49 protein-coding genes, 1 tRNA gene and 2 pseudogenes (1 of these 52 running past the window's edge) are annotated in these 57,671 nt (G+C 56.4%); 26 read left to right on the top strand and 26 right to left on the bottom strand.

Annotation, left to right across the window (positions count from 1 at the left end; genetic code table 11):
* Positions 1-129 carry the start of a ceramidase domain-containing protein gene (locus AC2FI8_RS06225; RefSeq protein ID WP_496777895.1) on the bottom strand. Its footprint begins 528 nt before the window's first position, so the window shows 129 of its 657 coding nt (coding positions 1-129); the start codon lies at positions 127-129; its stop codon lies beyond the left edge, outside the window.
* A 60-nt stretch (positions 130-189) separates the two neighbouring features.
* On the opposite strand from AC2FI8_RS06225, the gene AC2FI8_RS06220 reads away from it, so the two are divergent.
* On the top strand, positions 190-882 hold the full coding sequence (locus AC2FI8_RS06220) for a metal-dependent hydrolase (protein WP_496777891.1): 693 nt from the start codon (positions 190-192) through the stop codon (positions 880-882).
* A 2-nt stretch (positions 883-884) separates the two neighbouring features.
* On the opposite strand, the gene AC2FI8_RS06215 is transcribed toward AC2FI8_RS06220, so the two are convergent.
* Complete coding sequence (locus AC2FI8_RS06215) at positions 885-1,334, bottom strand: nucleoside deaminase (protein ID WP_496777889.1); 450 nt, start codon at positions 1,332-1,334, stop codon at positions 885-887.
* Positions 1,335-1,395: 61 nt separating this feature from the next.
* On the opposite strand from AC2FI8_RS06215, the gene AC2FI8_RS06210 reads away from it, so the two are divergent.
* The 16 genes from AC2FI8_RS06210 to AC2FI8_RS06135 all read left to right on the top strand — a co-directional run bounded on the left by AC2FI8_RS06210 (position 1,396) and on the right by AC2FI8_RS06135 (position 18,793).
* Positions 1,396-2,205: a pseudouridine synthase gene (locus tag AC2FI8_RS06210; protein ID WP_496777887.1), complete on the top strand. Its 810-nt coding sequence runs from the start codon at positions 1,396-1,398 to the stop codon at positions 2,203-2,205.
* Between the two features lie 174 nt (positions 2,206-2,379).
* Positions 2,380-3,294 (top strand): 5-bromo-4-chloroindolyl phosphate hydrolysis family protein, encoded by a 915-nt coding sequence (locus AC2FI8_RS06205; RefSeq protein WP_496777885.1) that lies wholly within the window; start codon positions 2,380-2,382, stop codon positions 3,292-3,294.
* A 30-nt stretch (positions 3,295-3,324) separates the two neighbouring features.
* Positions 3,325-4,515 (top strand): toxic anion resistance protein, encoded by a 1,191-nt coding sequence (locus AC2FI8_RS06200; protein WP_058275612.1) that lies wholly within the window; start codon positions 3,325-3,327, stop codon positions 4,513-4,515.
* Positions 4,516-4,564: 49 nt separating this feature from the next.
* Positions 4,565-5,485, top strand: coding sequence for a DUF2927 domain-containing protein (locus AC2FI8_RS06195; RefSeq protein WP_282119213.1), 921 nt, complete (start codon positions 4,565-4,567; stop codon positions 5,483-5,485).
* A gap of 21 nt (positions 5,486-5,506) precedes the next feature.
* Positions 5,507-6,655 carry an SPFH domain-containing protein gene (locus tag AC2FI8_RS06190; RefSeq protein ID WP_496777883.1) on the top strand — a complete coding sequence of 383 codons (1,149 nt, stop codon included), beginning with the start codon at positions 5,507-5,509 and terminating at the stop codon, positions 6,653-6,655.
* A 3-nt stretch (positions 6,656-6,658) separates the two neighbouring features.
* On the top strand, positions 6,659-7,201 hold the full coding sequence (locus tag AC2FI8_RS06185; protein ID WP_496777881.1) for a hypothetical protein: 543 nt from the start codon (positions 6,659-6,661) through the stop codon (positions 7,199-7,201).
* A complete protein-coding gene (locus AC2FI8_RS06180) occupies positions 7,198-8,286 on the top strand; it encodes a TFIIB-type zinc finger domain-containing protein (RefSeq protein WP_496777879.1) in 1,089 nt (362 codons plus the stop codon). The genes AC2FI8_RS06185 and AC2FI8_RS06180 overlap by 4 nt, the downstream gene beginning before the upstream one ends.
* Before the next feature lie 100 nt (positions 8,287-8,386).
* Positions 8,387-9,055 (top strand): nitroreductase, encoded by a 669-nt coding sequence (locus AC2FI8_RS06175; RefSeq protein WP_496777877.1) that lies wholly within the window; start codon positions 8,387-8,389, stop codon positions 9,053-9,055.
* Between the two features lie 25 nt (positions 9,056-9,080).
* Positions 9,081-9,518: a D-aminoacyl-tRNA deacylase gene (gene dtd, locus AC2FI8_RS06170; RefSeq protein WP_496777875.1), complete on the top strand. Its 438-nt coding sequence runs from the start codon at positions 9,081-9,083 to the stop codon at positions 9,516-9,518.
* Positions 9,518-10,621: a glycerate kinase type-2 family protein gene (locus AC2FI8_RS06165; protein WP_496777873.1), complete on the top strand. Its 1,104-nt coding sequence runs from the start codon at positions 9,518-9,520 to the stop codon at positions 10,619-10,621. Before dtd ends, AC2FI8_RS06165 begins: the two co-directional genes overlap by 1 nt.
* Positions 10,622-10,672: 51 nt before the next feature.
* Positions 10,673-12,667, top strand: a complete 1,995-nt coding sequence (locus AC2FI8_RS06160) for a CocE/NonD family hydrolase (protein WP_496777868.1) — start codon at positions 10,673-10,675, stop codon at positions 12,665-12,667.
* A gap of 124 nt (positions 12,668-12,791) precedes the next feature.
* Entirely contained in the window at positions 12,792-14,378 is a 1,587-nt protein-coding gene (locus tag AC2FI8_RS06155; RefSeq protein ID WP_496777866.1) for an ABC transporter substrate-binding protein, read from the top strand.
* Between the two features lie 15 nt (positions 14,379-14,393).
* Positions 14,394-15,350, top strand: a complete 957-nt coding sequence (locus AC2FI8_RS06150; RefSeq protein WP_496777864.1) for an ABC transporter permease — start codon at positions 14,394-14,396, stop codon at positions 15,348-15,350.
* Positions 15,350-16,165, top strand: a complete 816-nt coding sequence (locus AC2FI8_RS06145) for an ABC transporter permease (protein WP_496778164.1) — start codon at positions 15,350-15,352, stop codon at positions 16,163-16,165. The genes AC2FI8_RS06150 and AC2FI8_RS06145 overlap by 1 nt, the downstream gene beginning before the upstream one ends.
* Positions 16,162-17,799 (top strand): ABC transporter ATP-binding protein, encoded by a 1,638-nt coding sequence (locus tag AC2FI8_RS06140; protein ID WP_109313204.1) that lies wholly within the window; start codon positions 16,162-16,164, stop codon positions 17,797-17,799. The genes AC2FI8_RS06145 and AC2FI8_RS06140 overlap by 4 nt, the downstream gene beginning before the upstream one ends.
* A gap of 157 nt (positions 17,800-17,956) precedes the next feature.
* Positions 17,957-18,793, top strand: coding sequence for an alkaline phosphatase family protein (locus AC2FI8_RS06135; protein WP_496777860.1), 837 nt, complete (start codon positions 17,957-17,959; stop codon positions 18,791-18,793).
* Positions 18,794-18,797: 4 nt separating this feature from the next.
* Here AC2FI8_RS06135 and AC2FI8_RS06130 read toward each other — a convergent pair whose 3' ends face one another.
* From AC2FI8_RS06130 to AC2FI8_RS06115, 4 genes are all read right to left on the bottom strand, one after another.
* On the bottom strand, positions 18,798-19,721 hold the full coding sequence (locus AC2FI8_RS06130) for an alpha/beta hydrolase (protein WP_496777858.1): 924 nt from the start codon (positions 19,719-19,721) through the stop codon (positions 18,798-18,800).
* A 12-nt stretch (positions 19,722-19,733) separates the two neighbouring features.
* On the bottom strand, positions 19,734-21,623 hold the full coding sequence (locus tag AC2FI8_RS06125; RefSeq protein ID WP_496777856.1) for an acyl-CoA synthetase: 1,890 nt from the start codon (positions 21,621-21,623) through the stop codon (positions 19,734-19,736).
* Between the two features lie 154 nt (positions 21,624-21,777).
* The gene (locus AC2FI8_RS06120; protein WP_496777854.1) at positions 21,778-23,598 is read right to left on the bottom strand and encodes an ABC transporter transmembrane domain-containing protein; all 1,821 of its coding nucleotides are present in this window, start codon (positions 23,596-23,598) and stop codon (positions 21,778-21,780) included.
* A 264-nt stretch (positions 23,599-23,862) separates the two neighbouring features.
* Positions 23,863-23,937: transfer RNA gene (locus AC2FI8_RS06115), tRNA-Gly, on the bottom strand.
* A 666-nt stretch (positions 23,938-24,603) separates the two neighbouring features.
* Between AC2FI8_RS06115 and AC2FI8_RS06110 the strand changes: the two genes are divergently transcribed.
* Genes AC2FI8_RS06110 through AC2FI8_RS06095 form a run of 4 tightly spaced genes read left to right on the top strand, consistent with a single transcriptional unit; the run spans position 24,604 to position 29,677 of the window.
* A complete protein-coding gene (locus tag AC2FI8_RS06110) occupies positions 24,604-26,109 on the top strand; it encodes a trimethylamine methyltransferase family protein (RefSeq protein WP_496777849.1) in 1,506 nt (501 codons plus the stop codon).
* A 12-nt stretch (positions 26,110-26,121) separates the two neighbouring features.
* Complete coding sequence (locus AC2FI8_RS06105) at positions 26,122-26,565, top strand: SRPBCC family protein (protein ID WP_496777846.1); 444 nt, start codon at positions 26,122-26,124, stop codon at positions 26,563-26,565.
* Entirely contained in the window at positions 26,558-27,262 is a 705-nt protein-coding gene (locus AC2FI8_RS06100) for a maleate cis-trans isomerase family protein (protein ID WP_496777843.1), read from the top strand. The genes AC2FI8_RS06105 and AC2FI8_RS06100 overlap by 8 nt, the downstream gene beginning before the upstream one ends.
* Positions 27,263-29,677 (top strand): GcvT family protein, encoded by a 2,415-nt coding sequence (locus AC2FI8_RS06095; RefSeq protein ID WP_496777840.1) that lies wholly within the window; start codon positions 27,263-27,265, stop codon positions 29,675-29,677.
* Here the strand turns inward: AC2FI8_RS06095 and AC2FI8_RS06090 are convergent.
* The 6 genes from AC2FI8_RS06090 to AC2FI8_RS06065 all read right to left on the bottom strand — a co-directional run bounded on the left by AC2FI8_RS06090 (position 29,674) and on the right by AC2FI8_RS06065 (position 40,115).
* Positions 29,674-30,594, bottom strand: coding sequence for a LysR family transcriptional regulator (locus AC2FI8_RS06090; protein ID WP_496724186.1), 921 nt, complete (start codon positions 30,592-30,594; stop codon positions 29,674-29,676). The two genes, AC2FI8_RS06095 and AC2FI8_RS06090, sit on opposite strands and share 4 nt — an antisense overlap.
* 206 nt (positions 30,595-30,800) lie before the next feature.
* Complete coding sequence (locus tag AC2FI8_RS06085; RefSeq protein ID WP_496777838.1) at positions 30,801-32,480, bottom strand: thiamine pyrophosphate-binding protein; 1,680 nt, start codon at positions 32,478-32,480, stop codon at positions 30,801-30,803.
* 3 nt (positions 32,481-32,483) lie between these two features.
* The gene (locus tag AC2FI8_RS06080) at positions 32,484-34,895 is read right to left on the bottom strand and encodes an FAD-dependent oxidoreductase (protein ID WP_496777836.1); all 2,412 of its coding nucleotides are present in this window, start codon (positions 34,893-34,895) and stop codon (positions 32,484-32,486) included.
* The gene (locus AC2FI8_RS06075; RefSeq protein WP_496777834.1) at positions 34,895-37,294 is read right to left on the bottom strand and encodes a GcvT family protein; all 2,400 of its coding nucleotides are present in this window, start codon (positions 37,292-37,294) and stop codon (positions 34,895-34,897) included. The genes AC2FI8_RS06080 and AC2FI8_RS06075 overlap by 1 nt, the downstream gene beginning before the upstream one ends.
* Positions 37,291-38,580: an aspartate aminotransferase family protein gene (locus tag AC2FI8_RS06070; protein WP_496777832.1), complete on the bottom strand. Its 1,290-nt coding sequence runs from the start codon at positions 38,578-38,580 to the stop codon at positions 37,291-37,293. The genes AC2FI8_RS06075 and AC2FI8_RS06070 overlap by 4 nt, the downstream gene beginning before the upstream one ends.
* Complete coding sequence (locus tag AC2FI8_RS06065; protein ID WP_496777830.1) at positions 38,577-40,115, bottom strand: trimethylamine methyltransferase family protein; 1,539 nt, start codon at positions 40,113-40,115, stop codon at positions 38,577-38,579. The genes AC2FI8_RS06070 and AC2FI8_RS06065 overlap by 4 nt, the downstream gene beginning before the upstream one ends.
* Positions 40,116-40,230: 115 nt before the next feature.
* Here AC2FI8_RS06065 and AC2FI8_RS06060 point away from each other — a divergent pair, with 115 nt between their 5' ends.
* Positions 40,231-41,097 carry a LysR family transcriptional regulator gene (locus AC2FI8_RS06060; RefSeq protein ID WP_496777827.1) on the top strand — a complete coding sequence of 289 codons (867 nt, stop codon included), beginning with the start codon at positions 40,231-40,233 and terminating at the stop codon, positions 41,095-41,097.
* 1,011 nt (positions 41,098-42,108) lie between these two features.
* Here AC2FI8_RS06060 and AC2FI8_RS06055 read toward each other — a convergent pair.
* From AC2FI8_RS06055 to AC2FI8_RS06045, 3 genes are read right to left on the bottom strand one after another with little or no spacing between them, the layout of a single operon-like run.
* Positions 42,109-43,161 (bottom strand): adenylate/guanylate cyclase domain-containing protein, encoded by a 1,053-nt coding sequence (locus AC2FI8_RS06055; protein ID WP_496777824.1) that lies wholly within the window; start codon positions 43,159-43,161, stop codon positions 42,109-42,111.
* Entirely contained in the window at positions 43,158-43,547 is a 390-nt protein-coding gene (locus tag AC2FI8_RS06050; protein ID WP_496777822.1) for a DUF1987 domain-containing protein, read from the bottom strand. The genes AC2FI8_RS06055 and AC2FI8_RS06050 overlap by 4 nt, the downstream gene beginning before the upstream one ends.
* 10 nt (positions 43,548-43,557) lie before the next feature.
* Positions 43,558-44,112: a SiaB family protein kinase gene (locus AC2FI8_RS06045; RefSeq protein WP_496777819.1), complete on the bottom strand. Its 555-nt coding sequence runs from the start codon at positions 44,110-44,112 to the stop codon at positions 43,558-43,560.
* A gap of 120 nt (positions 44,113-44,232) precedes the next feature.
* Between AC2FI8_RS06045 and AC2FI8_RS06040 the strand changes: the two genes are divergently transcribed.
* The 3 genes and pseudogenes from AC2FI8_RS06040 to AC2FI8_RS06030 all read left to right on the top strand — a co-directional run.
* On the top strand, positions 44,233-44,610 hold the full coding sequence (locus AC2FI8_RS06040; RefSeq protein ID WP_496768965.1) for a hypothetical protein: 378 nt from the start codon (positions 44,233-44,235) through the stop codon (positions 44,608-44,610).
* A gap of 25 nt (positions 44,611-44,635) precedes the next feature.
* Positions 44,636-46,102 carry a SpoIIE family protein phosphatase gene (locus tag AC2FI8_RS06035; RefSeq protein WP_496777815.1) on the top strand — a complete coding sequence of 489 codons (1,467 nt, stop codon included), beginning with the start codon at positions 44,636-44,638 and terminating at the stop codon, positions 46,100-46,102.
* Between the two features lie 639 nt (positions 46,103-46,741).
* Positions 46,742-46,854 (top strand): annotated as a pseudogene (locus AC2FI8_RS06030) (IS5/IS1182 family transposase); the annotation flags it as partial.
* 27 nt (positions 46,855-46,881) lie between these two features.
* Here the strand turns inward: AC2FI8_RS06030 and AC2FI8_RS06025 are convergent.
* From AC2FI8_RS06025 to AC2FI8_RS05975, 11 genes are all read right to left on the bottom strand, one after another.
* A complete protein-coding gene (locus AC2FI8_RS06025; RefSeq protein ID WP_496777812.1) occupies positions 46,882-47,367 on the bottom strand; it encodes a prepilin peptidase in 486 nt (161 codons plus the stop codon).
* Positions 47,357-48,211, bottom strand: coding sequence for a helix-turn-helix transcriptional regulator (locus AC2FI8_RS06020; RefSeq protein ID WP_496777811.1), 855 nt, complete (start codon positions 48,209-48,211; stop codon positions 47,357-47,359). Before AC2FI8_RS06020 ends, AC2FI8_RS06025 begins: the two co-directional genes overlap by 11 nt.
* A 225-nt stretch (positions 48,212-48,436) precedes the next feature.
* On the bottom strand, positions 48,437-49,438 hold the full coding sequence (locus AC2FI8_RS06015) for a type II secretion system F family protein (protein ID WP_496738142.1): 1,002 nt from the start codon (positions 49,436-49,438) through the stop codon (positions 48,437-48,439).
* A 10-nt stretch (positions 49,439-49,448) separates the two neighbouring features.
* Positions 49,449-50,420, bottom strand: a complete 972-nt coding sequence (locus AC2FI8_RS06010; protein WP_496777809.1) for a type II secretion system F family protein — start codon at positions 50,418-50,420, stop codon at positions 49,449-49,451.
* A gap of 3 nt (positions 50,421-50,423) precedes the next feature.
* Positions 50,424-51,812, bottom strand: a complete 1,389-nt coding sequence (locus tag AC2FI8_RS06005; protein ID WP_496738143.1) for a TadA family conjugal transfer-associated ATPase — start codon at positions 51,810-51,812, stop codon at positions 50,424-50,426.
* Between the two features lie 14 nt (positions 51,813-51,826).
* Entirely contained in the window at positions 51,827-53,035 is a 1,209-nt protein-coding gene (locus tag AC2FI8_RS06000; protein WP_496724153.1) for a CpaE/TadZ family protein, read from the bottom strand.
* 24 nt (positions 53,036-53,059) lie between these two features.
* Positions 53,060-53,755 carry a TadE/TadG family type IV pilus assembly protein gene (locus tag AC2FI8_RS05995; RefSeq protein WP_496724152.1) on the bottom strand — a complete coding sequence of 232 codons (696 nt, stop codon included), beginning with the start codon at positions 53,753-53,755 and terminating at the stop codon, positions 53,060-53,062.
* Positions 53,752-54,258: a TadE/TadG family type IV pilus assembly protein gene (locus AC2FI8_RS05990; protein ID WP_496768977.1), complete on the bottom strand. Its 507-nt coding sequence runs from the start codon at positions 54,256-54,258 to the stop codon at positions 53,752-53,754. The genes AC2FI8_RS05995 and AC2FI8_RS05990 overlap by 4 nt, the downstream gene beginning before the upstream one ends.
* 5 nt (positions 54,259-54,263) lie before the next feature.
* Positions 54,264-55,847: a pilus assembly protein TadG-related protein gene (locus AC2FI8_RS05985; RefSeq protein ID WP_496768979.1), complete on the bottom strand. Its 1,584-nt coding sequence runs from the start codon at positions 55,845-55,847 to the stop codon at positions 54,264-54,266.
* Positions 55,848-55,855: 8 nt separating this feature from the next.
* A complete protein-coding gene (gene cpaB, locus AC2FI8_RS05980) occupies positions 55,856-56,671 on the bottom strand; it encodes a Flp pilus assembly protein CpaB (protein WP_170558864.1) in 816 nt (271 codons plus the stop codon).
* A 142-nt stretch (positions 56,672-56,813) separates the two neighbouring features.
* On the bottom strand, positions 56,814-56,984 hold the full coding sequence (locus tag AC2FI8_RS05975; RefSeq protein ID WP_170558866.1) for a Flp family type IVb pilin: 171 nt from the start codon (positions 56,982-56,984) through the stop codon (positions 56,814-56,816).
* A 328-nt stretch (positions 56,985-57,312) separates the two neighbouring features.
* Here AC2FI8_RS05975 and AC2FI8_RS05970 point away from each other — a divergent pair.
* Positions 57,313-57,595: pseudogene (locus tag AC2FI8_RS05970) on the top strand (transposase); the annotation flags it as partial.
* Positions 57,596-57,671: the final 76 nt, after the last annotated feature.

Raw genomic sequence — 57,671 nt, 5'->3', positions numbered from 1 at the left:
GCGCACGCGCCGCCACATGACAAAAGCCGCAATCAGAAACGCCGCGTTTGTCACCGCGTTTATCGGCTCGGCCCAATAGGCGGGCGACAAGCGCTCGCAATAGCCATCAATTTCCTGAAACCAGTCCATGAACTTTTACATAGCCGATGCTAAGTTAATGCCAACAGTTTGTTTTGGGAGGATGAATTCATGAACATCATTTGGCTGGGACACGGCAGTTTCCGCATCGAAACCGGCGGGCAGGTTCTGCTGATCGACCCCTGGCTGACTGGCAACCCGGTCTTGTCCGAGGAACAGCATGATGACGCGCTAAATGGGGCGACTCATATCCTTCTGACGCATACACATTTCGATCACGTCGCCGATGTCGTATCGCTGGCCAAGCACCTGAACGTCCCCGTGGTCGGACAATACGACCTGATGGGGTTTTGGAGCGAGTCCGAAGGGCTGGAAACTATCGGCTACAACAAGGGCGGTACCGTGAACCTGAACGGCGTCAAAGTGTCGATGGTGCCAGCCTCTCACAGCTCGACATTTTCAACACCTGACGGGTTGCGCACCGGCGGCAGCGAGGTCGGGTTCATGATCGCCTCGGAAGGGCACATGCTGTATGTAGCGGGCGATACCGACATCATGGCCGATATGGATTGGATGGGGGATTACTACAAACCCGATATCGGGATCCTGTCGGCAGGCGGTCACTTCACGATGGACATGAAGGGCGCGGCATATGCGGCCAAGCGGTATTTCAATTTCAAGACCGTGATTCCCTGCCACTACACGACCTTCCCGATCCTCGAACAATCAGCTCAGGCGCTGATCGATGGGTTGCCGGGGGTCGATGTCATCGAACCCGAGGTGATGAAGGCGATTACCATTTAGGGTCAACGCCGTGCGGCGAAGAACTTTTTCAGAAGCTCGGCGGCCTCCTGCCCTCGGATGCCGTCGTAAACCTCTGGCACGTGGTGCGCTTGTGTATGGGTAAAAACCCGCGCGCCATGGTCAACGCCGCCAGATTTCGGATCGGCAGCCCCGTAATAGATGCGCCGGATACGCGCCGCCGCCAATGCCGCCGCGCACATCGCGCAAGGCTCTAACGTCACATATAGATCGTGATCGGGCAGACGTTCGGATCCGGCTGCGGCGCATGCAGCACGCAGGGCCAGTATCTCGGCATGGGCGGTGGGATCATTCAGCTCTCGTGTTCGGTTACCCGCAGAGGCCACGATCACGCCATCGGGGCCGGCAATAACAGCGCCCACAGGTACTTCACCACGATCCGCCGCAGCGCGCGCTTCAACCAACGCCATATCCATATGCGATCTGAACACCATGCCTCTGACTGCAACAGAAACCTGTCTTTCGCAAGCGGCCGGGATGCGCTATGGGCTGCGGATGACCAAAACCCCTCCTCCCGGCGACCGGATCGCCAAAGTCCTTGCCCGCGCAGGCGTTGCCTCGCGCCGCGAAGCTGAACGCATGATCGAAGCAGGTCGTGTGAGTGTAAACGGCAAGACCATCGACAGCCCCGCGCTGAACGTCACCGCCAAGGACAAGATCTTTGTCGACGGCAAACCGGTGTCGGAACCGGAACCGTCGCGCCTGTGGCTGTATCACAAGCCGTCGGGCCTGGTGACAACGACACGTGACGAAAAGGGGCGCGCGACCATTTTTGACAAACTGCCCGAGGATATGCCCCGGGTCATGAGTGTCGGGCGGTTGGACCTGAACTCGGAAGGGTTGCTGCTGTTAACAAATGATGGCGGCATCAAGCGCAAGCTGGAACTGCCCGCAACAGGATGGCTGCGCAAATACCGCGTGCGTGTAAATGGCCGCCCCAAGGACGAGGATTTCGAACCCTTGCGCAAGGGCTTGGTGATCGAAGGTGAGCGTTTTCAACCCATGACTGTCACGCTTGACCGCCAGCAAGGCGCGAATGCGTGGCTGACCATCGGTCTGCGCGAAGGCAAGAACCGCGAAATTCGGCGCGCGATAGAAGATATTGGCTTTGCAGTGAACCGACTGCTGCGCGTATCTTACGGTCCGTTCCAACTGGGAAGCCTGAAACCCGGTGAGGTCGAAGAGATACGGCGTCGGGTCATGCGGGATCAGCTGGGTCTGGAAGCCGAGCCCGAAGCACCGACCAAACGACCCGCGCGACCACAGCGAAAACGCCCCCAAATCGGCAAGAAACCTCGCAAGTGACGCAGGTTAGGCAACCTTCCCCCTAGCGCCACGGCCTCTCATGGCCTAGATTTCCCCAAGGGGCATACTTGGGGGGCGCCATGTCCGGGACCGGAGTGCAAAAATTAGCCTATGTTGTGCTGTTGGCACTAATGCTTGGCGTGTGCACTGGCCTGCTAGGGGGCTTGTGAGCGCATGACCAAACGGTATGGCGGAAAATACAGCCCTCAAGGCGACTCGGCACAGCCAGACCAAAACCCGCGTGGCCAGTTTGACGGCGCACGCGTCGAACCTGCTGGCGCCCGCGCCAACCTTTTGTTCTTGCCCGCGATCCCTTTGGTGTTCCTGTCACTGAACGACGGCGCAGTTGGCATGACAATCGGGCTGATTGCAGCCGGCGTTTTGACCGGCGCGGCATTCCTCTTGCGTGAAGGATTGCGGGCCGAGTCTGCCTATAATGCCCGGCGCACCGCCCGTCGCCCGGCGTTTCCCAGAAAAATATTCTCCAGTCTCCTGACCGGGCTTGGGATCGGGTTGGCCGCATACCGCACAGAATTTCTGGATGCGGCTACAGCGTCCGAGGCTAGCCTTATTGCGCCGATCCTGTTCGGCTTGGTAGCTGGTGCCCTCCACTCAGCCTCATTCGGAATTGATCCGATGAAAGACAAGGGTATGGAGGGCATCGACACCTTTCAGCAAGACCGCGTTGCCCGCGTAGTTGAAGACGCCGAAACGCACCTGTCCGAGATGACCGACGCCATCAAACGTGCGGGCGACCGAAAGATCGAGGCCCGGGTTGAACGGTTTCAGGATACCGCCCGCGAACTGTTCCGCACGGTCGAGGAAGACCCGCGCGATCTGGCCGGTGCGCGAAAATACCTGACCGTTTACTTAAAGGGCGCGCGTGACGCGACGGTCAAATTCGCCGACGTGTACGCCCGAACACGCGACACGCAGGCGCTGGAGGATTATTCGTCCCTCCTGGATGATCTTGAACAGAATTTTGCGGCGCGCACCCGCAAGTTGCTTTTGGACGACCGCAGTGATCTGACGGTTGAAATTGATGTGTTGCGCGAAAGGCTGCAACGCGAAGGCGTCCGGTTGGACTGACCGGCCACAATTTGAGAGAGGATTACCCCCATGTCCGATGACATCAAGAACAAGGCGGTCGAGGCTGAAACGCTGGTGCAGGAAGTGACCGCTGTCACCCTGCCCGACCCGACCGCCGAAATCGTCTTGCTTGAAGAGGCCGACGAACCTGTCAGCGCCGAAATCCGCAAGCGCATGGATGAGATCGACATGGATAATACCAATTCCATCGTCGCGTTCGGGTCGTCTGCCCAGGCGGAATTGCAGGAAATCAGCCAGGCCATGTTGGCGGATGTCCGCAACAAAGATGTCGGACCTGCCGGGGACAGTCTGCGCAATATCGTGACGACGATCCGCGGATTTTCAGTCAGCGAGTTGGACGTCCGGCGCGAACGCAGCTGGTGGGAAAAGCTGTTGGGCAAGGCTGCGCCTTTTGCCCAATTTACCGCCAAGTTTGAAGATGTTCAGGGGCAGATCGACAGGATCACCGACGACTTGCTGGGCCACGAACATACGCTACTGAAAGACATCAAGTCGCTGGACCTGTTGTACGAAAAAACGCTGGGCTTCTATGACGAGCTTGCGCTGTATATCGCAGCAGGTGAAGAAAAGCTGACCGAGCTGGACAGCCAGAACATCCCCGAAAAAGAAGCCGAAGTTCAGGCAGCTCCCGAAGACCAACAAGTCATGAAAGCGCAAGAGCTGCGTGACCTGCGCGCAGCGCGGGATGATCTGGAACGGCGTGTTCACGATCTGAAGCTGACGCGACAGGTAACGATGCAATCGCTGCCCTCGATCCGGTTGGTGCAGGAAAACGACAAGTCGCTGGTGACCAAGATCAACTCGACGCTCGTCAACACCGTGCCTCTGTGGGAAACGCAACTGGCGCAGGCCGTCACCATCCAGCGTAGCGCCGAGGCGGCCGCGGCCGTGCGTGATGCGAATGACCTGACGAATGAGCTGCTGACCTCGAACGCGGCGAACCTGCGTGAGTCGAACAAGATGATCCGCGAGGAAATGGAACGCGGTGTGTTTGATATCGAGGCGGTCAAGCAAGCCAATGCTGACCTGATCGGTACGATCAACGAAAGCCTTGCAATTGCTGACGAAGGCAAGGCCAAACGCGCCGCAGCCGAACAGGAGCTGCAGAAGATGGAGACCGAGCTACGCGACACCCTTGCCTCTGCCAAGGCGCGCAAAGACGGCGTCGGCGACAACGCTGGAACTGCGGTTTCGAGCTAAAGGCAGGCTGGGCGTGCAAGTGCCGGGATATCTGAAACCTCTGTTGGGTATGGTGGCGCTGTTGGCGCTGGCCAATTGCGATGAGGCGCTGACGTCGTCCGTCGTGCCGCAACCGCGCCCGGTTGCACCTGCACCGGCACCTAATGCTTATGTTCCCCCGTCTGCGGCAAGTCAAGATCTGGCCCGGTTCTATCAGCGGGTCGAACGAGACCTGCTGACCCGCGACATGTTGCGCGTGGATGGAGGTGGCCCCGACACACCCTATGATGCCGATGATCTGGCCCGTAATTTCGAGGCTATTGCCTTTTACAGCGAATACCCCGATCACGCTGTAACCACGCGCATTCGGCGAACGGACGGGCAGCTTAGCCGGTGGGCGGGACCTGTGCGAATTCAGACCGAGTTCGCCCCGTCTGTGGCACCCGAGATACGCGCAAAAGACTCCGCCGACGTCGAGGCATTTGCGGAACGGCTGAGCAAATTGACGGATCATCCAATCTCGGTCGTCAATCGCAAGGCCAATTTCCATGTCTTCTTTGCAGGCAAAGATGACAGCGCCTATGTGGTGAAACGCCTGAAACAGCTGATTCCCGGTATCAGCACGCCTTCACTGGATTTGGTAGCAAACCCGCGTGCCAATATTGACTGCCTTGTTTTTGCGTCTCCGACCAATACCTCACCGTATAAATTTGTGCGGGCTGTCACGCTCATCCGGGCTGAACTGCCAGACCTCACCCGGCGCAGCTGCATCCACGAGGAAATTGCGCAGGGGCTTGGATTGTCCAATGACAGCCCGGCGGCACGGCCTTCGATTTTCAATGACAATGACGAGTTTGCGCTGTTGACCAGCCATGACGAAAAACTTCTGACAATGCTTTATGATCCCCGACTTGAGCCCGGTGTGACAGCCGAGGACGCCCGCCCGGTGGTCCGGATTATTGCTCGCGAATTGATGGGCCAGCAGCTCTGAGCCCAAGGAAAGGAGACCCCAATGGGTATTTTCGATTTTCTGACCGGAGAGTTTATCGACGTCATTCACTGGGTCGACGACACCCGTGACACCATGGTCTGGCGGTTCGAGCGTGAAGGACATGCTATCAAGTACGGCGCCAAACTGACGGTGCGCGAAGGACAGGCAGCGGTATTCGTGCACGAGGGACAACTGGCAGACGTGTTTACGCCCGGTCTTTATATGCTTGAGACCAACAACATGCCGATCCTGACGACGCTGCAGCATTGGGATCATGGATTTCAATCACCCTTCAAGTCCGAGATCTATTTCGTCAACACGACGCGTTTCAATGATCTGAAATGGGGCACCAAGAACCCGATCATGCTGCGCGACCCGGAATTCGGACCGACCCGTATCCGCGCCTTTGGCACCTACACAGTCCGGGTCAAGGACCCGGCGAAGTTCCTGATTGAAATCGTTGGCACCGATGGTGAATTCACCATGGATGAGATCAGCTTTCAGATCCGTAACATCATCGTGCAGGAGTTCAGCCGCGTTATCGCAGGATCGGGCATTCCGGTGCTGGACATGGCCGCCAACACCGCCGATCTGGGCAAACTGATCGCGGCCGAGGTCTCGCCCGTGCTGGAAGGGTACGGGCTTGAAATGCCGGAGTTCTACATCGAGAACATCTCGCTACCGCCTGCGGTCGAGGCTGCGTTGGACAAGCGGACGTCGATGGGATTGGCAGGCGATCTGGGCAAGTTCACCCAGTATTCCGCCGCCGAGGCGATGACTGCAGCCGCCAACAACCCCGGACAAGGTGGAGGCATGGGTGCGGGTCTTGGCATGGGCATGGGCATGGCGATGGCCAACCAGATGGCAAACATGGCAGCGGGTCAACCAAGCGGACCGTGGGGCGGTTCCGCCCCCGCTGCCCCGCAACCAGCGGCGCATGCGGCACCGCCCCCTCCTCCGCCGGTCGAGCATGTCTGGCATATCGCCGTGGATGGGCAGACCAGCGGCCCGTTTTCCAAGGCCAAGATGGGCCGCATGGCGACTGATGGTGAGATCACCCGCGACACCCATGTCTGGACCGCCGGTCAGGACGGCTGGAAAAAAGCGGGCGACGTGCAGGAGCTTGCGCAGCTGTTTACCATCCTGCCGCCGCCTCCGCCGGGGGCGTAATCGGTGACGGCAAACGCCGACATATCTGCCTATTCGCAAAGAGGGATCAGGCGCGCCGTCAATTTGAGTGCAATTCTCGGGTGGTTTTGCGTGATTGGCGCGCCGATGCTTTTTGATCTTTTCCAAAGCAGATGGGACGCCACTCTGTGGTCTCTATTTCAGTTATTGACTTTATTTGGTGTACCCTCGGCTTTTCTGATTGCATGGATTTTCGTCGCACCCGCCCTGCGCACGATGATGCGCAAGCCGGTTACTTTTTTCCGGGCAGCTTATTGGGGGGGAGCGATCAGCACAGGTCTTGTCCTGCTGAGTATTGCAATCGGTCGGCTAAGAGGATGGCATCAATCGCACAACGATAAATTCGATTCTCAAATCGGGGGTGGCGATTTCGTGCGATCTGTTGATGGCATACTGACGCCTTATGGATGGCAAGTTCTGGCGCATAATTCCCTTTTGTTTATAGTGACTTGCATCTTTGCGGCTGTCGTGATCCGCGCAATCATCGGCCCTGGAAAGCCCGTTCAGCCAGCCGAGGTCAAGCAATGACTGAAGAACACCGCTTTCCCTGCGAGCAATGCGGCTCGGACTATCGGTTCAATCCGGGCGACGGGACCCTGACCTGCGATCATTGCGGGCATTCGGAATCCATAGGTGCCGGACCGTGGGGCGGTGCCAGCCTGAAAGAACTGGATTTTAACGCGGCGCTGGCGAACAAGCTGCCAGACGCGGAAATCGAGGAAACGCGGGTTCTGTCCTGCCCGAACTGCGCAGCTGAGGTCGAGTTTGACCCGAACACCCATGCGGCCGAATGCCCGTTCTGTGCCACTCCGGTAGTCACGGAGACGGGAGTTAACCGGCATATCAAGCCAAAAGGCGTGTTGCCCTTTGCTCTGGATGAACGGTCGGCTCATAAGGCGATGTCGAGCTGGCTTGGCAAGTTGTGGTTCGCGCCCAACGGGTTGAAGGATTACGCCCGCAAAGGTCGCAAGATGCAGGGGATTTACGTCCCCTACTGGACTTTCGACGCGGATACCAAGTCAGCTTATCGCGGCGAGCGGGGCACGGTGTATTACGAGACCCGAACCGTCATGCGTGACGGCAAGCGCGTGCAACAACAGGTCGCAAAAGTGCGTTGGTCCCCAAAATCCGGCCTGGTTGCTAGGTTCTTTGACGATGTTCTGGTGCTGGCGTCCCAGTCCTTGCCCAAAGCGTATACTGACGCGCTTGAGCCTTGGGATCTACCGGCGCTTGAACCTTATCAGCCCGAGTATCTGGCCGGTTTCCGGGCAGAAGCATATACTGTCGATCTGCAGGATGGTTACACTGAAGCCCGCGCGCATATGGCCCGCGTGATCGAACGGGATGTTCGGTTCGATATCGGTGGCGACCGACAGCGCATTCACGCAATCGACACTGACGTGCGGGATGTGACCTTCAAGCACATATTACTGCCCGTCTGGCTGGCCGCGTACAAATACCGGGGGCAGACCTATCGTTTCGTTGTGAATGGCAGAACGGGGCGCGTTCAGGGTGAACGCCCGTGGTCAGCCATCAAGATCACGATCGCTGTTGTCCTCGGCCTGCTGGTCGCGGCGGGTGTTGGGTACATGATGGCAACGGGTCAGCAATAGAACCGCGTCGCGTTCGCGTGCAATTTTGGCGGTTTAACCGCTTGAACATCGCTGAGCCTGACGCCATCCTGCGCCTCGTCTGCACGAAGGGGAGAGCAGTGTGACGCTATCCGATCTGGATCAACTACTGGCCGAGCGGCACTCTTGCCGGGCGTTCCGACCTGAAACCGTTCCCAAGGACCAGATCGAACAGATTCTGACCTGTGCGTCACGTGCCCCCAGCTGGTGCAATGCGCAGCCCTGGAACATCGTGATCACCAGTGGCGCCGACACTGACGCTTTTCGAGAAGCGCTGCAAAACGAAGTCACAACCGGCGCACCGGAACCCGACCTGCCGTTCCCGACGGCGTATACCGGTATATATCAGGAACGCCGCTGTGAATGCGGCTGGGCATTATACGAAGCCGTCGGCGTACAGCGCGGGGACCGTGCAGGTTCAGCCCAGCAAATGAAGGAAAACTTTGCACTTTTCGGCGCGCCGCATTGCGCGATCATCTCCAGCCCTGCGGACCTTGGTCCTTACGGAGCGATGGACTGCGGTGGTTTTGTCATGGCCTTCACCCTCGCCGCCCAAGCGCTGGGGGTGGCCACAATCCCTCAGGCCGCGGTGGCCAGCTATGGTCAGTTCCTGCACCGGTACTTTGGTATCCCCGATGACCGCTTGATCTTGTGCGCAATCTCTTTCGGCTATTCCGATACAGACCACCCTGCAAACGGGTTTCGAACCAGCCGGGCCGGTCTGGACGAGATCGCACGCTGGGTCGAATAGCCACGTCACCAAACGGAGAACGGATTTGCGCGCACTGCTACAAAGGGTTTCCCGGGCCAAGGTCTCGGTTGATGGACAAACGATCGGACAGTCTGGCCCTGGGTTGATGATCCTGGTCTGTGCGATGAAAGGCGATGATGAACAAAAGGCCGGGCAGCTTGCGGCCAAAGTATCAAAGTTGCGCATTTTCAAAGATGAAAACGGCAAGATGAACCGCTCTGTCGTTGATGTGGGTGGCTCGGCTCTGGTGATCAGCCAGTTTACGCTGGCCGCCGACACGTCGCGCGGGAACAGGCCAGGGTTTTCCGAGGCTGCGGCCCCGGATGAGGGGCAGCACCTGTATGAAGAGTTTGCGCGGCGGTTGCAGGCGCATGGTGTGGCCGTCGAAACCGGGCAATTCGGTGCCGACATGGAGGTAGAGCTGGTTAATGACGGACCAGTCACGATTTGGATGGAAAGCTGATGGATCAGAGGCAACAGGCAATTCGCATTTGGCAGGCTGGCGTTGATGCGGTTGACGGAAAAAGGGCCACCAAAGCTGTTCTGGATGGGGTTCCAACGCCCGACCAGATCTTGGCAGTCGGCAAGGCAGCCGCAGCAATGGCCAGCGCGGCATTGGAACATTTCGGCCCGCGTCCAACGCTGGTTGTCACCAAGGATGATCACGGACGCGGTCTGCCGGAACATGTTCAGCTGATCGAGGCCTCACACCCCGTTCCGGACGCGCGCAGCCTTGAGGGCGGTCGCGCCCTGCGGGCCGCGATTGAGGCTATGGCACCCAATTCTCATGTGCTGCTTCTGGTTTCGGGCGGAGCCTCATCCCTGGCTGAGGATTTGCTGCCGGGAAACACTCTGAGTGATCTGGAGCAGCTGAACGGCAGGCTGCTGTCCGAAGGGATGGATATCACCGCAATGAATGCCGAGCGTCGCAAGCTGTCCCGGATAAAGGGCGGTGGGCTGCTGGCCCATTTCAAAGGGGAAAAAGCCACCGTTCTGGCAATCTCGGACGTTCCCGGGGATGATCTGAATGTCATCGGATCGGGGATTGGCGCCTTGCCCAACACTTACGAATTTGACGCCGTGACCCAGATTGTTGCGTCGAACGCTCATGCGCGTTCTGCGGCAGCAGATTTGGCGCGTCGTGAAAGCCTGCAAGTATTGGCCAATGAAGAATGCCTGCACGACGACTTCTTGCACGTCGCTTCCCAACTGGGACAACGCCTGCGGGATATGACCCCGGGTGTCATGGTGTTCGGCGGTGAGCCTACGGTTGTGTTGCCAGATCAGCCGGGCCGCGGCGGGCGCAATCAGGCGCTGGCTCTGGCGCTGGCCCGTGAAATAGCCGGGACCTCGGGTCTGACGCTGGTCGTTGGCGGAACAGACGGAACCGATGGCCCGACCAATGCCGCCGGAGCGGTTGTTGACGGCACGACCTGGGACGACGGGGCTGAGCATGCCCTGCAGAATGCAGATAGCGGGAGTTTTCTGGACGCCGCCGGCGCTTTGTTGGTGACGGGTCCGACCGGAACAAACGTGATGGACCTTGTTGTCGCAATCAGGCGATGAATTGACGATTTTCAAACACCGGGAAAAGCAAAAGACCGTGACACTTCCACAATGACGCGCTCGCTCAATTCGCTATGCGATATCGAAGACTTACCGGATGTCGGCATAGTGGTGCCCGACGGATGTCGCCTGTCAGCGCGTGTCTGGCGTCCGATGGATGCAGACAGCAACCCCGTTCCGGCCATTTTGGAGTTTCTTCCCTATCGCAAGCGTGACGGTACAGCGACGCGTGATGCCCTGACCCATCCTTGGTTTGCCAAACGCGGCTATGCCTGCATTCGTGTGGACATGCGCGGCAATGGCGACAGCGAAGGGTTGATGGAAGACGAATACACTCAGCAAGAGCTGGATGATGCCGTCTCAACAATTCGGTGGCTGGCGGATCAGCCGTGGTGTTCGGGCACCGTTGGGATGATGGGAATCAGCTGGGGCGGGTTCAACGCGCTTCAGGTTGCCGCCCTTCAACCCGCGCCGCTGAAAGCAATTATCTCCCTGTGTTCAACCGCAGATCGTTACGCAGACGACATCCATTACAAGGGCGGATGCTTGCTAAATGAAAACCTGGGTTGGGGCGCGACCATGTGGTCGTACTCATCCCGCGCACCGGATCCTGCGCTGCGCCCCAACTGGCGCGAGCTGTGGCTTAAGCGTTTGGAAAATCAAACGTTCCTGCCCTCGACCTGGCTGCGCCACCAGACGCGCGACGCCTATTGGCAGCATGGCTCTGTCTGCGAGGATTTCAGCGCGATCCGCGCGGCGACTTTGGCCATAGGCGGTTGGGGGGACGCGTACAAGAATACCGTGCCGCTGCTGGTCGAACAGCTTAACGCTCCGGTCAAGGGAATCGTGGGGCCATGGGTGCACAAATACCCGCATTTCGCGGTGCCCGAACCGAGGATCGGTTTTCTTCAAGAGGCGCTGCGTTGGTGGGATCATTGGCTGAAAGGTCTGGATAGCGGAGTTGAAACCGACCCCGACTACCGAGCGTATCTGATGGACGGGGTCCGTCCACATCGATGGTACAACGACAGACCGGGGCGCTGGATCAGCGAACAGACCGGCGCAACCTCACATCTGTCCAACCTGACCTTGAGCCTGTCCAACGCTGGACTTGGTCAAGATGAACCGTTGGATACCCGGGTTCGTTCGCCTCAAACCTGTGGCATGGACGGCGGTGAGTATTGCGCCATTTGGCTGGGCCCCGACATGCCCGGTGATCAGCGCACCGATGATGCGGTGTCCGCCTGTTTCGATGGGCCGCCTTTATCGGAAGACCTGGATATAGTCGGTGCACCGCGCATTTGCCTGAATGTCAGCGCCGACCGCCCGCAAGCACAGATTGCCGTGCGGCTGAACCACATCCACCCGGACGGAGCTTCGACCCGGATTACGTATGGCGTTCTGAATCTGTCGCACCGTGACAGCCACGCGCAACCAACTCCGTTGACGCCCGGAGCGCCCTACGAAATCTCATTGGACCTGGATCACATCGCCTATCGCGTTCCCAAAGGACATCGCGTGCGGGCGGCTGTGTCCAGCGCGTATTGGCCGCTAATCTGGCCCTCACCCGAACCCGTCGAACTGCACCTGACAGGTGGCACGATTACGATCCCGATCCGGCCGACCGCAGGTGATGATGAACATGTGTTTCAACAACCCGACTCTGAAACCCCGATTGACGTGACGTCCCTGCGGGACAGCAGCAATTCTCGTCGGGTGGAAACTGACATTAATTCAGGTGTAACCAGCCTGATTATCGAAGATGATTTTGGTCGTGTGACCGACAATCACCACGGGCTAACATATGGTGGCACAGCCGATGAACGCTGGACTATCCATCCCGATGACCCCCTATCCGCGCACGGGCAGTGCCGCTGGACACAAGAGATCAGTCGGGACGGGATAAACCTGCGCACCGAAACATCCTGCGAAATGTGGTCGGATCGCGAGAGCTTTTTTCTCAAGGCGCAGATAAGTGCCTTTGAAAACGAAACTTTGGTATTTTCGAAACAAACGGAGGACGCCGTTCCACGCAACCAGATGTGATATTTTGGCGGCCAAGGGGCAGACATTTGCCCTTGCTCGGTAGACCGAAATGCGCCTAACTTGACTCATGCGTCAATAAAAATGCCCGAGAAGGGCTGAAACCAATCAACTGGGAGACCACTAAATGAACGAACAACTCACTCACATGGCCGGTCAGGTCACTGCGGGCAAACTGACCCGTCGCGAATTCATGGGGAAAGCGGCGGCTCTGGGTGTATCGGCAGCGATGGCCAGCACCATGTTCGCTGACGCTGCGCGCGCGGCGGACCCGAACAAGGGCGGCGTTCTGAAGTTTGGCCTGCAGGGCGGCGGTTCCACCGACTCGCTGGACCCGGCCACCTACGCCAGCTCGGTTCCATTTATGAACGGCAAGCAGTTTGGTGACCAGCTAGTAGAAGTCGCAACTGATGGCTCGATAGAGCCTCGTCTGGCAGAGAGTATCGAAGGCAGCGCAGACGCCAAGGTCTGGACCTTCAAACTGCGTCAGGGCGTCGAGTTCCACAACGGCAAGACCATGACCAGCGAAGACGTGCTGAAAACCATGGAACGCCACTCGAACGAGGACTCCAAGTCCGGTGCCCTGGGCATCATGAAGGGCATCGAGTCGATGAAAGCTGACGGGGACAATTTTCAGGTCACGCTGACCGAGCCCAACGCTGACCTGCCTTACCTGATGGCAGACTACCACCTAATCATCCAGCCTGACGGCGGCATGGACAACCCAGCGGCAGGCATCGGCACAGGCCCCTATCAGGTCGAAATCGACGAACCGGGTGTTCGCCACACGTTCAAAAAGTTCGCAAACCATTGGAACCCTGATTACGGCCATTTCGACGGCGTCGAAGTGATCGTCATCAACGACGCGACCGCCCGGACTGCCGCGCTGCAATCCGGTCAGGTAGACGCGATCAACCGGATCGAGCCGAAGGTTGCGGACCTGCTGGGCCGCGCGCCGACATTGACCGTGCATTCGACAGCCGGACGTGGACATTATGTGTTCATCATGCACTGCGACACCGCACCGTTCGACAACAACGAACTGCGTCTGGCGTTGAAATATGCCATCAACCGTCAGGAACTGGTCGACAAGGTTCTGCGCGGCTATGGAACTGAAGGAAACGACATGCCTGTCAACGCAGCATACCCGCTGTTTGACGGGTCGATTCCACAGCGCGAATTCAGTATCGAAAAAGCGGCAGAACACTACAAGAATTCGGGCCACGACGGATCGCCAATCATTCTTCGTGTGGCGGATGCAGCGTTCCCGGGCGCCGTAGACGCAGCGGCCCTGTTCCAGCAGTCCGCTGCTCAGGCCGGTATTCCGCTGGAGATCAAACGCGAGCCGAACGATGGTTACTGGTCTGAAGTCTGGAATGTCCAGCCATTCTGTGCGTCCTATTGGACCGGGCGTCCCGTGCAGGACCAGATGTATGCAACCGCTTATCTTTCAACAGCCGACTGGAATGATACGCGTTTCAAGGTGCCGGCGTTCGACGAGATGCTGTTCGCAGCGCGTGCAGAGTTGGACAATGACAAACGTAAGAACATCTACAGCCAGATGGGTCAAATGGTCCGTGACGAAGGCGGAGTAATCTGTCCAATGTTCAACGATTTTGTTGAAGGCGTCAGCAACAAGCTTGAAGGTTGGGAAACTGACCCCGCAGGCGAGATGATGAACGGCAACATGTCCCGCAAGATGTGGTTCGCCTGATAGGGCCCACGGATAATGCATCCTATCATAAAACTGGTTTCCCAGCGCTTTGCGCTGGGTCTCCTGCTTCTCTTCGGTGCATCGGCTCTGATTTTCGGCCTCACCGAAGCCCTGCCTGGGGACGCTGCGCAAGCGGTCCTTGGCCAATCCGCAACCCCCGAGGCGCTGGCAAACCTGCGCGAGGAAATGGGCCTCAACCGTCCTGCTTTGACCCGATATTTCGAATGGTTGGGAGGCATCCTGCAGGGCGATCTGGGTCAGTCTTTGACCAACAAACTCGACATCGCGGAAAGCATCGGAAAACGCTTAGGGAACACTCTGTTCCTGGCTTGTGCCGCAGCCGTCGTATCCGTACCGCTTGCTATCTTTCTTGGCCTTCTGGCCGTCCGTTTCCGCAACCGCTGGCCGGACAAACTGATCTCAGCCATCACCCTGACAACCGTTTCGATCCCTGAATTTCTGATCGGTTACCTGGTGATCTATTTCATTTCGGTGAAACTTGGTTGGTTCTCCTCACTCGCAATGATCAACGACACAATGTCCTTCGGGCAAAAGCTCAATGCCATCGCCCTGCCTGCCTTCGTTCTGACACTGGTAGTGCTGGCGCAGATGATGCGAATGACCCGCGCTGCGATCCTGAACCTGATGCAATCGGCCTATATCGAAACGGCTGAACTGAAAGGCCTCTCGAATTTTCAGGTCATTGCGCGCCACGCGTTTCCCAACGCGATTTCCCCCATTGTCAACGTTGTGATGCTGAACCTGGCCTATCTGGTTGTGGGCGTCGTCGTTGTCGAAGTGGTGTTCGTGTATCCCGGCATGGGGCAATACCTGGTGGACTCGGTGACCAAACGTGACGTGCCGGTCGTTCTGGCCTGCGGCGTCGTCTTTGCCGCTGTCTATATCGGGCTCAACATGGTTGCCGATATTGTGTCCATCCTTGCCAACCCAAGACTGAGGCATCCGAAATGATGAAGAACATTCCTATTTCGGCCGCCATCGGTCTGTTTTTCACCGGACTGTACTTTTTCATAGCCCTCGCGGCCCCACTGATCGCCCCCTACGGAATGGCCGAAGTGGTCGGTGATGTGTGGGAACCGTCCAGCGCCGAACATCTGCTGGGCACGGACAATATCGGGCGGGATCTGCTGACGCGTATGATCTATGGCGGTCGCACGACCATCTTTATCGCCGCAGCGGCTACGATCCTCAGCTTTATCACAGGTACCTCGCTGGGCCTTTTGGCTGCGGTTCTGGGTGGTTGGGCTGACCAGGCGCTGAGCCGGACGGTTGACCTGATCATGTCGATCCCAACGCTGATCCTGGCACTGGTTATCCTAGCGATTGTTCCGGTGACCGTTCCGATCCTGATCCTTGTGATGGGGCTGTTGGACGCCACACGTCCTTACCGACTGTCTCGATCGGTCGCCGTAGACATCAACGTGATGGACTATGTCGAAGCCGCAAAGCTGCGCGGTGAAGGTCGTCGCTGGATCATCTTCCGGGAAATCCTGCCAAATGCTCTGTCACCTCTGGTGGCTGAATTCGGGCTGCGGTTCATCTTTATGGTTCTGTTTATCTCGACCCTGTCGTTCCTGGGTCTGGGCGTCCAGCCGCCGCTGGCGGACTGGGGTGGCATCGTGAAGGAAAACAAGGACGGGATCGTCTATGGTATCGGCGCGGCATTGTACCCCGCTGTGGCCATTGCGACGCTCGCCATCTCGGTCAACCTTGTGGCTGACTGGGTTCTAAACCGTACCACATCGCTGAAAGGAGGCCGGGGATGAGTGATACCCTTCTCAAGGTCCGCAACCTCAAGATCGGCGCGACCGTCTATCCGCCCGGCGAAAAACCTCATGACATCGAAATCGTGCACGGGGTCAGCTTTGACCTCGAACGCGGAAAGGTGTTGGGGCTGATCGGGGAATCTGGTGCCGGTAAATCGACCATCGGTCTGGCGTCCATGGCTTATGGCCGCGGTGGCGTCGAACTGACCGGCGGAGAAGTCTGGGTCAACGGGCGCGACATTCTAAAAACCCCGCATAGCGATATCCGCAATCTGCGTGGGGGCGAGGTTGCCTATGTCTCGCAATCCGCCGCCGCATCGTTCAACCCAGCCAAGAAGATCATGGATCAGGTTGTCGAAGCTGCGGTCGAACATAAGAAGTTTTCGCGAAAAGAGGCTGAAGGCCGTGCGCGGGAACTGTTCGCCAAGCTAGGGCTGCCCGATCCGGACAATATCGGTGATCGTTATCCTCACCAGGTCTCGGGCGGTCAGCTACAGCGTTGCATGACGGCGCTGGCGCTATGTCCCGAGCCTGATCTTGTGGTGTTTGATGAACCGACCACAGCACTGGATGTGACCACTCAGATCGACGTTCTCATGGCGATCAAAGAGGCCATTCGTGATACTGGCGTTGCTGCGCTCTACATCACGCATGACCTCGCCGTTGTTGCTCAAGTCAGTGATGACATCATGGTTCTGCGAATGGGCAATACGGTCGAGTATGGTAATACCGACCAGATCATCAACAACCCGCAGGAAGAGTACACCAAGGCGCTGGTTTCGGTCCGCTCGATCGAGCACGAAGAGAAAAAACCCACACCGGAATCGGTATTGAGCGTCGAAGGTATTACCGCGCGCTACAAGGGTTTGAATTTTGACGTGCTACACAACGTCAATGTCGAGCTTCATCCGGGGCAGACACTGGCGGTTGTCGGCGAATCCGGCTCGGGCAAGTCGACACTGGCGCGGGTGATCACAGGCTTGCTGCCGCCGCGCGATGGTGAAATCACCTTTGCTGGCCGCAAGCTTAGTGGCGATCTGAAGGGCCGCAGCCGTGAAGACCTGCGCGAGCTGCAGATGATCTACCAGATGGCTGACGTGGCAATGAACCCACGCCAGACGGTTGGTACGATCATTGGACGCCCGCTGGAGTTCTACTTCAACATGCGCGGTGCCGAAAAACGCAAGCGGATCGTCGAACTGTTGGATGAGATCGAACTGGGCGAAAAGTACATGGACCGCTATCCGGCGGAACTGTCAGGTGGTCAGAAACAGCGTGTCTGTATCGCGCGGTCGCTGGCGGCTAAGCCCAAGATGATCATCTGTGACGAGGTCACCTCGGCGCTTGATCCATTGGTGGCGGATGGCATCCTGAAACTGCTGTTGGACCTTCAGAAGATCGAGGATGTGGCGTACCTGTTCATCACCCACGATCTGGCGACGGTGCGCGCGATCAGCGATAGCATCGCGGTGATGTATCAGGGCCGCGTGGTTCGCTATGGGTCGAAAAGCGAGGTGCTGAGCCCGCCGTTTGACGACTATACCGATCTACTGCTCAGTTCCGTCCCCGAGATGCATCTGGGTTGGCTGGAGGAGGTCGTTGCCCACCGCAAAATGGAAAGCGCCGGGAACTGACCACTGCCCTTTCCGTGACAGGTAAGTGAAAAATTGAAATCCCGGCGCTTGTTCGATGACAGGTGTCGGGATTTTGCTATTGGGGGCGCGAACGGGCAGACCCCTGATCGCGAATCCCCTAGGGTCGCCGGAAATATCTAGTCAAAAGGCCAATGACATGGACCGCAAACTACTCCTCATCATCCTGGACGGTGTTCCGTGGCGCAATTTCCGACGGTTGTTCGGTAACCTTGAAGGTTGGGTCGACAGCGGTGAGGCGCGGGTCTGGAAGCTACGCGCTGTTCTGCCATCCACGTCGGCCAGCTGCTATGCCTCGATCCATACTGGTGTGACACCGCAGGAACACGGCTGTACCGGCAACGGCAATGTCTTCCGCCTGAGCCACAAGGACGTTTTCAGCCAGGTACGAGATGCTGGTGGCGTAACCGGCGCTGTCACCCACAGCTATTGGTCGCAGTTCTTCAACCGCCACCCGTTCGATTACGTCCGCGATATCGAATATGATGAGCCTGAGAGCAAAACGATCAACCACGGTCGCTTTCACACCATGACAGGCTATGGCAAAGCCAATCAGATGACCCCGTCCGACGTTGATCTCTATGCCACTCTGACCAATCTATGCCTGCGTCATGGGCTGGACTACGGCCTGCTGCATGCCTGCACATTGGACAGTATGGGGCACCGTTTTTACCACGATTGCGAAGAGATGGACCACGCTTGCTTCGTAGCTGACGAGATGCTGGCACCTTTCATCCCGCGTTGGCGACAACTGGGGTACGACGTGATTGTGACCGCTGATCACGGACAGGATGAGCGGGGACACCACGGCGGGCGCAGCCCGCTGCAACAGGAAACCGCGCTGTATTATTTTGGCGACGCCGAAGGCCCCGAGGTCGACACGGTGATCGACCAGCTGCAACTAGCGCCCACGATCCTGAACCGGATGGGTGCGCCCATTGCCGAAACGATGAAGGCGAAACCGTTCCTGAAGTGAGAGATCAGTCGTAGGGCCAGATCTGCTGGCCCAGCGCCTCGATCGCGACCGAAATCCTCTCAAAACTGTCTGCCGCGCGCTTCACACTTGTACGCGCGCGCAGATATCCGTGAACGAGGCCCGGCTCGTTGATCCAATGCGCCTGGCCTCCGGCGGCGGAAATCTTGTCGCAATAAGCGGCGCCATCATCCCGCAGCGGATCACAATCTGCAGTCGCCACCACGGTCGGCGGAAGACCCGAGAAATCTGTGTCTTGAAGCGGCGCGAAGGTCGGATCATCTTGCGGGACAGTGCCACCGCAACGTACCTTTTCGTAGAAAACGATCTCATCCAGCGTCAAAAGCGGCGCGTGGGCGTGTTCGATATACGACCCGTTCGCGCTGTCGCCGCCCAAACCTGGGTAGATCAGCACCTGCCCCAGCACATTCTCCAACCGCCCTCGCCCATATTGGGCGACCGCTGCCGCCAGATTGCCACCGGCACTGTCACCCGCAAGGACAATAGGATCGCCAAACTCCTGCACGGCCCAGTTCGTAGCGGTCCAGCCGTCCTGAAACTGCGCAGGATGTACGTGTTCGGGGCACAGGCGATAGTCGACGGCCACGACCCGATACCCGGTTTGCGCGCAAATCTCGGCGCAGACGTCGTCGTGGCTGTCCAATCCGCCAACAACAAAACCGCCACCATGAAAATAGATGACGGTTCGTGTCGGGTGACCGGCATTGTAAACGCGGACAGGCACACCATCGGCCTGCCTGTCCTGTGTTTCGACCCCTTGTGGGCGGGGTTGGCGAAAGTCGCGACACATCGTGTCGTAGACCCGGCGCTGATCCTCGATCGTAAGGTCGACCGCATCATCCGGATAGCTTTCAGCCGTTCGTTTTATGAACGCCCAAGTCTCTTCATCAATCAGACGTTCATAATCCATGTTTCCTCCCGGTCAGGCAGCCCACTCCCACGGCCGGGTGAACGATCCCAGCACTTTGCTGACATCGTCCTCTGCGGAACCCTTCGCGTCAAGCTGCGCAACGAGTCCACGTTTCTTATCGTCGATGACCGAAATGACCCGTGCCTCAAGACCAGCCTCTTCCAACGCGCCGTTATAGATACGCGTGATCGCCTGTTTGCGGAGCTCAGGCTTAAAGACCTTACCGACAGCAGTTTTGGGCAGCTCGTCCAGAATGGTCATGTGCTTGGGTTGTGCCGCACGTTCATGGACATGCACATTGCAATACTCCATCAGCTCTTTCTCGGTCACCGAGGCGCCATCGACCAGTTCGACAAAGGCGCATGGCACCTCGCCCGAATAGGCGTCAGGCTGCCCGATGGCACCGGCAAACGCGACAGCATCGTGCCCCAGCAGAGCTTCTTCGATCTCGGCCGGGTCAATATTGTGACCGCCGCGAATGATCAGGTCCTTGGCACGGCCTGTGATCCACAGGTAGCCGTCCCCGTCAAAGCGTCCCAGATCACCTGTGCGCAGGTATTTGTCGGAGTGGTACAGATCTACGTTCTTGTCCGCCTCGGTATAGGTGTTACCGGCGAAAACGCCCGGGTTTGAAATGCAGATCTCACCAATTTCATCTGCGGCGCATTCCTTTGGTCCGTCCGGACCATCCTGCAGGATTTTCACATCTGTATAGGGGAACGGAATACCGATCGAGCCAATCTTCTTTTCCCCGTCCACCGGGTTGCAGGACACCAGACAGGTGGCCTCGGTTAGCCCATAGCCTTCTACGATGGTCACACCGGTCGCTTCTTCGAACCTGCGGAACAGTTCGACGGGCAAAGGCGCTGAACCTGAGAACGCCGTCTTCACGCTTGAGATGTCCGCATCTACGGGTCGCTGCATCTTGGCAGCAATCGCCGTGGGTACGGTGATGATGAACGTTACTTTCCAACGCTCGATCAATTTCCAGAAATTGTCGAAAACACCGTCGCCGCGATATCCCGCAGGCGTTGGGAATACCACATGGGCGCCTGACGACACAGCGGCCATCATGATCACGTGCACGGCAAAAACGTGGAACATCGGCAGCGGGCACATGATCACGTCTTCTTCGGAAAACAGCAGCGTGCTCCCAAGCCAGCCGTTGTAGATCAGGCCCGAGTATTTGTGCTGCGCCACCTTCGGCATACCGGTCGTGCCGCCGGTGTGGAAATAGCAGGCAACGCGATCTTCCTTGCTGTCTTCGAAAGTCAGCGTCGTTGGTTGCTTGGCCAGTTCTTTATTGAAGTTCTTATAGTCCGCATGGGCCAGTTTTTCCTTGTCGCCCATTTTGGGGCGCAGGAAAGGCACCAGCCAGGATTTCGGCGGCGTCAGATAACGGTTGAGGTCAATCTCGAGAATGGTTTTGACGTTGGGCGCGTGGCGCACCGCCTCTTCGACCTTTTGCGCCACATCCGTTTTGGGGAAGGACTTCAACGTCACAACCACTTTGGCACCGGTTTCGCGCAGGATTGCGGCGATCTGCTCGGGCTCTAGTAGCGGGTTGATCGGGTTCACGATCCCTGCGACTGCACCGCCCATCATGGTGACCAGCGTTTCGTTGCAGTTGGGCAGCACATATGCCACCACGTCTTTCTCACCGACACCCAAAGACCGGAACAGGTTCGCTGCCTGATTGACTTTGCCAAGCAGTTGCGACCACGTCAGAGTCTCGGCCTTGTCTGTCGGACCAGACATGAGCTGAAAGCTGACCGCACTACTGTTCGGAAATTTGCCTGCCGTGCGTGACAGCAACTGGTGGAAAGTGACCGGAACATCCCGATCCCCCCACGACATTTCCTGCTCCATTCTCGCCTTGTCTTGCAAACCCACAAAGGCCATGTGACTCCTCCCTGTTTTTCTCCCGCGTCTTGCGCGGTTTTTTCCAAAACAAGATGGAAGCAAAACCCCGCAGGTGCAAGCGACGGGTTAGAGGGGCCACGCCCAAATTTGTAGAATTACGCAGCGGCGTAAAACTGACTTCCCCGACGTCAGGCTATTCTGCCGCAACTCCGTCGGTGAATTGCAGGCGCGCCAGGCGAGCATACAAGCCATCCTGAACGACCAGATCCTCGTGCGTGCCTTGGGCCACGATCTGACCGGCTTCCATCACAACGATCCGATCCGCCTTTTTGACCGTCGCCAGACGGTGGGCCACGATCAGTGTGGTGCGCCCGGCGCGCATCTGGTCAACCGCGCCCTGAACCGCGCGTTCGCTTTCGGCATCCAAGGCCGAAGTCGCCTCGTCCAGCAGCAGAACCGGAGCATCACGCAAGATGGCGCGTGCAATCGCGATCCGCTGTTTCTGACCACCCGACAGCATCACACCGCGTTCCCCGACAAAACTGTCATAGCCTTCGGGTAGTTTCGAGATGAACTCATGTGCCGCAGCTGCGCGCGCGGCGGCCTCGACCTCTGCATCCGAGGCGTCCAGGCGCCCGAACCGGATATTCTCGCGGGCCGAGGCTGCAAAGATGATCGGATCCTGGGGCACCAATGCCATGTGCTGCCGGAAATCGGATCGGTCGAGGTCGCGCAGGTCAACGCCGTCCAGGCTGACATGACCTGCATCCGGATCGTAGAACCGCTGGATCATTTGAATCACTGTGGTTTTGCCTGCACCCGATGGACCAACGAAAGCCACGGTTTCACCCGGTTGGATCGACAGGGTCAGATGGTCCAGTGCCACAACATCCGGACGGGCCGGATAGTGGAAGATCACATCCTCAAAACGGATCTCGCCCCGAACAGGTGTAGGCAGCGATGCTGCCTTGTCCGGATCGATCACGGTATCCTGCGCATTCAGCAATTCCACCAGACGCTCGGTCGCGCCGGCTGCACGTTGCAGCTCGCTCCAAATCTCAGAGAGGGCGGCGACAGAGCCGGCCATGATGATTGAATAGATCACGAACTGGATCAGAACACCTTCGGTCATCACGCCGTTACGAACGTCGTTTGCCCCCATCCACAGCACGCCGACGATGCCCGAAAATACAAGGAAGATAACGATTACCGTCATCACGGCGCGCGTCTGAATACGCCGAAGAGAAACCGCATAAGAGGTTTCGGTCATATTGCCGAACTGCTGCCGGCTGGCTTTTTCATGCGTAAAGGCCTGAACGGTTTGAACCGCGCTCAGTGCCTCGCCTGCGTTACCCGACGAGGCCGCGATCCAGTCCTGATTTTCGCGGCTGAGGACCCGCAAACGACGCCCCAGAACAAGTATCGGCACCACCACAACCGGGATCAGCAAAAGCACCAAACCCGTTAGCTTGGCCGAGGTCAGCAGCATTAGAACCAAACCGCCTGCGAACAAAAGCATATTGCGCAAGGCAATGGATACGGACGATCCCAGCACAGACTGAATCAAGGTCGTGTCCGTGGTGATACGGCTGAGAACCTCGCCGGTCATGACCCGTTCGTAGAACTCGGGACTCATCCCAATAACGCGGTTAAACACGGCCTTGCGGATATCGGCCACGACGCGCTCACCCAACCGGGTCACCAGCGCATAGCGGACGCCAGTTCCCACCGCCAAAATCGCGGCAATGCCCAGTGCCGCCAGAAAGTACCAATCCAGCAGCTCACCATCTTCAATTCGGAAATTGTCGACTACTCGGCGTACCGCAAGCGGCAGGGTTAGCGTCATGCTGGCTGTCAACACCAGTGCCAGAACCGCACCTGTCATCAGGGCCCGATACGGCTTCATAAATGGCCAAAGAGACGACAGAACGCCTATCTTCCGCGATCCAGCACGCTCTTCCGTGGCACCGGGTGCAGGTTTGCCCTTAGGCGTGGCTGAGGCAGAGTTTGCCATAATTGGCCCTTACGTCTTTTTCGCACTTAAGTGTTCGCTTCTTGGCGGCCACGGCAAGCCGGGTCAAGAACCACAATATATGACCCCACATAAAAGGGCCATTTGACGCAGAATTTAAAGGCTGATTTGGAGCGGGCGGCGGGAATCGAACCCGCTTCATCAGCTTGGAAGGCAAGCATCTTAATCACTGCTTTAACAACTATTTCAATGCACTATTAGAATAAATATAGTCGTTTTGCAGGTTATATGTCGGAGAAAAATTCTTGGAGCGGGCGGCGGGAATCGAACCCGCTTCATCAGCTTGGAAGGCTGAGGTAATAGCCAGTATACGACGCCCGCTCAGCTCGAGCGGGTCTATTTCATCCCGAATTTGCGGTCAATAGAGGATTTGTTTTTTTTCAGACAACTGATCTTTGTTGAACAAAAAATCTGCAGCTGAATCGCAGGCAAGTTATGGAGTTTGGCCAAAAAGTAAGCTGTCAATTTTTTAATAGAACCAACGGAACAATCAAAGTGTCCCTGTTCCCATCGGAACTGTTCGAATGTCCCCATTGCGTACAGAACGGGCATTCGTCTTATTGGCGGCAAGGACTGCACTGAGCCCATTATGTGATTTTGATTTTTCGCTGCGCACACTCGCTGCGGATATTTTGCCGCATGGGAATCGGCCGTTGTACCGCGGCGCGGCGAGAAAACCGGCGTTCACACCTCGGGCGGCATTGTTGACCTGCCCAATTAGGGTTGGAGCTGACATTTAGAATGTTGAACTCCAATATCTGCTGCAACAACCCATAGCGGTATGCGCGGACACAAACGTCACAGGAAAGCCCTTTTTAAAAAGCGACGCATTCATTGGTTTGAGATAAACCGAGCTGTTGCGATGAGACTCATACAGCGCAAAGCAACGCTAAAGACCTTTCGTGAATTTTGTTCACCAACTGAGCCGGTTTATTGAATTTTCAACACAAGACAATTGCGCTTTATTGGTGTTGTTGAGGGGCGTAGATGGTTAGACGCACGCGAAGACAAGAGACATCAGAAACCGGATTGGAACCGGGCGCACTGCCTGCATTTCAGATTGGGGGTGCTTTGAGGCCGCTGTCGTCCTTGGAATTGGCAGCCATCGAAGCGCATGCCTATGACATTCTTTCGACAGTGGGTATGGTCGGCTTGCCGGCAGAGGCAACCGAACGGGCGATTGCTGCAGGGGCGTGGCGTCGCCCTGACGGACGCCTTTGTTTTTCAAATGAGATGATCAGAAATGCACTGTCTCGCGCTCCAAGAAAGATCACGTTACCGGGGTTCACTGCAGACAGGGATTTGCAGATCGGCGGCAGCCGGGTTCACATCGGGACCGGCGGAGCGGCGGTTCAGACTCTGGATGCCGCAACCGGCGCCTACAAGGACAGCTCACTAAGCGACCTCTACGATCTAATGCGCGTATTGGATGCATCGTCGAACATCCACTATGGTGTACGGCCCGTTGTTACCAGGGATTTGACCGACCCGTTCGAGCTGGACATCAACACCGCATTTGCCTGCCTCAAAGCCACTTCGAAACCAATTGGCATCAGCTTTTGCGAGCCTGACCACATCGACCCGATAGTTGAGTTGTTCGATATAGCGCTCGGCCACAAACATGCATTCCGGGAAAGACCGTTTTGCATGGCAGTGATTGTCCATGTGGTTCCCCCGCTGACCTATAGCGCCGAAGGAATACTGATGCTGGAGAAGGCCGTGAGAGCAGGCATGATCCCGCAGATTTGTTCGGCTGGCCAGGCAGGTGCGACAAGTCCGGTCACCTTGGCCGGCGCATTGGCACAGGGCTTGGCAGAGTCGCTCGCTGGCCTAGTGGTGGTTGACGGTATCCAGGCGGGTAGCCCGTGCATTTATGCGCTGATGCCCTTCATTTCCGACTTGCGCACCGGAGCCATGAGCGGTGGCAGCGGTGAAGCAGCGATCGCCAATGCTGCCGCGGCCCAGCTTCTGGCCCATATCGGCCTACCATCCACAGTCTCGGCGGGTATGACGGATTCCAAGATGGTGGATGCCCAAGCGGGCTATGAAAAAGGCTACACCGTCGCCCTGGCCGGACATGGCGGCGCCGACATGATCAACCTTTCCGTGGGGATGCTGGGCTCGATCATGGTGGCCAGCCCCGAAGCGATGGTGATCGACGACGACATGTGCGGGGCAATCCTGCGCAGCATCAGGGGAATTGAAGTGAGTGTGGAGACACTCGATCTGGACGCGGTGGAACGCGTCGTCACCCAGGACGGTCATTATCTGGGGGAACTCGAAACGCTCAAGCGCATGAAGTCAGACTATCACTATCCGGCTCTTGCCAATCGCCAAAGTGTCGATGACTGGGTTGCTGCAGGCCGTCTTTCGATCTGGGATCAGGCACGGACCCGCGTGACCGAGATACTGGCAGCACCGCATTCGGCACATCTTGATGCAGAGGCTGAAGCACGTATTCGAGCCAACTATCCCATCCATCTTCAGCCCTAAAGAGGAGCCGACATGCACGTCTTCAGAAGTATGGTCATCGACAGTGACATAAACAGAGTCTGGGCGGCCGTTCGCGCCTTTGACGGTGTAGTGCATTGGAATCCGGGCGTGGTAGGTGTTGGCCTGGAGAACGGATCACCGACCGCCACCGGCACCATCCGCAAACTGGACATCGCCGATGGCACAGTGTTCCGGGAAACCTTGTTGGCCCATTCTGATACCGATCATTCCTATACCTATGACATCCTCGAAAGTGCGCTTCCCGTGACCGGGTACGTGTCCACGCATCGATTCATTCCGATCACCCATACACGCCAAACTCTGGGCATCTGGGAAAGCCATTTCGACTGTGCCCCCGGGGTCGCTGATGAAATGGAAAAAACCGTCGGCGACGTGATCTATATCGGCGGCATGATCGGACTGAAGCAATTCCTGAAGGAGACTGAGAATGGCTGACACCCTTGCCCCTCGCGCCGTGATTGGCGTCATGACGCCTGCGATGAATACTGTCGTCCAGCCGGAGTTGGAATTGCTTCGACCGAAGGGTGTGACCAACCAGATGCAGCGCTTTCGTTTGGGGGGCGATGCGGTGTCGGATGACCTGCCCGACGAAGCGGCAAAGTTGATGGACTGTGCGCCGTCGGCAATCGCCGTCGGTCTGACAACCGACGCAGGGCTCGGTGGGCCGGACAAACTGAAGGCGCGGTGCGAAGATATCGCACAGCAGGTCGGCGTGCCGGTGATTGGCGCTTCGCAAGCCGATTATGCGGGGTTGCGCGCCCTTGGGGCGACACGTGTTGGCATTGTCACGCCGTTCAACGCTGAAGTCGATGCTGTGGTGAAAGCAAACACTGAAAACGCCGGGTTCGAGGTGGTCGCGATCAAGGGCACCGAAGCGCCCACGCTTCCTGCCATCTGTGAAACTCCGTTGGAGGATATCCGGTCCGTCTTTGCTGAGGTCGCTTCCTCGGATTGCGACGTTATCCTTCAGGTCGGGACCGCGCTGCCCGTGGTGGCCATGATCGGCGCGTTGGAAGACACCCACGGCAAGCCAATCGTGGCCTGCAATGCGGCGGTCTATTGGCATTCGCTGCGCGCCGTCGGCATAACCGATCCGATCACTGGTTTTGGAAGACTGTTGGAGTCGCACTGAATGCAAAGCCATGCAGAGGTTGTTGTCATTGGCGGAGGCGCAGTTGGTGCTTCCATCCTGTACCATCTGGCTAAGGCAGGCATCACCGATGCCGTTTTGCTTGAAAAGAATGAACTGACTGCGGGGTCGACGTGGCATGCCGCGGGCAATATTCCCACCTACGCTAACTCGTGGTTGGGCATGCGCGCCGGAAACTATGCCTGGCAGCTTTACAAGGAGCTTGCCAAAGACCCGGTCACGCCGATCACCTATCGGCATACATCCGCTATCTGGCCTGCTCACACGCCTGAGCGGATGCAACTATTCCAACACCTGTGCGGTGTGTCTCGATCGGCGGGGTTTGAACTGTCGATGCTGACGCCGTCGCAGATTGAAGAGATGCATCCTTATTGGCAGGCGGATGATACAATCCATGGTGGGATATTTGATCCCTATGAGGGCGACATCGATCCCAGTCAGTTGACCCAGGCACTAGCCAAACACGCCCGTGACTTGGGTGCAAAGGTTCATCGGTTCACGCCGGTCACAGGATTGCGACAGCATGCGTCGGGGGAATGGGTGGTTGAAACATCGACTGGCGCCATTGCCGCGGGAACCGTGATAAATGCGTCGGGCTCAAGCGGCGGACGGATTGCGGCAATGGCAGGGTTGCACGTGCCCGTCGTCACTCTTGAACACCAATATATGGTGACATCGCCTCTTGCGGTTCTCGGGAAGGACACCGACCCGTTTCCTTTGATCCGAGACCCCGACATGCGCTTTTACCTCAGGCGCGAACGAAACTCCTTGTTACTCGGGTCCTATGCCCACGAAGGCCGCCCTGTCTGGCAAGATGGGGTGCCCCAGGACTTTGACCATCAGTTGTTTGCAGATGATATCGACGGGATGATGGCGGTCTTCGAAGCGGCCTCAGTCCATGTGCCTCTGCTTGCCGAAGCGGGTGCCCAGCGTTTCGTTAATGGCCCGATCCCCTATTCGCCTGACGCACTTCCCCTTGTAGGGCCCGCCGCAGGTGTTCGAAACTTCTACCATGCGACAGGCGTTCAGATTGGCATCACGCATTCAGCGGCCATTGGCAAAGCCATGGCCGAATGGCTGACGACAGGCGAAACCGAATGGGATCTGTCCGCCTGGGATCCCCGCCGGTTCGGGTCATGGGCCACGCAAGACTATGCAGCGGCACGCGCGTCCGAGCATTATGACCTGCAATATGCGATCCCCTATCCTCATCGTCTTATGGATTCTGGGCGACCGCTCAACAAGACCTCGCTCTATAAGCAACTTGTCGAACAGGGCGCGGTCATGGGACAAATCGGCGGCTGGGAACGGGCATTCTGGTTCGATCTGGGCAAGACAAACGATCCAAGCGCTTTGAGCTTCGGACACGAGCCTTGGCAGGATGCCGTGCGGATTGAATGCGAAACGGTTCGTGATCGAGTCGGGATCATGGACCATGGCGGCTTCACAAAATTCACCCTGGATGGGCCCGACGCGGCCAAGGTGCTTGATAAAGTAGTCTGCGGAACGCTGCCGCCCGTCGGTCGGGTGCGTCTGTCCTATATGCTGACACCCAAGGGACACATATGGTCAGAAGCGACAATTGCCCGTTTGGCCGACGACAGATTTCTGCTGTGTGGCCCTACCCTGGCTGTTGATCGAGACTTCGACTGGATTGCGACCGCTTGCGGCGATGCCGACGTTCGTTTGACCAAGGGTTGCACTCGCGATGGCGCGCTTTTGGTGATGGGTCCGAAATCCCGCGATCTGTTGCAGGGCCTCACTGCCGATGACCTGAGCGCGGCCAATGCACCCTGGATGAGCCTGGCCGAAATCGAGATCGCAGGTATGCCGGTCACGGCCATGCGGGTCAGCTTCGTGGGCGAGTTGGGTTGGGAGCTACATGTCGCCTCGTCAGATCTGGTGGCCCTTTACGATGCGATCTGGACGGCGGGCAAGCCGCATGGCATCTGCAATTTCGGTTCTTACGCGCTTAATGCCATGCGCGTCGAAAAGGGGTATCACGGCTGGGGCGCGGACTTTGGCGTTGAATACACGCTGTTCGATGTTGGTCTTTCCAGGTTCGCGAACATGTCCAAGCCTTTCACCGGTCGACAGGCCGTTGAAGAACAGGCAATGCAGGAAGCTGCATGGGCCTTTATCGGGTTGGAGATCACCGATCTCGGGCCAGAGCCATTGCCATCCGACCCGATCATCCGAGAGGGGCGGGTCATCGGTTACTTGACGTCGGTCTCGATGGGCTATCGAACCGGCAAGTTGTTGGCGCTCGGCTATGTTGAAAATGGTTCGCTCGAGATGGGAGAGGACTGTTTGGTTCAGGCTTTCGGCGAGATGCGCGCGGCAACGCGTCATTCTCACCATGTGTACGATCCAAAAAACGAGAGGCTCCAGTCCTAACCGAACCCGCCGTTTGCCGAAGACCACCGCGCAAGAGCTTGGGCGACTTCCAGAATGGGGCCTGTGCCCCTGTCTTCGGATCGTATCATTGCGACCCAAGGCACCTCGATTCCGTCCTTGCCGACGCGCAGGCCGATTATACGTCCAGCTTCGATGGCCGGGCGCACGGCCCAGCCAGCAAGCACGCTGCTGCCCTGACCGGCGGCCACAAGCTCGACGATGGCTTCGGGCATCTCGACCGTTGTGGTCCAGCGTGGATAGCGCCCGGACGGGCGAAACAGCCGGGCAAATTCACGATCCGGCTCAGGGGTCAGGGCGTAAGTGATGAAGTCTTCCCCTTCGATGTCCTTGCCTTCGATATGAGTTTTTGCGGCAAGCGGGTGATCTGGTGCGAAGATGAACAGCAACTCGTCCCTGAACAGTGGAATGCAATGCGTTCCAATGGGCGTTGCCTCCTCTGACGTCACAATGATGTCGGCGTGCCTGTTTGCAAGTGCGCCAACAGGTTTGCGCGTCACGCTTGCCATGACCTGAAGCTCAATTCCCGGTAGCCGCGTTTGCAGATAGCGGATGAAATCGGGCAACCAATACGACGCGCTGTAGGTTTCGACCGCGATGCGCACGACATGCTCCACACCGCGGTCCATTCGCCGAACATCGCGCTCGGCCCGGTCCATTTCGGTCAGAACGCGATCCGCGACATCGGCAAGATATTCCGCCGCCGGGGTCATGCGCAGGCGCTTGTGGATGCGTGTAAATAGAACCAGATCCAACCGTCGTTCGGCTTCTTTGATGCGATGCGAAAGAGCCGACGAAGTGACCCCTAAAGCCTCGGCCGCATCGTTGACACGCCCGTGTTCGGCAATCGCGCGGATCATCTTCAGATGACGCAAATCAAGAAAGGGGCCTTCTGCCATTTGAACCTGAGCAGATTTCACATAACGGGTGATTTTCTTTATCGCTATTCATCATAGGTCAAGTCGAAACTTTGATCGAGTGAGACCGTCCGTTTTAAGCCTCGGACGAACATTCCAGCATCAACATGCTTGCGCCCTTTTCTCGGGCTGCGTGCGTGGCACAAAGATCCGTGCTACCAGCGTCGATGATGATGGAGCACAGGCGCTTATTCCTTTGCCCCATTCTGCGGTGCCCTGAACAGGTCTTTGCGCAGCGTCATCAGCGCGCCCGGATCGATCTTGGCTTGAATAATTGTTGTTTGTTCCGATGTAATTGCCTCTTGTAGGGCGGGGCCCATACCGCCGGGGCCGTCAACCCAGATGCCTTTGCCACCGCAGAGTTCGGCGAATTTGTCAAAGCGGGGGCTTTCAATTTCCGCGCCCAGAAGACGCCCGCCGTAAAACTCTTGCTGATAGGCTTTCTCAGCGCCCCATGCCTCGTTGTCGAGCACTACGATGGTGATCGGGAGCTTATGCGAAATGGCGGTTTGAATCTCGATCATAGTGTAGCCAACAGCACCGTCGCCCATGATCGCGACAACCGGGCGCTCAGGGGCGGCGGATTTGGCGCCGATTGCGGCGGCAAGACCAAAGCCGACAAGACCAAAATCCAGCGGTGTGATCAGTGACATTGGTTCGTAATGGGCCAGGCGATCCGCAGCCTGCAGGCAGGTGTTGCCGGTATCAAGTGTAACAATGGCGTCTTCAGGCAAGGCATTGCGCAGCTCTGCCAAAGCGCGGCGGGGGTGCAAGGGCAGCGTTTCGATTACGGCCTCTTTGGCCCGTTCAGCCCAAAGACTGTCCATATCCGCCTTGAAGCTCTCGCGCCATGCGTCGCATTTTGGCTTCCGGCCTGCCTCGGTCAGCGCTTCGGCCGTAAGGCGCGCGTCACCTTGAGCCGCGATTTCAGCAGGGAAATACCGACCAACGGCAGAGCCTTCGACATCAACATGCGCGATGCGAGTATCTGCACCGACGTAGTCGTTGGAATGGAAGGTGGAATTGAAGCCAAGGCGAGCGCCGATCACGACCATCACATCTGCTTCTCTCGTCAGACGGCTGGCCACGCGGTTGCCGCGCGGTCCGGCTTGTCCGGCAAACCAGGGGTGGCCATGGCGCATCACATCTGCATGGCCGGTCGAGGCCACAACGGGCACTTCAAGTGTTTCTACCAGCGCGGTCAGCGCGTCACGACCCGCGCCCCATTTGAAGCCACCTCCGGCAAAGATCACTGGGCGTTCTGCCCCGGCCAGCAACGCGGCAATGGTGGTGACGTCAGCAGGCGCGGCCGGACCCGGGCTCGCAATCCGTAGCGGTCTGGGATCAATGGCGGGGATTTCTTCAGCAAAAAGGTCGCGTGGGACATGCAGCACAACGGGGCCTCGGCGACCAGTGTTGGCCAGACGAATGGCATCCTCAAGCATTGGAGCCAGCCTCGAAGGATCAGTTACCATCACCGACCGCTTGCAGATCGGCGCAAAGACGGCGACCTGATCGACCTCTTGAAACGTGTCCTTGCATTGATCTGCACGGGTGATCGCACCCGCAATGACAACCATCGGAGAATAGGCTAGATGCGCCTCGGCCACGGCAGTCACGATATTCACCACGCCGGGACCGGCCTGCGCGCCTAAAACCACGCCTGGCTTGCCGGTCATACGCGCCCAAGCATCGGCCATGTGACCCGCCGCGCGTTCATCGCGCGCACCGACATAGGCAATCTCTCCGCCCTGATATATCGCGTCATAAAGTTCCAACATTGATCCACCCAAGAGGCCGAACACAGTGTCGATCCCATTGGCCTTCAAAACGCGATAGACGGCCTCGCCGCCGGATATGTTAGTCATCTCTCAGTCCTCGGCTCTTGGGCGCAGGTTGTCGGCATCAAACAGCGGGGCGTCATGTATCGTCACCGGATAAGCTTCATTCAAAATCTGAATCGTAAGATTTGCGCGCGGCGTCCCTTTCTTTACAAAGAGCCACCCGAGCGATTTGCCCACCGTGTAGCCGTAGCCACCCGACGTGGTCAGACCTACGATCCGGTCTTTCAACAAGACCGGCTCTCCGCCATGAACATCGAGACCGTCAGCATGAAGCTCTGCATAAAGCAGCTCCCATTCCGGATTACGGGCCAGCATCGCGTCCTTGCCGATGAATTCACGATCCTTGGCCACGATGAACCGCTCAAGCCCAACATCCAGCGGTCCGACGTCAGTCGTCATTTCACCGCTGGCGCGATAAGCTTTTTCCATCCGCAATCCGTTAAAAGCATAGGACCCCAGATCGGCCAGTCCAAACTTGGCACCTGCCTCGAACAGAGCGTCATAGATGTCTGCAATGCGCTCCAGTGGGGCGTGAAGTTCCCAGCCCAATTCGCCCACGAATGAAACGCGCAACGCATGGCAGGGCACCTGGGCGACCGTGATTTCCTGCCCTGAAAGCCATGGGAAAGCTGCATTGGACAGATCGGCCTCTGTCAGTTCAGACAAAATGCGCCGCGAAGCAGGGCCTGACATAGCCAGCATTCCCCAATCGGCGCTGTGATCAACAATCTGCACGTCTTCACCCGGCTGGATATGGCTTTGTATCCAGGCGAAATCCGGGTTAGCGCGAGTAATGGGGGAGCCTGTGAAATAGCGATCCTTATCAATACGCCAAATGGTGATCTCAGTCTCGAAACGGCCCTTCTCGGTCAACAAATGGTTGAGGCTCATCCGCCCGTCTTTGCGGGGGATACGGTTGGCAGACAAGCGATCCAGCAGTTTGCCCGCATCCTTGCCGGTGATCTCGAATTGGGCGAATGCGCAAAGGTCGATCACACTAGCGGCTTCTCGGGTAGCTTTTGCCTCGGCCAGCGCATTCTCATGCCAGGGCTGACGGCCCCAACCGATTTGCTCAACTTCACCGAGATCTCCGAAGTAAAGCGGACGCTCCCACCCTGCAATCTCAACAAACACCGCCCCTTTGGCAGCCAGCCGGTCATAGAGAGGATGCCGGTTCACCGGGCGCAAGCTATGGAACTGTTTTCCGGGGCACGGCGTGTCATGACGGCGCATGAATTCGTCTTTGGTGCGCTCAACGATGTAATGATCCGATGCAAAATCTCCGTAACGGCGGGGATCAAGGCTGCGTGTGTTGATCGAGGTTTCGCCATGCACCATCCAGTCGGCCAGTACTTTGCCAGCACCGCCGCCCCACGCAAGACCAATGGATGAGCCACAAGACAGCCAGACATTGGGCGCACCAGAAGGCCCGACCAGCATTCCTCCATCCGGCGTATGGGTGATCGCGCCGCGCACAACGCGTTTGATCCCAAGCTCGGCCAGGATCGGCATCTTTTCGAAAGCAACCATCAGGAAATCGCCAATCGAGTCGTAATCCGCAGCAAACAGCTCGTTCTCGGCAGCCCATGGCGCGCCTTCAGGCATTTCCCAAACGGTCGGGCACACATGGCCCTCGTAAATACCAATCAACCCGGATTTCTGTTCCTGCCGGATATAGCCACCATAAGAGTTGTCGCGCATCACCGGCAATTCCGGGCGGCCTTCGAATTCGGGCACTGTGTCGGTGACAAGGTAGTGATGTAGGCAAGAGACCGAGGGTATCTTGAGCCCGAACCATTCGCCGACCTGATTGGCGTAGGAACCGGCGGCAATCACGATATGCTCGGCCAATACGTCGCCCTTTTGGGTCTTGAGTAGCCACATATCGCCCCTGCGACTGGCGCCCAGAACCTGATTGTGCCGCTCGATCTTTGCCCCTCGTGCACGGGTAGCAGCGGCCAGTGCCATGGTCACTCCAGACGGGTCTATATGCCCATCCTCATAGGTTTGTACGGCAGCTTTTACATTATCTACATTGTAGAACGGGTTGCCTTTCGCAACCTCATCCGGCCCCACCAAATCCATCGGCAGATCCAGCAATCTGCCGACGCCCATGATCGACTTCATCCAGTCGACTTCATCATCGGTTGTGGCAATGCGGAACCCACCGACCTCATGCCAGCCGATGCTTTGCCCCGTTTCCAGCTCGACACGCTTGTAGGTCTCGATCGATGTCTTGTTGATCCAGCCTGCAACACGGCTGCCCACGGCATGGGCAATTTGCCCTGCTGCGTGCCATGTGGACCCGCTGGTCAGTTCAGCCTTTTCAAACAGGATCGTGTCGGTCCAGCCATTTTCAGCGAGTTGGAACTGAGCCGCAACGCCCATAATACCGCCGCCAATGATCGCAACGCGGGTCGTGCGTGTCGTCTGCGACATCAAAACGCCTCCTTGGCGGGTTGTAGCGAACATTTTGCGGAATAGCGGGTACAGGCGATTTCCACCTCGAACCCCGTCACAACGTCTTGCCCCGCAATCAGGTCCAACGGCGCGTTTATCATCGCCAGCGCAGCAGAGCGGCCAAAACGATAGCTCCACGCCGCAGAAGTTATCTGTCCAACGACGCGGCCATCATAATAAATCGGTTCATCATGAATCGGGATCGCGTTCGGGTCATCGAGCATAAGCGAAACGATCCGACGCTTGGGTTGACCGGCTTTAACCAGCGCCTCCTCACCCACAAAGCCGGTGCCAAAAGCACAGAACGCACCCAACCCTACCTCTTGCGGCGTTGTGCCCGGTGTCAATTCATGACCGAAGGCACGAAACCCACTTTCGATCCGCAAGCTGCCGCTGGCAAAGAGGCCTGCATGAGAGGCACCTGCCGCAACAAGCGCCTCATGCGCGGCCATGGCCATGTCAGCAGGAACATAAAGTTCATACCCTTCTTCACCGGTAAAGCTCAGACGACCAGCCCAACCGCGCGCCAACCCGATCTCGACCGGCGCAAAACCAAAGCGTTTGAGGTCAGGTACTGACGCATTGCTGGTGGCCTGCAATACGTCGTGCGCTTTAGCCCCGGCGAGGCCAATCACGGCATAGCCGCTTGTCACATCGGTAAACTCGACACGGAAGTCGCTTTTGGTGTCGTGCATACGTTTCATGACACGGACAACTTCGCCCGCGCCGACGATCATCAGATAAGTCGCCGAGCCATGACGTTGCACGGTCAGATCGCTTTCAACACCACCTCGCGCATTCAGGATTTGGGTATAGGCGATGCGCCCTTCGGCGATGTCCATCTGCGCGGCACATAGCCGGTTGAGAAAGGCGCAGGCGTCCGGCCCCTGTATCATGATCTTGCCAAAGGCGGATTGATCAAGAATGGCCGCGCCATTGCGGCAGGCGTCTACTTCCCGCTTCACCTGACCGCGCCATTTCGGTGCGGCGAAGGTGAGTGGCAGATGCGTTGCATCTCCACCAAAATGCACGGCGCGTTCCCAGCCCCCTCGCGCCTCAAAACGCGCACCCGCGGCCATCAGCCCCTGGTGAATTGGCGAGCGGCGCTGACCGCGCGCAGTGTCCATTGACCGACCTGGATAGGGATTGTCGTAGTGCCGACCCAGCACCTCGGGAATGCGGGCTTCTAGCGCGCCCAACACGTTCATTTCGGGACTGAAACGGCGTATGTCAGCTTCGTTCAGTTCCATCGTCGGCTCGCCCGCGATGATCCATTCTGCCATCGCCTTGCCCGCGCCACCAGCCAAAGCGATCCCGGTAGAGTTCATGCCCCCCACCAGGAAGAGACCCGGCACCTCAGGGCTTTCACCCAGCATGAACTGGCTGTCGAGTGTAAAGCTTTCGGGGCCGTTCAGCAGCATCCGCACTTCGGCGGTTTCCAGAGCGGGAATGCGGCGCAGCGCATTCTCCATCATCGGCATGAAGTGGTCCCAATCTTCATCCAGCAGATCGAATGAAAAATCCGCAGGCAGATCGCGCGTAGAAATGCCCTTGGCATGAGGCTCAAACGAGCCGACCAGCAAGCCCTCAACATCGTCGCGGGCATAAAGATAGGCGTCCTGATCGTTCAGCGTTGGCAGATGCACACCTTTGCCAAGCGCCTGTACCTCAGCCAGCGGCTTCGTCAGAATGTAGAAATGCTCGCAGGCATAAAGCGGCATATGCGCACCAGCCATTTCGGCCACTTCGCGCGACCAGAGACCGCTGGCGATCACGACCTCTTCAGCCTCAATCACGTACTCACCGATTTCGACGCCCGAGATGCGACCATCTTTCTTTTGCAACCCGGTCGCACGGGTGTCTTCGAAAAATTTCACACCGCGCGCCTTGGCTCCTTTGGACAAGGCAAGCGCCACATCAGACGGGTTCACGCGCCCATCAGCAGGCGACCAAACGGCACCGATCACGTCGTCCACTTCAATCAACGGCCAAAGTTCTTGTGCGTGGGCGGCATCGACCACCTCGGCCTCCAGCCCAAAAGCACGACCAAGCGATACCTGCCGTTTGATGTTGGTCAGCCGGTTCTCATTGGTTGCCAGCGTCAGCGAACCCGTTTGTGTCCAGCCAGTGGCCTGACCGGTCTCAACTTCCAACTCGCCGTAAAGGTCAATCGAGTAATTGATCAATTTCGTCAGCGTCGCCGACGGGCGCAAACGCCGAACCAGACCGGCGGCATGCCATGTGGTGCCTGACGTCAGTTTCGAACGTTCCAGCACCACGATATCTTTCCGCCCTTCGCGGGCAAGGTGATAGGCGATCGAACACCCGATAACGCCACCGCCGATGATGACGGTGCGGGCGGAGGACGGGAGGGTCATTGCAATGCTCCGTCGCGGATCATGTCCGACAAAGTGTCGTCAAAGGCCAAGAGCGCTTCATCAACCAGTTCGGGTGTATGCGCGGCTGAGGTCAAACCAGAAGTATAGGCCATCATATCCACGCCGCGCGTCAGCATGCCGTTGCGATAGGCTTTGACCAAGGGTTTCGGTAGCCCCCTAATTTTGGCAGGGCTAAGTCCATCCAGACTGGTACGGCCGAAAAACACGTGGAAAACCGAACTGTCGCCATAGGCAATGCCCGCGATACCCCGCCTCTTCATGGCGGCATTCATACCATCGCGCATGCGTGCGGCCATGGTATCGGCATGCGCCTGCGCCTCGCCGCTGGCCAAGAGCGAAGTCGCGGCACAGGCTGTAGCCGCAATCAGGGGCGAGCCGTTAAAAGTGCCCTTGTGGCTGACCGCAGGCCCAAACCCGCCTCGCACGGTTGCATTGTTCAAAAGCTCCATGATTTCGGCGCGACCACAAATCACGCCACCGGGCAAACCGCCTGTCGCGATTTTTGCCAAAGTGGTGAGGTCAGGTACGATCCCGTCGCGTGCCTGACGCCCACCAGGCGACCAGCGAAATCCGGTGATGATCTCATCAAAGATCAGCACAACACCAGCGGCACGCGCAACGTCGTGCAGCGCCATCAAGGTATCGGTGGCCAAGGGGACGCAGCCATAATTCGCGCCCGAGGCTTCAATGATTACCGTGCCAATACGGTCATCCCGTAGCGCGTCTTCCATAGCCTGAGGATCGGCTGCACAGATATGGATCAGATCGTTGATGGCATCCGGGATACCCAAAGACGGCGCCTGATCGCTGCCCGGCCTTGCCCCTTTCAATGCGTGATCATGCCAGCCATGGAAATGTCCCTCAACACGCAGCACGTGATCCTTGCCCGAATATGCCCTCCCAAGTCGCAGTGCCAGCATCGTGGATTCCGTACCCGATGCGGTGAAACGTGTGCGTTCGGCAGAAGGAATTAGCCGGTTGACCCACTCGGCCCACTCAATCTCCTGGGTGTGGCAGTCCGCGCTGAAAATCGAACGTTCGGCCTGTCTCTGCACCGCTTCGACAATTGCCGGGTGACAATGTCCTAACATCTGACTGGCGCTGCCCATTTTGAAATCAATATAGCGGCGTCCTTCAACGTCCCACTTTTCGGCACCTAGCGCGCGATCAATGAATATTGGGTGCGGATCACGAAATCGTAGCTCATGGCTGACACCACCTGGCAGGCTCGCGCGCGCGCGGGTGCTAAGATCTTGGTTCATCATTCCGGCCGTCCGATTTGTGCCCGTGTCAGGCGGATATCAAAATTCATCCTAAGCGTGCGATCCACTTCGTCCGGCAGGTGGCTGGGAAAATACGTACTCAGGATCTCTCTCGCCTTCTCCCGCGCAACGTCGCCAATCCGCTGAGCACCATCATCTTGCCAGTCGCGAGGCGCGCGCCGATCGCCGATCTCGGGATAGAAGTAATCTGACTTCATTCGGCCGAATGTGTGTTGCTCACCCAAATAATGCCCTTCACCCCGACAGACATCTGCGATGACATCAGCGGCGATATTTTCGGGTGTTGCTTCGACGCCGCGTACAGTGCGCAGGATGTTACCCAAAAGGTCATTGTCGCTGACATAGGCCGCGTGGCTCACCCCCAAAAGGCTCGACATCATACCGGCAGCCTGGGTAATGATATTTGACCCGGCATGCGCCGCCATTGTCACCGCCAGCGATTTTTCGGCCCCGTATTGGGCATCCAGCCGTTTTGCATCTGTGATCCCGGCAATCGAAGAGGTCGGCAAATCCCAACGCCGTCCCATCTGCGCCGCACCAGCCATCAGGATGGCCTGTTCGCCTCCGCCGCCGCTCATCGACCCGGTGCGCAGGTCGGCCACAAGGGGTTTAGGGGCAAAAATCGCCTTGACCTTTGGATCGACCAAACGCGCAAAGACCAGCCCAGCCAGCGTTTCCGCTACCGCCTGCACCAGCGATCCGGCAATCGTTGCCGGGCTGGTGGCCCCGGCCTGTCCGGCGCTGATCAGCTGCACCGGGAACCCGGCCTTGATTGCCAACTCCAGCACCTCACAGGCTTCTTCGGCAAAACGCATGGGCGGAACCACATGGCACACCATGATCGTTAGGAAGGGACGGGCACGAAATGCCTCTTCGCCACCGGCGATTTCATAGCAAAGCTTTGCAATACCGGCGACGTTCTGCGGCTCGGTAACCGAAATCGAAACGTGCTTGGACGTGCCCGTAAGACAGGCGTAAGCGGTGTTCAGATCCATCAACGCGTTGTCTTCGACATCGCGTGCCACAACCGATCGGCTAAAGTGGTGAATATTGTCCATCCGGTCCACGATCCGCGCTGCATCGTAGAGGTCCTGCAATGTCGAATCTCGATATTCATGAGTGTCGAGATCAAACACGCCAGGCGCCGCGCCGCCGGTAGACATATGCACGCGGGCGGCTTCAATCTTCAGGTCGTTCTCGGGACGCTGGCCACATAAGGTGAACCCCCGCTGCGCTCCGTCCATCGCCCATTTCACCAGCGCGCGCGGGAACAACAGCCGACCATCATCCGTCATGGCCCCGCCAGCAGCAGTGACTTTTTCGATCATCGAAGGAATGGCCTGACTAAGCCCTAGGTCTTCAAGAAGCTTATATGCGGCTTCTTCGACCATACTTTCTTCGTCAGGCAAGAGCGGTTTAAGACGCCCACCGATCACCCCTGGCCATACCGGTGGCTGCGGGCCAGTCTCCGAGACTTGCTTTAAGCGGTCTTTACGACCGCGCCGACGGTTTGCCATGGTCATCGATTCATGAGCTCAGGTTTATGCAGCCCTATCCTGCACCGGAAATAGCAGAGTTTACAAAAGCAACATTCTCAGCAATGAATGAGAAAAACTCATCTATTGGATTGCCGTGACAGCTTCTCTTACAGCTTTACGTGCCTTTGACGCCGCCGCCCGGAACGGCAGTTTTCGGGCAGCCGCGGCGGACCTAACTGTGACCCCGACTGCGATCAGTCATCATATTCGCGGATTGGAGGATCAGTTTGGCGTCAAGCTATTCAGGCGGGAGGGTCGTGATGTCACCCTGACAGCTGAAGGCAGGCGCTTGGCCCATGCGACCAGTCAGGCCTTTGGCCTGTTGGACAGTGCGGTTCAATCCATGCATCGAAGCGCACGCAAAGCGGTGCGAGTTTCGGCGGGACCGATCTTTACGGCGCGCTGGCTCATGCCGCGGATTAGTGATTTTTGGGAAGCCCATCCCGAGATCGAATTGGAAGTGGTGCCAGCCCTTTATCCCGGCGCGCACGAACGCGAGAATGTCGATATCATAATCCGCTGGGACCGCATCGCCGACATGGCAGAAGGTGCAATCAAGCTGCTTGAGCTTAGCCCGGTCGCCATAGCATCCGAAGAATTTGTCATTACACGAGGACCTATCGATCACCCAAAGGATCTACTAACCTTGCCCCTTCTGCATCAAAGAAATCACTGGGGATGGCGGGACTGGTTTGAGGCAATGGGTGTTTCAATAGCCGATCTGCTCTACGGGCCGATCTTCGAGGACGCAAACGTGCTGCTGCGCGGCGCTGCCGAAGGCCAGGGAGCAATCATTGGCTGGCTTCCACTGATCGATCAGGATCTGGCGGAAAATAGAGTGGTTCGGATTTTTGATGAGCGTATCAACCCAACCCATGGCTACTTTATCGATGTCCAGCATACCAGCAGAACCCGTTCTGAGGTTCGAGAAGTTGAGGATTGGCTTGTCACACAATCATAATTGACAAATGCATCAGTTGTTGAGTGAGAGGCAAGCTTGTTTTCATGAAGCTGTCGATCTGCACTTGAGCGCGACATCGAATGACAGAATTGGTGATTATGGCCACAACGCGACGATGAGTGTGCTGCCTTTTCGAACAGATGCTGCGCCAGCAAACACCCTGAAGGACAACGGCAACATTGTCTGCAAGGCGGACATTCAGCGGAATTAACCGAATGTCTGCTTCGAGCCCGGCCGGGTCATCGGTTTGGAAGTCTCGCTTGATGGCGCAGCAAATGACCGATTTCAGCCTGAGAAGATCTCTTCCTGATACGCGACTAATGCACTAGCACAACCAAAAAGGGGGCACGTGATTGAAAAAAAGCCGGCGCAAACGCGCCGGCCAGTCCAACAGGGAGAAGGCAGAGTTGACCTCTGCATTGTGCAGTTCACCACAGGGATTTGGCGTTAGTTGGACCCCATTTTGGATTATTGTGCGGTTGTGGCTTCTTTGCCGACACATCAAAAAACTAATCTTCAAACGGTTGCAGCTCTGTCCGCAAGCCGGTCGTAGCCACGATCTAGGAGAGCGACCGTTTTTAGTGAGAGCGGTTGTTCCTGTTTGAAACTCCGAGTTTTCGGGGGTGAACGTCCGCTCAAATCCGCTAATCGGTCATCTGAGTAAATCCGTCAGGTGACTGCGTTGAGCCCAAGGTTCCGAATGCGGCAACCAGCACCAATGTCGGCAATGCGCAGAAAGCGGGCTTTGCAAAGTTTGGCGAACAGCTCTCTTCTGAATTCAAGGGTAGGTCTTTATTCTGCGGTCGCAGATCGCATTGCAGCCGTCCGCTGCAAGAGCAATCTTTTGGGTTAGGTGAGCTCACAGTCCGCGGGCGAAGCTACCTTTGAGGCAGGTTACATCTAATTCAGATGTATGAACAAAACTGACCTTGTCCACAGCATGGAACAATTCTTGAGTATTCGTGGGAATTTTCTGAGACACGTTCAAACACTGGCTGCGAGACCTCAGTGTTAGTTTTTGCGGAGTGATGCAAGAGCCGTCTTAAGTATCTCTAAGCTTGCGGCGCGTTCTTCTGGTGTCATCGAGCTCGGGTCCAACACCATTTGAAAATTCGGGTTTTCATATACTACTTTTTCTGCGCGCGGTCTCGATTTCTTTTGACCCAAGACACGGTATGTCATGACAGGTTGAGCCACGCCTTTGACTTGGATAGCTCCAACTTCTTCGGTCTCTATTTCGTGGTTCACGTGCGCCCAGGTTTCGTACGAGATATAAATCTCTCCTTCCTCGGCCTGATGCTCCAACCTTGATGCCACGTTCACAGAGCCGCCGATAATGGTGTAATCCATTCGGTCGTCACTTCCAAAATTCCCAACCGTACAAAAGCCTGTATTGATACCTATACGGCATTGTAAATGTTGCCTTATTCCATGACGAATCCATTTTGCCCGCAACTCTGTCAACTTGTCTCGCATTGCAATTGCCATTCTCACACATGCCAAAGCATCTTCCCGCACCCCTTTAGTCTCCGGGTCTCCAAAGAAGACAAGGATTGCGTCCCCGATAAACTTATCTATCGTCGCACCGTGGTTCAGAGCGACTTCCGCCATTTCGGTCAGGTAGCTGTTCAGGAGTTCTGTTAAATCTTCCGACTCCATCTGATCCGTAAGCTCTGTGAAGCCGGCGACGTCCGAGAAAAACACTGTCAGCTTTTTTCGCTTACTCGCGAGTTTAACTTCTTGGCGACCGGAAAAGATCGAGTTGTAGACTTGAGGCGATAAGTATTTGGCAAGCTTTCCTGACAATGCCTCAAGCTCTTGGTTTTTCTGGGTAACTTCTTCGGCGGCGATGCGCTGTTTTTCGGCTAATGCATTCAGTTCCCGCTCGTTGCGATCACTCAATCGCATCATGCGCCGCGTGGTTCTGAGCAGCTTTCTGTATTCTCCGACAAGGTTTTCAATTGACTTGCGCGTTTCATCATTCGGAAATTGTCCACTGTTTAAAGCTGCTTCCGCGACTTCCAAAGCCTCATTCTCGCGAACAAAGAGATCGTCGATAGTCATCGATCCAACAACTTTTCCAGTGTGAATTTGGCATGTTTCAAGTCTTCCCCAAACTCCTCCCCAAGTTCTTCCATGGTCTCGTCTTCGGGGTCGTGAAACCAATAGACGTCAACGCTTTTCCCCGCCTCAGCAGCGGAATCCAAAAGCTCCATGATCATCATGATGGCCTTGGCGCTGGACGAATTGAAATAGATGAGTTCAAATTCAAAACGACATTTGGATATTGAGCCATCCGCCAACCAACTTTTCAAAGCATCAAACAACGGGTTGTAAAACGTCGTAACATCCTCAGGGTAGGATTCCCCAATCAGTTTGAGGTGGCCAACGTCAAAATCGAACGCCACGGCCGGGGTGCGGTTTGTTGCTGGGATATCAATTTTCTGCATTCGTACCCTCTTAAATCGTCGCTTTGAGTGCGAAGAATGCGTGCTGATCGTCAATCCGCATAAAATCAAACTCGATTGGCCTTGACGCTCGACGCGCAATTTCAATTAACCCGATACCTGCATTATTGCTGACGGCGTCAGTTTCTGACCGGAGTTGGCCTTTGTACGCAGCCCTAAGCTCCTCACGATTCATGGCGCGTAGTTCGGAAAGTCGTTTTCGCATGTTGTCTACGTCACTCAAAAGGATCAGATTGCCCGCATGAACGACATAGCCGTTGGCCTCATTTCCTATGGTCACGATGCCGTAACTTATATCCAGTACCTCGGTCTCACCGTCGGCTGGTAGCCGTTCGACTGAATATCTGATGATGTTCTGCATTTGCTCTACGAAAACAGCGAAAACGCTTCGGAGAGTTTTTGTGTCAGCATCTTCAGACACTAATTTCTGCTTTAACGCATCGCCAACACCACTGAGGATACCTTCGGTTACATAACCACTGTATGCAAAGACAACACCTTGTCGGCGCAGGTTGGCGCGTAGATCGTAGACTTCGCTTGCAAGCATCTGTTCCCCTTGGTCATGCTTGGGTGGCACCAAGTTCAATTCAGGTCTTAATATCATAAGATACACATTTATGCATTTTCAGTGTATCAATTGTGCAGTGTTGTTAGTGGGGAGGTTTATATGATTAGGCTATTGTGTGTGGTCGCCGTAGTAATATCGTCCGACCCGGCTACAGCCGCCGACATTCCAACAGAGATCAAGGCAAAGCTCCAATCCGCCATGATTTCGCATGTCGATGGGGTAATGGTCGACGGTTCTTACACGTATCTGGACACGACCACCAACGCGTTTGAAACCGTTTACCCTGCGAATGTTCATCCCATGGTTCTTCTTGCGGGAAGTGACTATTTCGTCTGCTCTGAAATGATAACCGAAGATGGCGATACCGTGACGGCGGACTTTCTTGTGCGTGAAGTTTCCGGGGATTACAAAGTTGTACAGATGATCGTCAACAATCGTGGAGCTCTTCAGGCCGCGATGAAGAACATCGGGAACTAGATGCCGGACACTATAGAGGCATTTAGTGCGTAAACTCTGGACATCTTTGAAGCGCCGAATATTTCTGAAGCATATTCTGGCGACGCTCCTGCTCGGAGGCGTGTTAAATGCCATTGTGCTTCTTTTTTACTATGAATTCAAAAAGCAAGCTCAAACGGATCAGGTTGCCGCGGAAGTTGCAACGATTGCCAATCGGATCGCGCGTCCGTTGGCTGAATTGGTTGAAGCAGGAAGTCTTGTGCAAGCAACGAGCCTGCTGGCTGTCTATTCGGGTTTTCCTTACGTTATTTGCGCCGAACAGAGGTTAGAGCAAAGCTCAGAAACCTTGGTTTCCTGGCCTGCTATAGGATGCGACAAGATAAAAAAACCTGGTTTAGACATCGTCGTTTCTGTTCCGACGGCCGCAGGGCCGACAACGATGTTGGCCCGAATTGATCAGGCGATCTTGAACGATGAGTTAAGGACAGAAGTGGGGGTTGTGGTCCTTCTTGGAGTTCTCGGGGGATTTGCGCTCATCTTAGCAGGCGCTGCTGCATTTCTATGGCTCATCAACAGACCTCTCGGCCAAATGTTGAAAGCCATTGAAAAGTTCGAGCGATACGATGACCCTCAAATTGTCCCATACGAGTCAGAAGATGAGATTGGCAAGGTTGTTCAAAGCTATAACTCAATGCTGGATCGCGAGGTTGAACGTGTCAATGAAATCCGCGAGGCGCACCACCAGATCGTCGCAAGCGTAAACTATGCCACGCGAATTCAGCAGGGTTTGCTGCCCACGACCAGCCAGTGCAAGGCCGCCTTTGCTGATTTCGCTGTCATATGGGAACCACGCGATTTGGTTGGTGGGGACATCTACTGGATCAAAACGGATGGCCCAATTACGACGCTCGCCGTAATTGACTGTACTGGACATGGCGTTCCCGGAGGCTTCATGACCATGTTGGCAATCGCTACACTCGAGCGGCTCTACTTCGAAAATGAAACGCTTAGCCCGTCACTGGCGCTGTCCAAGTTGAGCGACTTGACGCGTGCACTTTTAAATCAGGATACTGCAAACGGGACTTCTAACGACGGCATGGACGCTGCGATATGCCAGATCGATTCAGCAAAAGGGGTTGCGACGTTTGCAGGCGCGCACATGTCTCTTTTGGTCAAATCCAAGACTGGAATTGACCGAATCCGAGGCGATAAGCTGAGCATTGGGTATGTGGATACTCCAATTGGTCCAAAATTCTTGGAACACGAAGTTCAAATGGATCAAATAGCAGATTTTTTTATTTCAACTGATGGGTTGGTTGATCAATTAGGTGGAGAAAAACGTTTGGCTTTTGGCTTCCAGAAAGTTGTATCTGTATTCGAACAGGAAGAGTGGTCGTGTTCGGAAGATCTATTGTCGGCTATTCACGGCGCTTATCAAGATCATAGTACGAATGAAGAACGTTTGGATGACTTAACCATGATCGCTTTTCGCACTGCCCGAAAAACAGATTAAGGTGCGTTTGTGAGATGCAACGCCCTCTGCTTATCCGTAAACGTTGATGTCTACTCCTGTACTACCTAAGGCTTTGTTAGGCTTTAATAAAACTGAGGTGACGTCGGTTTTTCCTCGCTGAACAGACCCTACAATAGACTGACCATTCTACAGGGCGCTTCGGAGGCATAGGTGCGGCCGCGGGATCGTCGAGATCGTCATACTGAACCTGAATGGCCGCTTTTTGAGTTTCCCATGAATTACTTTGCGACTGCAAAGAACGGCAGTGCCCGTCCCGCGTGTTACTGTGGCATGTCTGGTTTGGGCTGCCTGCGGTATTTGATTCCGAACAGGCGAAAGGCGGAAAAGTTCGCACAGCAGACACTTGTCGCGATTTAGCGAACGACGGCTTAGAGCCCAAACTGGACACTGGTTCGCTACGCAGCATTGATCAATTTGGACGGCAACCGGACATTCTCTGCAGGCGCAAATTGGAGAGCCTTCCTATCGCTAAGCGATCATTCGGCTCCAACACGGTGCTGTTTGTCGGATCAACCCCAACATCTTTCTGGCCTAAGCGCTGTCGCCAACAACCTGAAAACCGCTAAAATGAATTTTCCTCACAGTTCATAAAGCGATGTGGTGCTCACCACACCACCCCAGATCATGTTTGGCCAGTTCAAAGATTGGAGACACGTTGCCATCTGCTACGACAGTAACCTAATGGCCTTCCGTTCTGCCCTAGCACTCCAGCAACCGTTATTTATTGGCTATTCGGCCTAAAACTATCTTGGATAGTACTACCCCAAACCCATCGCAACCAAGGGCAATAATACACCCGACATGGCTATCGATACACCCATTGGATAGCTGGCTTTTGGTCGCAATGCGAGCCAGCGGCATTCCGGAAATCCAATTATCGAGCGGCTTGTGATCACAAACAGCATGCCCACGGCCATGGACAGGGTGAAAGTGTAAAAGAACAGCAAAAGAAAGTAGCTGGGCACAAACAATGTCAGCGCGGCGATTGCCTTTACGTCCCCTCCACCCCACAGGCGTAGCGTGAAACCAAAAAAACCAACGACAAAAACGCCAACGCCGAAGACCGCGCGGTACACCGTCTCGTGCAACGATAGAAACACGGGCGCGGAGAGGACAAAAGCGGCGAGCATCATCAGCACCAGCTTATTGGATATCCTGAGGTTCTTCAGGTCATTCCATGCCATTGCGGCCAAAAGCGGAGTAATGACGATCAAAGGGGCGAGCTGCGCGACTTCAGGCGACATTTTCGCTACCTGCAGTCGGCGATTGGCGCTTGACCATCGGGGTCAGCAAATCATGAATCAATTCGGGTTGAGATGACGTTTCTGTTTTCACGTAGATATTGCGAAGATGTGTACGCAGTGTCGAAATTGAAATCGACAACTCGGACAACAAGGCATTGTTGTTTAATCCCCGCGCCAATAGCAGGCAAACCCGATATTCCGAGCGACTCAGCCGACAAGGGTTGTCCAAAGACAAAATGCTTTTTGGTTCTTTCTTGATAAGCTTTCGGCGCGTGTTTTTCAGCTTCGCTTCGGAAAACCGACCAAGAGATCTTTTCTTCCAGCAATCCGACAGAACATGGCCCAGAACGCTCAGAATATCTACCACGGCCGAAGAGATGGGGTGGCTGAAATGCAATTCCAGAAAGTCGGCGACACCATTTTGCCTTTCCAGCAAAATGGAAACGGACTCGTAAAATCTGCGGAACGCATAGAACTCTGACAGATGTTCATATTCGGAAAGGTCATCGAGGTCGCCGAACCAAGCCGACCCCAGTTTGGCCCGGCTCATGTTGTTGCCGCAGATGGCAGGCGCGATGCAGAAGTCGAAACCGCTGAAACTGTCCGGCGTCTTGTGATTGGCGTCGTAGCTCACCACTTTTGCCGAATTCTGATTGCCTTGCAGGTCGACCCGGCTGATTGCAACCACTTCCGCGTCAATTGCGCGAGCCGTTTCACGCAGTGCGTTTAGCAGTGGAACTTTCCCCTGAGAGGCCTGGCAAAGGACCGCCACGACCCTAAGAAGTTCTGAAGTCGGTGCCATTGCATCTGGCGCGAAACGATGCGCCGAAAACATACCATTCATACCGTTTAATACTGACCGAAACCCGATCAACCCTTTCGACAAACGCCCCCACCCGTCGATTGTGTCTCGATTTTTTTTGCGTGGCCGGACTCCACTTAACTGCATATAAGCTTAGTCATATTTCCCTAAAGCGGGCAAAAAGGTTCGCAACAAGTATTCTGTTTGTTCTCCTTTTGGAAACACGGCCTGTTTGAACACGTTATTGATGTGGAACCGGGCACAAATTCACGCCCCAAAGCCCCGGAAGTATCGAATCATCGAAGGTGCGGCGGTGATGATGATCAGCGTCGGCAGCATCAGCGCAGCCAGAACGGCGGACATCTTTACCGGTAACTGATTTGCCAGTTCCTGCGCCCTGGTTTCGCGGGAATCCCGCATTTCAGATGCATAGGTGGTCAGGGCTTCGGACATGCTCGTTCCATAACGAATGGATTGCTGGACGACTGTGGCAAATGACTGGATTTCATCAACCCCTGTACGCCGCGCCATGTCAGACAGCGCGGTTGCGCGGGGACGCCCAGCCTGAATCTCGTGTTGTGTGTTCAGAAACTCAAAGGCCAGATCAGGGGAGGCCAGCGCCAGTTCGTTTCCGACCCGGGTCATAGCTGCATCGAAGCCTAAACCGGCGTGAAGCGAAATCTGCAACAGGTCGAGGGCATTTGGAAACGCGTCGCGGATACGTTGCTGACGCTCCTTACGGCGACGCTTCAGCCAGGCTGCGGGTAGAAAATATCCGACGGCCGTCAGCAAACCGATAAGCTGTATGGCGTTGGCTTTGCTGATGGATTCAAAAATGTCCGTAATCGCGCTGGGAACTGGAATGCCAGGAGTTCTTGAGGCAACAATGAGCAGACCCACAATCATCGGCACGAAAATCCCAAACCAAACCCGCGTCAGCGTATAGATCCGCAGGGCATTCCGGCCGGTCAACCCGGCTTGAATAAGCTGATCCTCAATCTTGCGCCGCTCAGACTCTTTGCTGGGTAGCGCTGCTCTAAAAAGGCCTTTTGGTGTAGCAATGGTTTCCCGCAACAGTCCACGGTCGTTGCGGGCCCCATATCTTTGGGCGCGCAGTTTGGCGATGCGGACGGCCGCAGGATGGCGGCGGCTTAACGCCGAGGTTACAGCAACGAACACCAGCAAAACGCCGAGGCCAAAGATGGTCAGCAGAATTGTTTCGGCTGGCAGACCGAAACGAAGCGACATGATTTCCAGCATATGTTCCATGAAACTGCCCTCAGATACGGAAATTGACGAGTTTGTGCAGGATGATGACGTTCGAGACCATCAGAACGACAACCAGCACTGCAAGTTTGATGAATGCGGGATCGTCACTGATATCGGTGTAATATCCCGGTGCGTTGATCGACATTACCCCCATGATCACCAGCGGAATGATCGACAAAAGAAACCCGGACAGGCGCCCTTCTGCGGAAATGGCCTTGATCCGCGCACGCAATGCAATGCGCCGTCTGACCACGGTAGCCAGAACGGACACGATCCGCTCCAGATCGCCACCAGTGCCGTGTTGGATTGCCATGCTTGCCGCCAGGTACTGTGCATCTTCCGAACCGACCCGGTCAGCAAAGTCCTGAACCGCGTCGGGCAATTCGTCGCCAAAACTGATCTGGTCGAAAATGATGCCGAACTCGGACCCGATAGGGTCTTGCATCTCGTCCGCGACGGCTTTGATCGAGGTGTTGACCGGGTGGCCAATTTTCAGGCCACGCGCCATCAACTCTAGCGCATCGGGCAACTGGCTGGTCAAAGCTTTTTGGCGTTCAGCCTGCCGCGATTTCACCACCAAAGCCGGCATGACCACACCCAGGACGAGTGCGATCGGGGCCGTCTGCCAAGGCGGCAGAAACATCATACCGGCGGTTGCGATCGCCAAGGTACCAAACAGGCAAAGCAGCACAAAATTCTTCGCTGAAACATGCAGCCCCGCCTGAACTAGCGTATCCGGCAAGTTCCCAAAAAAAGGGATCTTCGCAAAAAAACCTGTCTGGGTCTCGGGAAGCAGCAAGGCGAGCCGATCTTCATCGGTAACGCCTTGCCGGACCATGCGCATTCGGCGGTTGCGGGCCTCGGAGTGGTTTTCACCGCGACGGGCAAAGTGGAACACACCGGTAACCAGCATGAAAATTCCGACGAAGACGCAAGCGAGCGTCAGATAGTTAAGAAGTTCGGCTGTGTTAATACTGGTCATGCCTCAGCCTCCTGATACTCGGAAGGTCTCGGGTTCGAGATCGACGCCAGCGGCTGTGAGCATGTCATAGCATTTCGGGCGAATCCCAGTGGGAACAAACTTACCAAGCACCTCGCCGCTTTCCGCGCGGCCTTTCTTCTGGAACACGAAGATGTCTTGCATGGTGATGATCTCACCTTCCATCCCGGTTATTTCCGAAATGCTGGTGACGCGGCGCGACCCATCCGCCAACCGCGACAGATGCACAATAAAGTGTAGCCCCGACGCGATCTGGGATCGAATGGCTGCGGCGGGAAATTCGATACCCGTCATCGTGACCATCTGCTCCAGACGGCCCAATGAATCGCGCGCCGAGTTTGCATGTACAGTCGTCATCGAGCCATCATGACCCGTATTCATGGCTTGAAGCATGTCGAAGGTCTCCGCTCCGCGAACCTCACCGACAATGATCCTGTCGGGGCGCATACGCAGCGCGTTTCGCACCAGATCACGCTGAATTACCTGGCCGTCGCCGGACGGGGATGGCGGGCGTGTTTCCAGTCGCACAACATGCTCCTGCTGGAGTTGCAGTTCGGCTGCGTCTTCAATGGTGACGACACGCTCGCCATGGTTGATATACGAAGACAGGGCGTTCAACATCGTTGTCTTACCCGACCCCGTCCCGCCTGCAATCAGGACATTCAGGCGCGCAAATACCAGCGATTGCAAGAACCGTGCGGCGGCATCGTTCAGAGCGCCATTTGCAACCAGCTTTTTCATTGTCAGTTTCGACTGGGCGAATTTTCGAATTGAAACACTGGGGCCGTCAATCGAACACGGGCGGATGATTGCGTTTACACGGCTGCCATCTTCCAGCCGGGCATCCACCCAAGGCTGGCGCTCATCCACGCGTCGGCCGATCTTGCTGACGATCTTGTCGATAACACGCAACAGGTGCTTTTCATCCCGGAACCGCACCGGCACGCGTTCCAGCAGGCCAGAGCGTTCGACATAGACCGTCTGATAACCGTTAACCAGAATGTCATTGATAGTTGGATCAGCCAGCAATGGCTCCAACGGGCCAAGCCCCAGAATTTCGTCCAGAAGTTCTTCGACGATGCGGTTGAAGTCTTCGGTATTCAGTGGCTTGCCCGCTTGGGATAAAGCGCTGCCGACAACCCCGGCGACTTCGCGCCGCAGCACGTCTTTTTCAACCTTTTCGATCACTGCAAGGTTCAAGCGTTCCAGCAAAGCCTCGTGCAAAGTGCTTTTGAGCTCAAGCCAATCTGCCAGTTCTGTATCTTCGGCGGCAGTGTCTGGCTGAATGTCCTGGGCCTGCGGTTCGGCACGTTGATTCAGCTGGATAACTTCGGCCTCATTGGTTCGTCCGGCGCGCGTAAACTTTTCAAACATCCCTTAGACTCCAATTAGGCTGCGTTGTTTCTCAGGTCGGCTTTTCCGACCATCGTTTCATTTATGATTTTTCGACCCACCGAGCGGATCGCCTTGGACAGGGCACAACTGCCTGAGGCCTGCGACAGCAACTGACCCCGATCCAGCGCCTGCTTTGCGTGTCGCGCGTCGCTGGGAAGCCAGAACCGCAATTCGCGTTCCAGCACCTTTTGGGCTTCAACATGTTGGCTTGACCGGAATGTCGGTTTCGTTTCTTGGCTGATGACGATCTCAACCGGAGGTTCGAGCCGCTCTTTTGTGAAGAATTCGATCAAACGGCAGGACTGGCGCACTGAAGAAACCGAGCTGTCGCCCACCATGAGCATCCGGTCCGACGCGGTAACAACCGCACCCAGCCAATCGACCAGTACGCGTGGAAGATCAATGACGACAAAGTCGAATTCCAGACGCAGGTTCTCGATCAGCGCGCTGATCTGTTCGCGTGTCAGAACATCCAGAGGAATTAATTCTTCGGGAGCGCTCAGGACTTCCAAGCCGGATGCATGTTGCACCAGAGATTGTTGAAGGAACGTCCGGTCCGGCATGACCCCGTTCTGAGCCATTCTCAGAAGCCCCGAGGAAGGCTGCAAGTCCAAGGACGTTGCCACGGTGCCAAATTGCAAATCCAGATCGACGACAGCGACCTTGTTTTGTGTCTTTTTCCGAAAGATACCGGAATATCCCTGCAACTGGTCGGCCAGATTAATAGACAGCGTTGACGCACCGATGCCACCGCGGGCCGGACATACGCTGATGATCTGTCCCAATCGCTGCGGTTGCGGCGCATAAATGGTGGGCAACAATGATTTGTCGACCGTCAGACGTTGGATCTGCTCAGCCAGTTCGTCCTGCCCGATGGGATAGGGCAAAATCTCATCGACACCCGAATTGTTCATCGCGCGCACCTCGGTCAATGAGATGTCACGGTCGCTAAGTGCCAGCAGGGTGCCGCGGGGACCGGCGTTACGACGAAGATCGCTGACAGTCTCCAGATCCAATTCACCTGAAAAGCTGAACACCAGCAGGTCATTTTCACTCATCAGATCACAGGCGCGGCCGTTTACCGAAGACAATGTTCCGGAGTGCGTCTCGAGCGAAAGATCGTCGAGCCGGTCGACGGCCTGGGCGACTGAATTCTTAATCGCCTCATTATCAGAGATAAGGGCTAATGATTTTTGAGTCATTTTGCAGCTCCCATGGTTAGAAATTCAACCGTTGACTCCGCTGGCGAGGTCTTCGCCAGGAAGGGTTGCGCTAAAGTCGGAAAATATCTTGAAGCCCGTTGTCGCGGTGGTCAGCGCATCGGTTTGCGGCGTGGAACCGCCCAAAACCAGCGCTGCGATCGAACCCAACGGAGAGACAAACCGGAACGGAAGCTCTTCGATTGTCACTGTGACCATCGGTACATAGGGGCCACCCAGGAAATTCATTTCCGGGTCGAAGTTGTAAGTGAACGTGATGTTGCTTTCGTCAAAAGTTGCGGTGGGATCGTTGGGAACGGCAAACTGAAGCATGTTCCAGATGTCGGTCACGGTGGTCTGGGCAGCTGCATTCGCGGGGGCCGCACCGGTGCATATGGTGGTGGCCGGTTCGACACAGACGCCAGCAGCGAAACTGCAATTGGTTCCGAACCGCGGGCCGGTGATATCGGTATAGGTGCCTCGGCTGTTGGTTGTCGGAACACCGCCACATGCGGGTGGCATCACTGCAGCCATCCGAGCGGCGACCTGTGCTGTTTTTTCAGCAGCCACATAGTGGAAGGCCAATCTGCCGAAATCTATCAAGCCCAGGAAAATCAAAAGGAACAACGGCAGGACAAAGGCAAGCTCAGTGACCGTCGACCCATCTTCCTGACGGCCAAGTCGCGACATTTCGCGGGTTATCTTTTGAATGCGGCGGATCATGGTCCAAACACCCGGCTGCGATCTGTGATCGTGGTTTGGATCTGCGCCGTTGCCGAGCCTCCAACCAATTGGAACACGGGCGTAAATGGCAGATTTGAAATTGTCAGTGACGCGGTCAGTACGGCAACCGGTGTGGGCGAAACGCGGTATTCACCTGCGTTGCCAACGCATTCGAGGGACAGAGAGTCTAGACCAACAGCAATGTCAGTGGTCGAAAGCGACGTCAGTGTATTTGAGACGGCGGTTTGAAAATCGCCGATAGCAGCGCTTGGCGAGGCAGTGCACAGGTCCGACGGGGCGATCCGGCCAACATAACGGGCAGTGTCCCGAACCCCCGTGATCGCATTTTGATAGGACCAGAAAATCCGCCCCCCTTCGACGATCAGGGCAAATGTCACCAACAGGATCGGTAAAAGGATCGCGAATTCGACCAACGCCGCGCCGAACTGGTCATTGCGGAACCGGATGAGGGTCTTTCTGATATGACGGGATGCACCAAACATGATCATTACTCGTACAGCTGAACCAGATCGTGAACGATACCGCCGACTCCGGCGCCGCCAATGCCGTCCGAAACGGTCTGAATGACTTCACCATAGATGACCGCGTTGGCACCGGTGCTGCCGGATTCAGAGGGGCGGATCAGAAACATCTCGATAAAACTGGTGACCGGAATGGTGCCCGATCCGCCGTTAAGCTCGTCCGCAAAAGTTGCGCAATCGATACCGGCGACGGTGATGACACGGCGCGTAGGATCTGCACGACCGGCTGACGCGGGTTGGCACGAAGGCATGCTGCTTTCAGCTTTACCACCAGCGGTCAGGATAGCTTCCAGAGCGGCCTGGTTGGTGACTTCAGCATTGTAGATGTCGTAGCGGGTGCCACCAGTCGGGAACCATGGCGGAATACCGGTTGGGAGAGGGCCGCTGAAATCTGCGCCATAGTTGATGGTCAGATATTCGGTAAGACCAGCAGTGAATACGCCATTGCCAATACGAGGCGTCGGGCAAGTGCCACTGGCAAAACAATCGTCAAGCGGCAAACCAACGGTCGCGGCCGGATCAAGGGCACCGTTTGAATCATAGCTAGGCGACGGCTGGCTGGTACAGTTGTTTCCATTGCCCGAAGTGATCCAACCGTCTAAGACATGCGGAGAAGAGGCAAAATTGTCGACGTCGTAGCGCGAACCGTTACTGAACTGTTTGGCGCTGGATTCAAACTGGTCGAAGCGTGTGTTAAAGCCCGCGATCATGTTACCCACGCTCAGACCCGGTCTGGTTTCAACGCCTCTTTGGCTGAAGCACATGGAAACAGCGCGCGACGCGGCCAGAGCACAAGAATCTTCCTGACCGTTTGGTGCAGGTTCGCAGGCACCAGACGCGTCGATGGCCAGATTCTGATTAGAAGACAGAAAACCAAAGTTTCCGGGACCCCAATGGCCATTGCCGCCCTGACTTACCATCCTAATCAATTGGCCCTCGGTCAGATCGAGGCTAGGTTGCGGCAGGCAGATGAACATGGGGGTGATGTCGCAGGCCATCAGGGTGAACCCTGCCACAGCCTCGGCATTGACGCTGGAGAAGGGCTGCGCATTGCCCAACAAAGCCGCCGCTGCCGCTGCGAGCGGAGTACCAACCTCGTGCGTATCGACAGTCACCCGAACGAATGCAGCATTCGGTCCGCTGACCGGATCGGTCGAATCCAGCAGTTGCGCGGGTTGAGCTGGATCAGTCGCAGTGGTCGGCGGGTTTTCATAAAACCGCAACTGGTAATCCGTTGCGCCGGACAACAGCTGATCCTTGTTCCGAACGCCAAAGCTTTGACGGTCGCGGATCATGTTTGCAGCCGCATTTGTGGCGCGGGTGATTGAATCCGGGCGACCATCAAGCTCCCCCGCAGCCGCAAGGGCAACATTGTCCGCAAAGCTCTGCAATTCCGACTGTGTGGTGGTCACCCGACCAATGTCGAATGCAAGGGCGGCCATACCGACCATGACCGACAGGGCCACCGCAACAAAGACCAGGATCGCGCCGTCTTCGGAGCTGCGGAATGGACGTATGAATTGAGCGAGGGACACGGTCAAAACCTTCATTGGTCGATTCAGTTGATGATGGATTCTGTCACTTCGGTGCCGCGGCGGACCCGAATAATCGTTTTGCGAACCGGTTCTTTGATGTCCCGCGCGACGGCTGGTTCATCAATCAGAAGATCGTTCAGTCGAGTCATGGTCAGCGTCTTGTCCTCGGTGTCATCAATGGACCGTAAGGTCAGGCTCAGCCGACCGGCACGTTGCGCCAGAGCAAGGCGCTGAACTTGATCCGGGGTAACGGCGACGGTGACCGTGCGAGCAACAACGGGTTGGTCGGTCTGTTCATCAGATTCCTGATCAACACCGATGACCCTGATATTTTGCAAAATGGTGACGGCGTGCATGTCTCTTTTTTCGCCAGTGGTCATCACCACATCGACCCGATCACCCGGGGTAACAAAACCCCCAACGGCGGTTTCAGCGTCAACCTCAATGGCCATGGCGCGATGATCTGCGCCCAGCGTCTGAACGATGGTGACCTTTTCACCAAAGTCGGAAACCTTGCTGTTCAGGATCAGTTCACCCTGAGTAATTGCGCGACGAGCGCGACGGGACGGCATGCTAGCCGCCGCAATCAGGTCGTCATAATCTGTAAAGACTCCCACGGGTACAGCACCGCGGGGCCAGTCAATGGTCGTCAGCGCGCCTGGCTCGATTTCTTCGCCAAACGAAATATCGCGCGACGCAACGACCACGCTCACCATCTCGCTCTCGGCCTCGACATTTGCGGACTGAGTATCGAATTGAATGTAATCCCGAGCGACGTAAACCGACCCTCCGGCTACGACCAGGCCCGTCAATGCTGTGAAAATGGCAGAGAGTCTCATCTGGTGCTCCTTCAGCTTTTTTTGGCGTTTATCGAATGAACCGATCTGAGTGGTTGCACTTTGCCAGCGGATCAAGAAAATATTCCGGGACGATAAGCACGCGGGGCTGAGCGCACCGCGTGCTTTGTCTTCCGTCAGGTCATTACATCAGGGTTTCAGCGTCTGTGAACTGACCGTTAACGTCGTTGCCCAACGCTGTCAGGGTAGCAACTGCAATCGCCGTGACGATTGTCAGGGCAACGCCATATTCCACGATGGTCGCGCCGTTTTCGTCACGTGCCATGGTCTTCATCATTACATAAAGCTTCAACATCTTACTCTCCTAGTTAACTCACTAGCTACTCATGGATGCCGCCCAAATTCGCGGCGTTCTAACCCCCTCCATACCGACGGAGCCTTCCACAAGCTTACGTCCCGCCATCAGGGCACCGCATCCTCCAAACCACGGAGAAATACACGCCAGGATTGTAAAATTTGGCAGCTTGGTCGTTTCTTTGTCGCAAATTTGACTGATTCCTTACCGGAATCCGAATGGCCAGGTTCCTGATTCTTTCCCAACTGACAGGCCGCCAATTCCGGTGCCAAGCTGCTTTGCTGCACAAATGGACTGAAGGATTCACTTCATGAATCCAGAATGATAGCTGAGAGGTACGACCAGTTGGGCCCGGACGAAGCACAAAGCCGGGAAAAGCCTTCGTACAATACCGCATTGAAAGAACGAGGATCGCTCTCGATCTGGTTTGATCCTGAGATGTATTGGACATCGCCAACTTCAGGCAAGCGCGGCCGTCACCAGAGTTTCAGCGACTCCGCAATCCAAGCGTGTCTGACCCTGAAGGTTTTGTCGAGATGACGATGAGGCAAACCACGGGCTTCGTGGGCGGTCTCCTGCGGCTGGGTGGCTTGGACAGTGCCGTGCCTGATGTCTGACGTCAGCGCCTACCGGACAGATTTGGGGTTTGAGCAACGGAGGATTTCTGGTTCATCGAAGCCGTTAAGG

The organism is Ruegeria sp. CDSB029 (assembly GCF_059611125.1).
The sequence above is the reverse complement of the archived record's forward strand: the minus strand, read 5'-3'. Positions and strand labels throughout refer to the sequence as shown.

Bases quoted from the DNA above. Each gene is read 5' to 3' on its own strand.
- AC2FI8_RS06220 (WP_496777891.1), top strand. From the start codon at position 190: ATGAACATCATTTGGCTGGGACACGGCAGTTTCCGCATCGAAACCGGC.
- AC2FI8_RS06215 (WP_496777889.1), bottom strand. From the start codon at position 1,334: ATGGTGTTCAGATCGCATATGGATATGGCGTTGGTTGAAGCGCGCGCT.
- AC2FI8_RS06210 (WP_496777887.1), top strand. From the start codon at position 1,396: ATGACCAAAACCCCTCCTCCCGGCGACCGGATCGCCAAAGTCCTTGCC.
- AC2FI8_RS06205 (WP_496777885.1), top strand. From the start codon at position 2,380: ATGACCAAACGGTATGGCGGAAAATACAGCCCTCAAGGCGACTCGGCA.
- AC2FI8_RS06200 (WP_058275612.1), top strand. From the start codon at position 3,325: ATGTCCGATGACATCAAGAACAAGGCGGTCGAGGCTGAAACGCTGGTG.
- AC2FI8_RS06195 (WP_282119213.1), top strand. From the start codon at position 4,565: ATGGTGGCGCTGTTGGCGCTGGCCAATTGCGATGAGGCGCTGACGTCG.
- AC2FI8_RS06190 (WP_496777883.1), top strand. From the start codon at position 5,507: ATGGGTATTTTCGATTTTCTGACCGGAGAGTTTATCGACGTCATTCAC.
- AC2FI8_RS06180 (WP_496777879.1), top strand. From the start codon at position 7,198: ATGACTGAAGAACACCGCTTTCCCTGCGAGCAATGCGGCTCGGACTAT.
- AC2FI8_RS06165 (WP_496777873.1), top strand. From the start codon at position 9,518: ATGGATCAGAGGCAACAGGCAATTCGCATTTGGCAGGCTGGCGTTGAT.
- AC2FI8_RS06160 (WP_496777868.1), top strand. From the start codon at position 10,673: ATGACGCGCTCGCTCAATTCGCTATGCGATATCGAAGACTTACCGGAT.
- AC2FI8_RS06155 (WP_496777866.1), top strand. From the start codon at position 12,792: ATGAACGAACAACTCACTCACATGGCCGGTCAGGTCACTGCGGGCAAA.
- AC2FI8_RS06150 (WP_496777864.1), top strand. From the start codon at position 14,394: ATGCATCCTATCATAAAACTGGTTTCCCAGCGCTTTGCGCTGGGTCTC.
- AC2FI8_RS06145 (WP_496778164.1), top strand. From the start codon at position 15,350: ATGAAGAACATTCCTATTTCGGCCGCCATCGGTCTGTTTTTCACCGGA.
- AC2FI8_RS06140 (WP_109313204.1), top strand. From the start codon at position 16,162: ATGAGTGATACCCTTCTCAAGGTCCGCAACCTCAAGATCGGCGCGACC.
- AC2FI8_RS06135 (WP_496777860.1), top strand. From the start codon at position 17,957: ATGGACCGCAAACTACTCCTCATCATCCTGGACGGTGTTCCGTGGCGC.
- AC2FI8_RS06130 (WP_496777858.1), bottom strand. From the start codon at position 19,721: ATGGATTATGAACGTCTGATTGATGAAGAGACTTGGGCGTTCATAAAA.
- AC2FI8_RS06125 (WP_496777856.1), bottom strand. From the start codon at position 21,623: ATGGCCTTTGTGGGTTTGCAAGACAAGGCGAGAATGGAGCAGGAAATG.
- AC2FI8_RS06120 (WP_496777854.1), bottom strand. From the start codon at position 23,598: ATGGCAAACTCTGCCTCAGCCACGCCTAAGGGCAAACCTGCACCCGGT.
- AC2FI8_RS06110 (WP_496777849.1), top strand. From the start codon at position 24,604: ATGGTTAGACGCACGCGAAGACAAGAGACATCAGAAACCGGATTGGAA.
- AC2FI8_RS06105 (WP_496777846.1), top strand. From the start codon at position 26,122: ATGCACGTCTTCAGAAGTATGGTCATCGACAGTGACATAAACAGAGTC.
- AC2FI8_RS06100 (WP_496777843.1), top strand. From the start codon at position 26,558: ATGGCTGACACCCTTGCCCCTCGCGCCGTGATTGGCGTCATGACGCCT.
- AC2FI8_RS06095 (WP_496777840.1), top strand. From the start codon at position 27,263: ATGCAAAGCCATGCAGAGGTTGTTGTCATTGGCGGAGGCGCAGTTGGT.
- AC2FI8_RS06090 (WP_496724186.1), bottom strand. From the start codon at position 30,594: ATGGCAGAAGGCCCCTTTCTTGATTTGCGTCATCTGAAGATGATCCGC.
- AC2FI8_RS06085 (WP_496777838.1), bottom strand. From the start codon at position 32,480: ATGACTAACATATCCGGCGGCGAGGCCGTCTATCGCGTTTTGAAGGCC.
- AC2FI8_RS06080 (WP_496777836.1), bottom strand. From the start codon at position 34,895: ATGTCGCAGACGACACGCACGACCCGCGTTGCGATCATTGGCGGCGGT.
- AC2FI8_RS06075 (WP_496777834.1), bottom strand. From the start codon at position 37,294: ATGACCCTCCCGTCCTCCGCCCGCACCGTCATCATCGGCGGTGGCGTT.
- AC2FI8_RS06070 (WP_496777832.1), bottom strand. From the start codon at position 38,580: ATGATGAACCAAGATCTTAGCACCCGCGCGCGCGCGAGCCTGCCAGGT.
- AC2FI8_RS06065 (WP_496777830.1), bottom strand. From the start codon at position 40,115: ATGGCAAACCGTCGGCGCGGTCGTAAAGACCGCTTAAAGCAAGTCTCG.
- AC2FI8_RS06055 (WP_496777824.1), bottom strand. From the start codon at position 43,161: ATGACTATCGACGATCTCTTTGTTCGCGAGAATGAGGCTTTGGAAGTC.
- AC2FI8_RS06050 (WP_496777822.1), bottom strand. From the start codon at position 43,547: ATGCAGAAAATTGATATCCCAGCAACAAACCGCACCCCGGCCGTGGCG.
- AC2FI8_RS06045 (WP_496777819.1), bottom strand. From the start codon at position 44,112: ATGCTTGCAAGCGAAGTCTACGATCTACGCGCCAACCTGCGCCGACAA.
- AC2FI8_RS06040 (WP_496768965.1), top strand. From the start codon at position 44,233: ATGATTAGGCTATTGTGTGTGGTCGCCGTAGTAATATCGTCCGACCCG.
- AC2FI8_RS06025 (WP_496777812.1), bottom strand. From the start codon at position 47,367: ATGTCGCCTGAAGTCGCGCAGCTCGCCCCTTTGATCGTCATTACTCCG.
- AC2FI8_RS06020 (WP_496777811.1), bottom strand. From the start codon at position 48,211: ATGAATGGTATGTTTTCGGCGCATCGTTTCGCGCCAGATGCAATGGCA.
- AC2FI8_RS06015 (WP_496738142.1), bottom strand. From the start codon at position 49,438: ATGGAACATATGCTGGAAATCATGTCGCTTCGTTTCGGTCTGCCAGCC.
- AC2FI8_RS06010 (WP_496777809.1), bottom strand. From the start codon at position 50,420: ATGACCAGTATTAACACAGCCGAACTTCTTAACTATCTGACGCTCGCT.
- AC2FI8_RS06005 (WP_496738143.1), bottom strand. From the start codon at position 51,812: ATGTTTGAAAAGTTTACGCGCGCCGGACGAACCAATGAGGCCGAAGTT.
- AC2FI8_RS06000 (WP_496724153.1), bottom strand. From the start codon at position 53,035: ATGACTCAAAAATCATTAGCCCTTATCTCTGATAATGAGGCGATTAAG.
- AC2FI8_RS05995 (WP_496724152.1), bottom strand. From the start codon at position 53,755: ATGATCCGCCGCATTCAAAAGATAACCCGCGAAATGTCGCGACTTGGC.
- AC2FI8_RS05990 (WP_496768977.1), bottom strand. From the start codon at position 54,258: ATGTTTGGTGCATCCCGTCATATCAGAAAGACCCTCATCCGGTTCCGC.
- AC2FI8_RS05985 (WP_496768979.1), bottom strand. From the start codon at position 55,847: ATGAAGGTTTTGACCGTGTCCCTCGCTCAATTCATACGTCCATTCCGC.
- cpaB (WP_170558864.1), bottom strand. From the start codon at position 56,671: ATGAGACTCTCTGCCATTTTCACAGCATTGACGGGCCTGGTCGTAGCC.
- AC2FI8_RS05975 (WP_170558866.1), bottom strand. From the start codon at position 56,984: ATGTTGAAGCTTTATGTAATGATGAAGACCATGGCACGTGACGAAAAC.